Genomic DNA, 57,671 nt, shown 5'->3' on the forward strand with positions numbered 1-57,671 from the left:
TTCTGGAGATAAATACAGATTGCAACAGTTGTTTCAAAATTTAATAGGAAATGGTATTAAATATAATGACAAAGAAGAAGGTCGCATAGAAATAGGTGTAACCGAAAAGGATGAGAATTGGGAGTTTTATATAAAGGATAATGGTGTCGGTATAGAAGAGGTTTATTTTGAAAAAATATTTAAAACCTTTGAAAAACTCGAAAACACAGTAGATTCTACAGGAATTGGACTTTCAATTGTAAAAAAAATAGTTGATCTATATGGTGGAAAAATCTGGTTAACTTCAAAAGTTAATGAAGGAACCACCTTTTACTTTACCCTAAAAAAGCAATAAAATGGAACAACCTAATTTATCATATATACACAGCATGTCTGGTGGAGACGAAGCTTTTGAAAAGCAGTTAATAAGCATTATAAAAGCAGAATTCCCAGAGGAGAAAAGCGTATATTTTAAAAACATGGCAGAAAAGAACAATAAACTTTCTGCAGATAACGTTCATAAACTTAAGCATAAAATTAGTATTTTAGGCCTTGAGAAAAGTTATGATGTAGCCGTAGCATTTGAAAATAATTTAATAGAAGGCAGTACAGAACTGCAAGAAGAATTTGAAATGATATTGCAAACTATGACCAACTTTTTAGAACAGTTATAAAAAACATGTATGAATTGTATTATTATTGATGATGAAGCTACAGCAAGAGCTATTATTGGGCAGTTATGTGCTAATGTAGATAGTTTAAATGTTTTAGAAGCGTTTCCTAATGCAATGCAGGCCATAAAGTATCTCAACCAAAATGAGGTTGATTTAGTGTTTTTAGATATTCATATGCCAGACTTTACAGGTTTTGATTTTATAGAAACTATAAAAAATCCGCCTAAAACAATACTAACCACGTCAGATCCTAATTTTGCAATTCAAGCTTTTGAATACGATTGTATTGTAGATTACTTAGTAAAGCCAATTACACCAGAGCGTTTTCAGAAAGCGATTTTAAAAGCCGAGGCTGCAACTGTTACAACGTCTGAAGCAGAAGAACCATCCGTTGAGAAAGTAGAAGGAAGTTCTGGGAATGATTTATATGTAAATATAGATAGACGTTTAATAAAGATAGATATACCTAGTATTTATTTGGTTGAAGCCAAAGGAGATTACATTCTTGTAAAAACCGAAGAAAAAAATTACACAGTACATTCTACACTAAAAAAGATTGAAGAAAAGCTACCAGATGATTTATTTTTAAAAGTACATCGTTCTTATATTATAAATGTAGATAAAATTATTGATATTGAGGACAATAGCGTGCTTATTAAAAAAGATGTGATTCCTGTAAGTCGTTCTAACCGTCCGGAGTTAATGAAGCGACTTAATTTACTTTAAATACCATTCGTCGACAGAGAACGGTTGTTTAAAAGCCGAATCGGCATAGTGAACGAAAAACAAATAATCTCAAGACATGCCTTCTTAAATTTGCATCAGAAATACGAGTTAGGACGTGTTTTAAAGAAAATGGATTAGTAGTATAACTAGAGGCAAAAATTTTATTTTTGCCTTTTTTTATACCTCTATTTTTCTGTGCTGCAAGCGCTACTAATCTACTCGTCGACACTAAAATGCAATCCATCGTGGTTTGGGTTGTAACAAACGAAAAAGTAAAAATGCCGCCCTTTTATCAAGTAATTTTGACTCAGAATCAAATACGATTACAAGATGAAAACACTTTACACTTTTAGAAACCAACTATTTATTTTTGCTTTAGCCCTTTGTGGGTTTTCAACTCAAGCGCAAAACGATCCGTTTAATTGTGATTATAATGCCTATTTATTTCAGTATAACGATGTATATGCGATTGACTTAGCATCAGGGAATTCGTATCAGGTAGCCGCAGATGTTACGCCAGGTAGTATTAATGCGGCAGCATATAATCCTGCAGATGGTTTTATTTGGGGTTCATTAAGTACACCAGCAAAATCTATTGTTAGAATAGGTAATGACTTTACAACAACTACGTATTATATAGATGAGTTACCAAATAGCAATCGTTATGTAGGTGATGTGAGCGCAGATGGTATTTATTATTTAAAAGGTGGAGGAACAACATATTATAAAATTGATTTAAATCCTGAATCTGTAAATTATACACAGTTTCAATCTACTGGGACTTTATCGCAAAACCTTAGTATACATGATTGGGCTTTTAATGCAGTAGATGGTAACATATATGCCGTTGAAAAAAACACCAATATTTTATATCGTATTAACCCAGAAAATGGTGTCGTAACAGCCTTAGGAGAAGTGCCAATTTTATCGGGATTAAATTACACCTATGGTGCTGTTTATTTTGATAATGAAGGGCGTTTCTATGTGTCTTCAAATCAAACCGGAACGATATACGTTATTCAAGCAGTTCAAACAGTATCTACAGCAGCAGATATAGAATCTAACTTATTTGCTTTCGGACCATCTAGTGCAAGTAATGATGGTGCACGTTGCCCAACAGCTCCTGTGTTACAAGAAATTTGTGATAATGGTATTGATGATGATGGCGACGGACTAATAGATTGTGAAGATCCTTCTTGTTCTGGTTTTGGTTCTTGTGAAGTGATTGCAGCACCAACATCGAGTTCTAATAATGGAGGTTTAGAAAGTAACAACAGATTAGCTGAGCAAATAAATGCACGTAATTTTAAAAGAGCTAAAACAGGTTATAAGTTTGACCCAACAACAGCACCAAAAGCTGTAAAAAGATCTAACTATGCGACTAAAAGTGCGAATTCAAATTTTACATTAGAAGATTTTATCCCTTTAACAACAATTAATGAAGATGAGGCTGTAGAAGCGTCGCCATCAGACTTAATAGGTATTACAAACGCTACAGAAATTTACGCTGTAGATTATATTAAAAACAATAGTCCTATTGCTTCTGTATTAGCGTTAAAAACAGAAAATGGTGTTTACGAGCACACTAAATATATCTGTGATCGTCTATTAGGTGGAGAACTAGTTAATGTCTCTACAATGGATATTAACGAACAACAATTTATAAAATCTATTATTAAGAACGAAGACGGAACCTTTGAGTTTGTCTTAAGTCTATCTGCAAAAGTGGTTAATAACGATGCGAACTTTGCTATAGAAAGCCACTGGAATTTAGATCAGTATGAAGCTAACGTAACGTTCTATAATTTTCAAATATGGTCTAACTCTATAGATGATTTATATGCCTTAGGACAAGAGCTTTTAAATTTATTAGAAGTAGAGAAACCAATTACATCTTATAATATCTCTACACCACCAACAGTGTTTGTAAAAAGTGGAGGTTACTCAGATGGAGGGCTAGATTTACAGATTGTAAATACAAATGGCACACAAAGCATTACATTAGACGCAGGTTATAGAACTACAGAAACAGAGCCTTTTCAAAATTTAAATTATACAATTAACCTTAACGGAAACTATATTACAAACCTTAGAGTAGAAACAGGTAATTTGTTTGATATAGGATTTAGAATTGGCGATGGTATTGCCACACCAGACGATTTGTTTATGTCTGATGGTCCTTGGGGAATTGATGACTCTCAAACTGGTACTAACGTAAGTCTTTACGAGGTGTCTACAAACTCAAATACCTTTGCTGCGGAAGATTATCCAATAGAAAGAAACGTAACATTAAATGCAACTACAGATACTTACGTTGCCGCATATAGAGCTTTAACACCGAGATTTCAGGCTGTAGACGTATCAGAGTACACAAGTTTTCAATTTAGTGCACAAGGTACAGGTGATTTAGAAATTACTTTTGTAAAAGAAAGTGTAACAAACTGGGAAGAACAGTTTAAGGCAATCGTGTCTTTAACAGACCAATTACAAGCGTATACATTACAGATTGAAGACTTGGAAAACAATGCTTTTGATACTGCAGAATTAAATGATGTGGTCACTATAGTATTTACTATGGTTGCAGAAAACGGAACAATGACTTCAAAATCATTAAATATTAGCGACCTACGATTCTCAGCACCAGAGGCATTATCCATAGATGATTACTCAAAGGATTTAGAGACTTTAACTGTTTTTCCTAATCCTATGAGCTCAAAAGCTACAATTAACTTCGCTGTTGACCAAAGTGAAACAGTACGTTTTGAAATGTATAACCAACTAGGTAAGCGCGTATATAGCACAATATATACTACAATACCAGGAAACAATAGCATAGAAATAAATAGAGAACGCTTAAGTTCTGGACTTTACTTCTGCAAAATTATAAGCAATCATTACAATTTTACACCAGTAAAACTCATTATAAAATAACCCTAATTAATAGCAGTAAGAATCAGGCAAAAGCGAAAGCTTTTGCCTTTTCTTTTTTGTGGTGGTTTTAATTTTATTAGTATATTTATATTTTAGTAATCTTTTGTTTTTTAAGGAATTAGATAAAAATAATTTAGGAGCGCTTTTAAAATATTATAACCAAGTAGGCTTTGACCACAAACCGCTAATCCATGATAAAATTCTTTAGAAAAATTAGACAAAACTTACTTTCGGAAGGCAAAACAGTTAAGTATCTTAAATATGCCATTGGTGAAATAATCCTTGTTGTTCTAGGAATTTTAATTGCCTTACAACTAAACAATCTTAATGATGAACGGAAAACTGAAAATTTAAGGCAAGTTTATTATAAACAATTACTACAAGATTTTGAGAATGACAAAGCATATATAAAAGAGCATTCTTCAAGAATAGATTCAAATATGGTAAAATTTAGAGCTTTTAAAGACATCTATAATCAGCCAAATTTACCATTAAACAAAATAATTTCTGAAAATAGAAAATTAGCTTGGAAATTTTATAATGTTCAATTCAAATCTAACACGATACAAACATTACAGAATACGGGTGACATCAAATTAATACCACCTATTATTAGAGAACAATTAATCCGTTTAGAAAAATATAAAGAACAAACAGAAAACGTTTCTAAATATAATAATGATCGAGCTGGCGAAGCTACATCTACAGCAGCTAATAGGTTTGGAAATGAAGAATTTGCCTTTAAAAACATACAAAATCAGCCCAAACTATCAGAATATGTATTTGAAGAAAAAAACTTAATCGAGCTTGTTGTTATATTAGAAAGGAGTCAATTTATGAAGGTTGAATCGGAAAAAGGTAGTCTTATAAGATTCAAGAAAATTTTATCTGACATGGATGAAATTGAAATTCTTATTAATAAGGAATTAAAAAAATAATGAAACGTAACTATGTGCACGATGCTAGTGAAAACCAAAACATTTTGTTATTCCTGCGAAAGCAGACCAACCAATAGGTTCAGTTCTGCACATCCAAAAGTTAAATTAAACTTTAAAATGGTTTCCTAAGTACGGAATGACAAACTGAGAATATTATGATAAAGTTTTTTAGAAAAATAAGATACAACCTTATGGAAAAAGGTAAAATACGCAAGTATCTTAAATACGCCTTAGGCGAAATCATCCTTGTGGTTATTGGAATTGTAATTGCACTTCAAATAAACAATTGGAATGAAAAACGGAAAAGCGATGCTATTTTAGAAAATTATTACCATCAAATAATAACAGAATTAGCAAAAGATTACAACCGAATACATTATGATATCTATAATTTGGAAGCAAATTACTTATCATCATACAATGAATTTGTAAAAAAATTAGCCACTCATAGCAGTCCTAAAGCAATAATATTAAGTTCTGAAAAACTTAATTATACAACGACTTCTTATGCTAACTTTAATACCAATACTATAGAAACTTTACAAGCCACAGGTGATATAAAAATGATACCTACGGAAATTAGAAATAAACTTATAGAACTAAAAACGGACCAAGATAGGTCTCATACCGCAAGTAAAGATAATTACGATAATTTTTTGAATGAAATCAGTAGAGCTACAGCCCTAGGGTATAACCCAAATCTTATTCCAATAAATGGCACAAAGAATATATCAGAGGAACTTTATAAAAATTTAGAAATAGAAGCTAATTATCCAGAAATAGCACTAATTGTAGTGTCGTCCTATTTTGCAAAGAATTTAGGAGAACTTGATATGTTTAGGAATTTAAAATCAATACAAGAAGATGCCAATAGTTTATTTCTGTTAATCAATGAAGAGTTAGGTAATCCTTACAAGGACATTGAAAGGGTTACAAGTGACTATAAAACGTTGAATAAGCTGTTAAATACAGGTAAAACAGTAGACGAAATTATTGCGGTAATAAATGCCCAAGACAGAGACAATCCTGAATATAATATTTCAGAAGGCTACATAAATTCTTTAGGGTATTATTACTTAAATACACTAAATCAGCCAGAAGATGCTATAAAAATTTTCAAGCTTAACATAGAATTGTATCCAGAGTCTTGGAATCCTTACGATAGTTATGGTGAGTGCTTATTACGTATTGGAGATAAAGAAAACGGCATTAAATATTACAAAACATCGCTTCAACTCAATCCGGAGAACGAAAATGCCATAAACGTGTTAAAGGAGTTGGGAATAGACCTATCTCAGTAGGCTTATTAATTTCTAAAAATAGCCTTCTTCATAAATTGCCATTTAAAACGTATACCAATTTCAGTAAAGGTAAAACCAGCTGCTGTTGCAGCAGCTATGTTACTACGAGTGCCATAAATGTTAAGTAAACTTCGTTCAGAGAATTTGTAGCCTAAAGCGCCTTGTATTCTATACGCTGTTTGTTTAGGGTCGTCTTCTATAAATTGGTAACCAAAAGCCGCTGTTGCGTTATAAAACCAGGCTTTAGGTTTTGCTATGGCTTCGTCTTTAATGAGGTTAATAAAGAGTTCGTAATTATTAAATTTTTCTGGGCTAAAATAAATGGTTGGTACTTGATCTTTAAAGGTTATGTATTGATAATTAAAACCAACTTTTACCGATGGTTTGGGTAAAATATTGTAGTACAATGACGTAAATAATAGATTTCTTTTATTGCCATCATTTTGTGAGGTATACATTAATTGTGTAAACCAGCCTAGGTTAAAATTAGTTCCTAAATTGTAATTGGCGTAGTAATTGTTTTGCACCAATTCACGGTCTAATAAATCGGCATTAAAACTTTCAATTTGTCTTTTATATCCAATATCTAAAGTTTGAAGTTTAAAGGATTTTATATGAAAAGACAAGTCGGTTAAAAGTTGTGTGTAATCTTCTGTTTCTGCTTTTGCAGACGTTATGCCTGCTGTTCCTTTAAAGGTAATACTCGGTATAAATTTATAGGATAATCCTAAAGAAAGATTGTTAGACGTTGCACTATTGTTGGTAACTGTGTTATTTGTGGTTCTGTAATTATAGTTTCCTAATAAGGCAAATTTTGTAGACAACGGAAATACAACATTATTGTTAAAAGCAAAAGCCTTATTGTCGCCATTATCAAAAGTGTGAGAGGCTTTTGTTTCTAGAGTAGGTGCAAAGCTATTATTTAGCTGGTTAATAAAGTTGGTTGCATCTTTTTGTTTGTCGTAAAATTTTAAAGTGTTTTCTGCTGAGGTATACGCTTCATCTGTATAACCTAATGCTTTCAGCACATTTGCTTTTCCGAGGTTACCATCGAAAGACGTACTGTCGTTTACTAATATTTGGTTGTAATCGTTTAAACTCTTTTTAAAATTACTCTTATAAATGTTTAAAGTAGCTCGCAACGATAAAACCCAGTTTTCGTTTGGGTGTTCTGTAATAAGCTGATCGATTAAGGTTGTTGCCGATTTAAATTTTTTATTCCAAATTAAAGCTTGTGCATATCGCTCTGTGGTTTGTCTGGTGATCGCTTTGTCTGTAGTCTCATTAATGCTGTTATAAGCTTCTGTACTTAAGCTTAGTGCTTTCTTTTCCTTACCATTTAAGTGTTCTACTAAGGCCAAACCATTTAAAGCAATGACTTTATGTTCTGGTTGTTCAGCTAACCTAGCGTAAATAGCTTTGGCGTTGTCTAATTGGTTCCAAATTAAATATAAGTTGGCTAAATTTAATAAGGTGTCTTTATCGTCTCCAAATAATTCTAGGTTTTTAGTTAGTAGTGTTTCTGCCTTGTCATAATTTTGAGCTTGTTGATTTTGGTAGGCATAGCCTAAATAGATGTATTTTTTTGAAACCATGGCATTTGGGTTTCCAGGTGATACATCTAAAGCTTTGTTTACTGTTGTAAGTGCATCTTCATATTCTTTTAGATTAGACAGCGTATTTGCAAAACCTAATAATGCCGCAAAACTTTTAGGGTCTTCTGCGACTAAACTTTTGTAATAAACCTTAGCGTCTTTAAAGTTACTGTTCCATAATAAAGATTCGCCGTAGTTTAGCTTTACTTCAAAATCGTTAGGGTAATCGGCAAGTAAATTTGTAAATAAGGCATTGGCTTCTTTTGGTTGACCATTAAGTCCAATAGCACGTCCATAACACAAGCGTGCTGTTTTATTATCTGGATTGTCTTTTAATATGCCACTAAAAAAGGTCTCTGCCTTACTGTAATTTCCGGTTTCTAAATACGTAAATCCTTCTTGCATGTCTTGCGCAGAAGCACTTAAAATAATAAAGAAAAAGGCAATATTAATAAATGATTTTAAAGTCATAATTAGTCTTTGTTAAACTTATTGCAAGTTACGTCGCATTTATGTTCCATTCATCTACAGCAACTTGTCATCCATCGAAATAGAAAGCGCATACGCGGAAATGTTAAAGATATTTGTGTCAGATTTAACCGCATACAAATTAAGAAACTATATTTTTTTGATTCGCATTTTTAAAGAAAACCACATCAAAATTATAGTCAAAAATGGTTGCAAGGCGATCTACCAAGACAATATTAATCATATAGAAGCTGCTTAAAACCTTACTTTAAAACATATACCAACTCATCATGCAAATATTAACAGCAATTAAATCTAAAAAGTTATCGCCAGAACAATTATTTATGGTTAGTGTTTTAGCGGTCAATGGAGGTAACTATTTATACAATCTAATACTAGGTCGTATTTTAGGACCAACAGCCTTTGCAGATGCAGCCGTATTAATTACGTTTTTATTAGTATTATCTTTTGTTGCAATGACATTTCAGTTAGTGACGGCAAAATTTTCAGTGTTATTTGAAAATCAATTATTTAAAAATTTTATAGCCAAAGTATACCAGCAAGCTTTTGTATTTGGTTTAGGTTTTGGTGTTTTAATTATTGCCTTTTCAACGCAACTTAAAGCTTTATTTAATACCTCATCTTCCACGATGTTTGTCATTTTTGGCTGTGGTGTTCCGCTTTATTTCTTAATGAGTATAAATCGAGGAGCTTATCAAGGCAAAAAAGCATTTAAATCGTTATCTATAACCTATCAATCCGAAATGTTAAGCCGTTTGCTAATTACATTAGGTTTAATCCTTTTATTTCAATTTCAATCTGCACCAGTTATTGCTGTTGGTATTTTATTATCCTTTGTTTTTGGTTTGTTTCCTTTTAAAATGAAACAAATTAGTTTTAAAAAGACGGCTAAATTAGATGCGAAGTATAGTAAGCAAATCAGAAACTTTTTTCTACTTACAGCGTTTTATGAACTCACACAGATTATTATAAACAATAGTGACATTCTATTGGTTAAACATTATTTTGAATCTTACGAAGCAGGTTTGTATGCATCATTAGCATTAATCGGAAGAATAGTATATTTCATTGCTTGGATGTTTGTTATGTTGTTATTGCCAGCTGTTGTAGAATTGAAAAAAGAAGGTAAAGAAACCTCTTCAATATTATTTAAATATGTTGGTTATATCGCTGTAATTTCTGCTGTGATTGTGTTAGGATGTTTAATTCTTCCTGAATTAATAATTAATATCCTTTTTGGTGAAGACTATATTGCAATGGCACCTTTACTTTGGAAATATGCTATTGCTACATCAATGTTTGCAATCTCTAACATTTTCGCTTACTACTATTTGTCTTTAGATAGATATGTGCCTGTAATTATTTCTGGAGTCTTTGGAGTGTTGCAAATGTTTTTAGTCATTTTTTATCATGCTAGTTTAGAGCAAGTCGTGCATATGCAAATCGTAGCAATGTTTTTATTGTTAATTATTCAAGTGAGTTTCTTTGTATTCGATTCTAAATTAAAAAAGCAGTAATCTCTGACGCTCATCACTCTAAAAAACAAGTGTAAATTCTACACTGAGATCGTCTCATACCTTTTTGGTTCAAAAGCGTCAATTCATCTGTCTAAATCTTAACTATCTACACTAAAATCATGCATTTAGCTTTTTTTTACGCGTTATTAATGGAAGTTTAAAAAAGCCTTGTCTAAAGATTAATTCCATTCGTCTACAGTAAAAGTCGTCTTACCGAAGCTGGCTAAGAATTAGAAAAATAAAACATCAAATTTGTATTGTAATTAAAAAGAATATTAAAAATTATTAAATATGAAACTAGCAGTTGTAACAGCATATCCACCAAGTAAAGTAACATTAAATGAATATGCATATCATTTAGTAAAGCAGTTTAGACAAAACCAAGACGTAACAGAACTTATTTTGTTAACAGACAGAACGGAAGGTGCTAAGGATATTCAGTTTACAGAGGCTGGTTGTAAGATTACAGTGAAAGAATGTTGGTCTTTTAATAGCTATAGAAATATATTATCAGTGACTAAAGCAATTAACCAAACACAACCAGATTCAGTATTGTTTAACTTACAATTTATGAAATTTGGAGATAAGAAAATTGCAGCGGCTTTAGGTTTAATGTTACCACTGGTATGTAAGTTAAAGAAAATCCCTAATATCGTTTTATTGCATAATATTCTTGAAGAGGTCGATTTAGGAAGTGCAGGTTTTACATCAAATAAACTAATGCAAAGCATTTACGGATTTATTGGCACCACACTCACAAAGTTAATCCTAAAAGCAGATGTAGTGGCTGTAACAATGCAGAAATATGTGGATATTTTAGAGGGTAAATATGGAGTAAATAATGTGAAGTTAATTCCACATGGCACATTTGAAATTCCAGAAGAGCCAGATTATTCACTACCTAAAGGACCATTACAAATTATGACTTTCGGAAAATTTGGAACCTACAAAAAAGTAGAAGGCATGATTGAAGCTGTAGAAATGGTAAGAGCTTCTACAGGTTTAGATCTTGAAGTTGTAATTGCAGGAACAGACAACCCAAATGTACCTGGTTATTTAGCAAAAGTACAAGAAGATTATAAGCATGTGCCACAAGTTCGTTTTACGGGTTACGTAGAAGAAGTAGAAGTACCAGTATTATTTAATGAAAGTGCTGTAGTTGTATTTCCTTATACATCGACTACAGGAAGTTCTGGAGTTTTACACCAAGCAGGAAGTTACGGTAAAGCTGTGGTTATGCCAGATTTAGGTGATTTAGCTTTACTAGTACAAGATGAAGGTTATAAAGGCGAGTTTTTTGAGCCGACTAGTGTAGCGAGTTTAGCAAAAGCCATTGAAGCTATTGTTACTAATGATGCTTATAGATTAGAATTAGCAAAGACCAATTATAAAGCCGCTACTGCGCATCCTATGTCTCAAATTGCAGACATGTATTTAGAGCGTTTTAAGCAGATAATTGCTAAGAGATCTAAAGATGTAGCGACTGTATCTGCATAATAAAGGGAAAGTACTATTTTATTGAAATCGGTTAAAGTCTACTGATTAGAAATATATTTAAACGCCTCCTTTTTTACGCCTTTAGAATCAATAAACCCAAATCTTTTTTGGGTATTGCGACGCCAAGGCCTGCTACCCACAACATCTTTAGGGACATCAGTAAAATCGTATAAAGTCCAAGACATAAATTGTAAATTATTAGCTACAATTTGTTCTTGGATTTTTTTGTGATAGTTGGCTTGGTCTTCTTCTGAAGATCCAAAAGGTTTCCAAAAACCAGAATATGACGATAATCCAAACTCTTGAAGAACCAGAGGCTTATTAGGTATTTCTGTTTTTAAAGCTGCTACTGCTGCATCAAAATTTTCTAAATCTTCATAATAATGAAAGGATATAAAATCGACTTTGTCTTTTAAGATAGTAGCACTTTCGGTATTAGACCAGCCTATAGTTACAGGATGTATGGAATCTGTGGTTTTTACCAAATCAATCATATTGTCTAACCAGGCAATTACATTGTCTTTTCCTCGCGATTCAAAATCTAAATTTGGTTCGTTTTTAATATCCCAAGCCAATAAAGCATTGTGATCTTTTACAGCATTAACAACCGTTTCTGCGTGTCGCTGATTTAAGGTCCAGTTCATTATAGAATAATCTCCAAAAAAATCAAACAAGGTTAATACGACTTTTAATTCGTTGGCTTCTGCAGCATCTAGGGTTTGTTTTAGCTTTTCAATTTTTTTAGCGTCAACATGTTCTTTTCCAAAGTCTTCATATTGGACAAAAAGACGTACCGAGTTTAAACCAGCCTCTTTTATAATTTTAAAATCTTTAGAAATGGTGTCTTTTGAAAATGCATCCCCAAACATATTCCAAGGATTAGCTTGTGGATAGTAATTGATACCTTTAATATTTAGACTATCTACATTGATTTGTTGCGGTTCATTGTTATAAATACCAGCACTATCTTTTACTAAATGTCTAATGCGCCAAAAGCCGTCTTCTAATAAAAATACCATTTGGTAAGTAGCCGTTTCTTTGGTTTCTAGAATGAGATCTTTTGCTTTAAAAACACGCTTGTATTCTATAACGTTACGGTCTGTAATTACGGCTAATTGACCATCTTGACTAAAATATTCTAACGTAGGATTATGACTTAACGTTGTCGCCTCAATACTTATGTCTTGCGCTTTGTTTAAATCTATGAATGCAAATAAGTTTTCTCTTGCACTGTCTGTATAATAGTCTTTAATTCCGGCTGTTTTATTACTCTTGTAGGCAATTTGTTTAACGTACCAAGCATCTAAATAATCATGCTGAATAGCATTTAGCGTTTGGTCGTCCATGGGTCTACCTTCATTTTGCAAGGGTTCCCAATTCATTTTTGGTGCGTATTGGTCTACTTTTTTAATTTCGGTATGTAGCATGGTGCTGCGGTCGGCACCTGTATTTAGGTAACTAAATAGTGCACTTACACCAGAAATAATTAAGGCTACAATCATAATATATGAGGCAATTAAAATGGTACGTAATATGTTTTTGTTAAGACTTACCATAGCTGTATTGATTTAAATTCTTTTGATAAGCCAGCGGTTTCAATCTTAAAATTATAACTGCCGTTTTTATAAATAGCTGGTTTTAGTTTAAAACTAGTGTACCCGTTAAAAGATGTTTTGGTTAATGTAGTAATAAGCGAATGGTCTTGGTAAATATGAAGTTTTATATGCAAACCATCTGGTATCATTTGTCCCATAAAACTTTGCAATGGTCCAATGTTGATTTGTCGGTTATGTTCTAAAAATTCAACATCAAAATCTTTAACAACTTGTTTGTAGCTTACAGTAATGCTATTACTCTCAGACATACCATCTACGTAGGCTTTAACACTCCATTGATCTGCAAAATCTGGATGGATAATTTTTGAATTTGCAATACCATCAATCGTCGTTCCTGTGGTTTTTAAAATATTTCCTTTTCCGTTTTTAATAAAAAATGTTACAAAAGTCCCATCGCTTACCACATTGTTTTGTTCATCTTTGATAATGGTAGTCCAAAATGTCGTTACCTGATTGCCGTCTGCATAATCGTGTGGTCGCGTGGCAGAGATTTTAAAATCTGTAGGAATGGCTGGCATAACATTAATGGTGTATTCTTTAGAATTAATACCAAGACTTTCTGATGACACCAACATCCTTCCGCTTTCTTTTTTGGAATATATATTTCGGTAGGCAATTAAATTTTTAGTGAATATATCAAAACCTTCTTCTGAATCTAAAAACTGAAATTTAGCATCTACCAAAGTATGTGTTGGTACAGGATTGTCTAAAGAATCCGTTGGAATAACCACCAATGTGGTATAATCTTTTCCGCCTGCTTCAATACTTGGTGGACCAATATAAGTTTCCATTGTGGCTACTTCTGGTTTTGGTAAAATGTTTAGTTTTCCTGAAAGTGATTTGCTATCATCTAATAAAGTCCAGTTAACAGCACCAATTTTTTTAGTGATATTTTCAGGAATAATAAATTCTAAGGTGTTGTTTTTTAAGCTTGAAGATATAACGGTTGAACCATAACTATTAGAACAGTATAAATCAAATGGAACATCACCTGAGGTTGAAAATCTTAGCATAACAGGTTGACCAACTTCAAATTCGGTTTGCGTAGAAATTAATGTTATTTCAGTTGAAACAACTTTAGTGTGTTGCACAACAGCGAAGGATGATAATAACATCAACCCTAAAAGTAAAAGGTATGTGCGTTTTATTTGCATTAATTAGGACTTCCTATATATGTGTTAATTTCAATTTTAATTCCACTAAAATCGAGATGGTCAATGGGTTGTAATTCCGCATTGGTATGATTTTTAATTCTATTTGGTACTATTTTATCTGAAATATCTTCGTTTGGTAAACCGTTTACAAAGATGTTTTTCATATCATCGTTTATAATTTTCACATCACCATCAATTATAATCGGATATTCAAAATGTTGCTTACGTTGTTGTCGCACACCAGCTTTTACAAACATATGGTCTACCCAAACCATATTTTGGTTATTATCGTAATAGGTTATTAATAATTGCGGAATGGTTATTTCTTGAATGCCACTATTAAACAAATTACCATTAAGCATACAGTCTTTAATATTCACATCACTTAACACAACATTTTTATACAAATCAGAACCAGACACATTTCCGGCAACTTGTAAGTTGAATTTTGTGGGTTGTTCTTCAAACTCTACAGGTGTAAATTCATCAGGATTAAAGGTATCTGGAATAGAATCTTGGGTTTTAGACCAGGCAATGCCTTCAAAATTAATTCTAAAACTACTCGATTCCTTAGGCATTAATTTGTGCTTTACGTGATATTTGGCATTATACGTAGCTAATTCTTTGTTATCTTCGTTGTAAAGAGTCCCTTTTAAAATAACATCTGCAGGTACATTATCTATATTTTGAACTTCGCCAATAATAGCATAACTACCATCAAACTGAACCAGTTTTGCTTGTATAACTTCTAAAACAGGTTGTTTTAAAATATCTTCGTGGTGTGTAGCTTCGGTTGTAATTCTACGTCGACCTTGGTTAAAATATTTAGTCACATTATCAGAATACAACTGGTCTGGTGGTAAATCGTTGTTTAAATCATCGGGTTGTAAAAACCATTTGCCTTTTATTTTAGACAAGGATTTGTAATCTACTTTTTCAATTTTTTCTAATGGTGTAATCCATTGACTGGTCACTTTTGCCGAAACTGTACTATCGTTAAGTGCTGTGATTTCGGTTTCAATCGCGTCCATTTTTGCATAGCTACTTAATAAACCATCCGTTACCGAAATCTCTAACATGTATTGCGCAATTGGCACATTGCTATTTGGGTCTATTAAGCTATGGGCTTTTTCAAATTCTTTAAAATCTAAAGCATCATAATAGGCCACAATAGCGTTTTCCGGACTGCGTTGTGAGTCGTTTTTTAGATAGAATAGATAGATGCCGTAAAAGACTATTATTGCTAAAACTAGAGACCAAAGGTGTGTAAGGCGTAACACATTGCTATTAAACTTGGTGTATGCCGTTGGGAATTTTAGAAAATCTGGTAATGGTTTTATTCGTGTTTTTAATGCCAATACAAATAGCATTTGTATGTTTAGAACAAAGGCCACCAGAACCGTTAAAAACGGCATAATTCCCCAATGAATTTTTAACCATTTAGCAACATCTTCCTTTGGTAAAATAGCAGAAACTGGCGGAATGTTAAGGCGTTCCCAAACCATAATACCATTTTCTAATTGACGTAAACGTTGCCAACCACAGAAATAGAGAATGGGGTCGTAAAATTTATCGTTAGAGAAAATGTATTTAAGATTATATTTTTCTGGTGTGGTTAAAAATTGCTGTAACGAACCAATACCAGCAACACCTTTAAATTTTGAATTTTCTAAGCGTTCTATTGGTCTTGTCGTTAATTCTGGCAATCGCCTTGCAGAATGGTAATTACCATCTACCGTCATTGCATCGGTTTGCGCACTAAGCCAAGCCATTTGGTCACCAAAACCAAGGGTTAAAAATCGCCATTTATCGTGGTCATCTTGGTTTAAGAAATTTACAATAGGCAACATTTTTATTTTCTGCGGTTGCGATGGTCTAAAGTAATTTAAACTCATGGTAAACACCACCATAAAAACCGCCAAACCAGCAAGTATGCCACCAATTATTCTATGATATACAGCACCAAATTTAGTTTGGATGAGAGTTTTTAAATCGCCTTCCACAAAGCGATAGGCAAATTCACCCATTAATGGTATTGATAATATAGAAGCCCAAAGCGTAAACCGGTCTAAGGTTAAGATGTTAAATGCCGTTTCGCCTAACATTTTTAACGGAATTGGTGTAGTGCCACCAGTACCTAAAACAAAACATATGGTTACGGATAAGCCAAAAAACAAATAACGTTTACTGTAATATCTATAAAATATATAAGGCAATAATATGAGTAAAATTCCCCAAGGAATTAAAAAGAATACCAAACCTGAAGATGTGATTTCTAAAAAATTATCACGAGAACCATGCGGAATTGGAACTTGGGTTATTGGGTTGGCTTTAGAGTTGAGCCAATACGGAAAAATACAACCTATAATTAATACTAAAGACAGCATGCCAAAACTCACAATGCGCTTAAAGAGTTTGAAAAAGGTATTTAAGAATATTTTGAAAGTGACTTCTTTCATACTATTGACCTGTTCTCTTGAGACATCCATGAGCACCATTCCTATTAAAGGAAAGATAAAAAAGACCATTCCAAAAATTGGTGTCACATGATGTGAGGTTACAGTCACTGCAATAAGAGATAAGCTGGTGGCTAAATACCATTTTCGTCCTGTTTTTAGCCATAGATAGATTTCTGGCAAGGCATGCATTAATACCGAAACACCAACAATACTTGGTAATTGCCCAAAGATGTGAAGGGTTTCTATAAACGACGATGAAAATACGGCAAGCAGACAAGCATAACCTGCAACGGTTTTGTTACTCGTCATTAATAAAGAAAAACGATACGTCCCAGTTATAAAAAGAACAATGGCTATTAAGGCCACACTAAACATACCAAACTTTAAGCCTCCAATTAAGGACAGTAAGCCAATGGACTGATGCACCAAAGGCGGATAACTCTGTACAGTAAAGCCTGTGTACCACTCATAGTTCCATGGCTCAAACCAACTGTTCGCATAATGGTCTGCAAAAAACAAGTGGATTAAGGCATCATACGTAGTTTCTAAAGTAAAAAAGATAGCACTACCATGAAACGCTAAACCTAAGAGGAGCGCAGATATTAAGTATTTGTTAGAGGTTTCCTTCATTTATAAGCCTAAGCAGTAACATATTGGTAAAGATATATAATTTAATAGAGGTTCACATTTTAATTATCTACAGCAATCTACCATTCGTCTACACTAAATATTAAGTTCAGCTAAATTTAAAATTTAATAGCCTAATCCCTAGTACTTTTGAACTGTAATTAACAAAGAAAATAATTTATTATGAAAATTTTAGCCATTGACGATCAACAATTAGTTTTACTGCCTTTGCAAAAAAGATTAGCAGAATTAGGTTATGAAGTAAAAATTGAAACTGATGCTCAGAAAGGATTAGATTTATATGAATCGTTTAATCCAGATTTGGTTATTGTAGATATCAATATGCCAAAAATTTCAGGTCTGGAAGTGGTTTCATATATAAGACATAGTAAAAACCCAAAAACTTCAATTATGGTGTTGTCTGGCGATACACAAGATGATACAATTACACAAGGTTTTGAATTGGGTATTGATGATTACATGAAAAAGCCATTGAGTTTAAACGAGATTAGTGCTCGTGTAAAACGTTTAATTGGTGCGCCAGAAATACAAAATTCTGTAGCCAAAAGTGAAGTAATGATCCAAGAACGATGTGTAGGTGTGGTTATTCCTTGCTATAATGAAGAAGAACGTTTATTAAGTGATGAATTTTTAAGTTATATAGATAAAAACTCTGGTTATCATTTATGCTTTGTAAATGATGGAAGTAAGGATAGAACCTTAGAAGTTCTTCAAAATTTACAAAAAGGACGCGAAGATTTTATAACAGTTTACGATTGTGAGAAAAATGGAGGAAAGGCTGAAGCGGTTCGTTTAGGAATGTTGCACATGGCTAAAAAGACCGACTTAGATTACATTGGATTTTTAGATGCCGATTTATCAACAGATTTAGCTGATTTTGATGACCTAGTAAAAACGATTGAAACTTCAGATTTTAAAATTGTGAGTGGCTCAAGAATATCTAGAATGGGAGCAGACATTACAAAGGAATCCGCTAGAAAAATTATTAGTTTAACCATTAACTTTATTATTCGAAAGATTTTAAAAATGGATTTTAAAGACACGCAATGTGGAGCTAAAATTTTTCATAAAGATGTCATTGATATTGCTTTTGGAGAAAAGTTTGTAACACAATGGATCTTTGATGTTGAAATCTTTAAAAGAATGAGTATCCACTTCGGATTGAAAAAAGCTAAAGAAATGCTTTGTGAACAACCGTTAAAACGATGGATACATGCAGATGGTTCTAAATTATCTATGAAAGACTCCGTAAAAATTGTTGCGCAGCTAGGTCAAATAGCTTGGGTATACAGATCAAAAAAATCTTATACAAAGGTATCTACTAACAGCGATTTAGAAATTGCTTAAAAATTTCTGAAAACATAAAAAATGAAGCTAGGAATCATTATTATATTTTATAACAATGGTGCGCAAATAGATAAGAAATTCTTTAGAGAATATATAAAATCAAACCATAATGTAGAACTATGTTTGGTAGATAATAATAGTTCAGATAATACCTTAAGTCAATTAGAAGAGATTAAAGAATGGAGTTTATCGCGAGTGTCAGTTATAGAAATTAAAAAGAAAACTACTGAAAATGCCGCTAAAAAAGCAGGCGCAAGATATATGTTTAATCAATTTAATCTTAAGCATATAGGGTTTATAAGTGTCAATACTATTTATAAAAACGGAGATTCTTTAAATTCAGTAGTGCAAAGTGTGTGTGAAAATTACGAGTCAATTATAGATGAAAATCTAAAGACTATTGCTAAACAAGATATAAAACAGACCTTATTTAAAAGTATTTTTTCAGTTGTGGAATACTTAAAAATAATAAAATCCAAAACAAATATAAATTCTCTAAGTCCAAGTATTTAGAACCCAAATCAGTTATTATGCAAGCATATCCTATTAAATTTAGACCTATATTAAAAGAGAAAATCTGGGGAGGAAATAAACTTTCAGAACTGTTAAATAAAAAAACAGATTTGAAAAATGTTGGTGAAAGCTGGGAAATATCTGGAGTTCAAGATAACATTTCAGTCGTTTCTAATGGGTTATATAAAGGTAAATCTTTAAACGACTTGATAAAAACGCATACAACAGAATTCTTAGGGAAAGCGAATATTGAAGTTTTTGGAGAAAATTTTCCTTTGCTGATTAAGTTTTTAGATGCTAAAACTAATTTGTCTGTGCAAGTACATCCAGATGATCAAATGGCTAAGGCACAACATAATTCTTTCGGTAAAACGGAGATGTGGTATATAATGAATAGTGATGATAATGCAGAAATTGTGTTAGGACTAAAAGATAATAATGTAGATAAAAATGTGTTAGGCGCTATTAATGCTTCAAATGTAGATGACATTTTCAATACAGAAAAAGTAAAACAAGGCGATAGTTATTTTATTCCTGCTGGAAAAATACATGCTATTGGAGCTGGAGTTTTGGCAGCAGAAATCCAACAAACCAGTGATGTAACTTACCGAGTTTATGATTGGGATAGAACAGATGATTATGGAAATCACAGAGAATTGCATACAGATTCTGCAATAAAAGCCACAAAAACGTTTCCTACCAACGGAAAAAGTGAGTACCATTTAGAACAAGAAAAAACTAGTAACCTTGTAGATTGTGATTTTTTTACAACCAATATATTTGAAGTAAAAGGGCCTCAAAAAAGAACTTATAACCATCTAGACTCCTTTGTAATATTTATGTGTGTAGAAGGAATAACAGAAATCATAATAGATAACCAAACCGAGTTTGCTGCAATGGGTGAAACCATATTAATTCCTGCAAACGCTAAAGATGTTGTGTTTAATTCTCAAGGCGCAAAATTACTAGAGGTTTATATCGATTCAAAAACATCTAACTTCAAAAAGATAGCTTCCTAAAAGTAATTTGTATAAATTAGAACAAAGCAATTCTTATATTTGCTCAGATAACGAGTTTTATGAGTTTAGAAAGAGAATTAAAACAAAGAAGTGGCTCTAAATGTGAGCTTAGTGGGAGTGACGAAAATTTAGCAGTTTACATAGTTCCAGATATAAAAGAAAACGGATTAAAAACAGCATTGTATGCCTCTAAATCTTGTATAGAGCAGATGGATAATGCAGATCTTATTGATCCTAATCATTGGCGATGTCTAAATGATAGTATGTGGAGTGAACACGATGCGGTAAAAATTATGGCGTGGCGAATGCTTAATAGAATAAAAGCAGATTGGACACAAGATTTGTTGGCAATGATGTACATGGAAGACGATGTATTAGTGTTAGCAAAAGCGTCTGGTGACGGTGAAGATGAAGCGGATAAATTAGTTCACAGAGATGTGAATGGTGTTGTTTTAGCGCATGGTGATGCTGTAGTATTAATAAAAGATCTTAAAGTTAAAGGATCTAGTATGGTAGCAAAACAAGGTACAGCTGTTAGAAATATTAGACTAGATCATGAAAATGAAACGTATATTGAAGGTCGAGTAGACGGACAGCATATTGTAATTATTACGGAATACGTTAAAAAGATTTAGTCCGTATCTTTTTTATTAAAAAAGTCGAAACTTAGCGGAATTAAGAATACCATAAACAAGTATTTTCCCGATGCTAATCCGTAAAGGGTAATTGCTGCGAGTATTACCATTATGACTACTTTATACTTGTATTTCATTTAAATGTATTGTTACTTACTCTCGTAATACGATTATAAAATGTAAAAATATGGATTTTCAATAATGTTACAAATAAGACCAACTTGCGAAAATTGTAATAAAAACTTACCCTTTGATTCTCAAGAAGCATTAATATGTACTTTTGAATGTACCTTCTGCTTAGATTGTGTTCATTTACTTCAACATGTCTGTCCCAATTGTGGAGGTGGGTTTGAAAAACGACCAATAAGACCATCTCATTTATTAAAAAAATATCCACCATCTCAAGTAATTGTATATAAACCTGTAGACCTACAAGAGCATCTTAAAGCCATTAAAAAAAACGAATAGTCCCTTTGTTTTTCTTACAAGGCTTCTAATTGAATAGATGTTGTTTGTCGAATTAATATACAATCGATTTCTAATAAACTAGTCATTTTACAGTTTATCGATAATATAATATAGAGCCAAATAAATAGACCGATATTGTGGTCATCCCTCTAATTAATAGTACAATTTTGCTGATTAATAGCCCTGAATTAGTATGAACACTTTTAACATTATTTATTATGGATTTAGAAATTACCAATTACAATAATCGCTATCAAATTGAAGGCGCTTTAAATAAATTTAATTTAAAAACCTTCAATGCTTATTTTGCTAATATCTTTGATAAACGAGATGACGTTTTATTAGATATAGAACGTGTACAAAGTATTGATAGAGCAGGTGTGATGGCCTTGGCAAAATTACATAATGAGTCTATTACAAAATCTAAAAAATTATCTATTATAGGATTAGGTTGTAAGGAGTTGTACCAGCATTTTAAGACAGAAGAGCCTAAAGAAGTATCAACAGACAAATCTATTGTTACAGGAAATATTGTAGCCGCTTAAAATAAGTCTATTTACATAATATAAATTAGGAAAGTGTTTCCCAGGCATTTGTGGTGATAGATAGATGTTTCGGATGCACTTTTTTATTTGTTGTCAATAAGTCTGTATATGTTAACACGACATATCTGCGATTATCTTCCACTTTCCATTTATTTTTTTAAAGATTATCATAAAAATTCCGTTGGCATCTCCTGCTTTTCGTTTTAGATGATATTCTCCCATTACCCAATAATTGTTTTCTTCAATTTGAGATACATCATTAACCACAAATTTTAGTGTGCCAGTCTCTGCTGCAGTAGGATACCCTTTTTTATAATTAGCTAATGTTTGTGCCCAACCTTTTGTTAATCCTTTGCTTCCGTAAAACTTAAGCTCATCGTTTTTCCAATAGCCTTGCATAAAACCTTCCAAATCATGGTTGTTCCAAGCAATTTCTTGCGCGTTCATCACGTTTAAGATTGAAGACTTGGCGTTCTCAAAAGTATCTGTTTGTGGTTTTTCTGAATTACAATTAAATAAAAGAAGGATAAAAATTAGAGCTATATATTTCATTAAAATATGGTTTTACTGTACTAAAAGTAAGCACTTAATTTTAATTCTAGAAACCTTCCACGAATTACAGTAATTTCTTTTGGTTTTTAAAAAAAGCATCTGCCTGAAGCTGCATTAATTCCCTTGCTTTTTTTCGTTTGTAATTAATGACTTCATCTTCATCTGCAATTTCGTTATATACTGTATTATTAATGTCATTATCCGTTTTTAAAAGGAGTTTGCGTTCAGCAACCTTTTGCATGGTCCAGGTTTGTATTTGGGTTTCTTGGTCTTGTAATTTATAATCAAATTCGCCTTTAGAAGCTAACAGTTTTGCAATTATAGGCGATGTTTCAATAGCCAAAAACAATAAGAATATAAAGAAAGAGGGTAGCCAAGGTAATGTACCTAATGCGGTTACTCTTGCCATTAAACCATCAAAATTATCAATGATAGGTTGTGTTGTAGCTACATGAGTTGTATAATCATTTTGAAGACTTAAAATTTGTCCTTCAATAGCCTCTATTTTACTTGTATTGTCAGCCTTTAATTGTTGTAACTCTGCCAATGCCGCATCATGCTTATCGCGTTTTTCCTTATACACAGGTCCTTTTCCTAATAAATTAGTGCCAGCTGTACCTTCTGCTTCAGAAATGTAAGTGTCATACAAGGCATTTACGTCTTGTTCTTTTAGATCGATTTGAGATTTTAAACCTGCAATCTGACTTTCTAACTCAGTAATCTTAGGATTAAACTGTTCTGCAATTTGATGTTGATTGGCTAAGGTTAAATCATTTTTTTGCTCTAATAAAACTTGATTAATTTCTTTTTCAAATATCTTTAGTTCTAAAGGTTTAGAGATGACAACAGCAATAATTACGGCTAAGAAAAGTCTTGGTGTAGCTTGAAGAATTTCGTCTATAATATGATCTCTTTTTTTAATTGTAGACACAATGTAACGGTCTAAATTAAAAATGAGTAAACCCCAAATTAATCCAAAGAAGATGGAAGTGTAGAGGTTATCAAAAACAGTATAAAGTGCATAACTTGCAGCAATAGTTGCCATGACAGCTGTAAAGAAAACTGTGGCACCTATACCAGCATATTTGTTTTGTTCGCCAACGGAACAGTCGTTTAAAATATCCGTATCTGCGCCAGAGCAGAGGATAAAGAATTGTTTTAACATAAAGCGTTCGATTTTTTGATTGACCTGAATAATTAGGATGATTGATTATTTATAAGAACGCTAAATCTTTGGTTTTGTTACACTTTTAGGTTAAAAAGGTAAAGCCTCAATGCTTATTTTAAACACTGAGGCTTTAAATAACTATTTTTTAGAGTGATCTATTCTACGATTTCAATAGCAACGGGTAAAAATTTAGAGCCCTTGTTATCTTTGATATCAAATAGAGTAATATAATCACCAAGTTCCGCTGAATCTAAATTTTTTAAAGTGATTTCGGTAATTTTATTACCAGCTATTATTTCCGTTTTAACACCAGGTATTTTAAGCTTAAAAGCTGTTATTTCTCCATCTGGTATGGTTAAAACTAGTTTTTTAAGTGCCGTAAATGTCATTGTCGTTACACCAGATGTTATCGGTTTTCCATTGAGAATAGGAAGAATACTTTGCTTAGTCTGAGGTATTGATGTTCGAAGTTTCACAATATATTTTCCGTTTTCATCCTTCTGAGTGAGCATATCAGTACTTTTTCCTTTATTCGTTTTGGCTATAGATTTAGCTTTTTCTGCTGAGATTTTTATATCATTTAACAAGAAGGTTGCTCCTTGTTTTTCCATGTCTTCTATATATTCTAAGAATGATGGGTTTTTTGGAGGAGATTGAGGTGCAGGAGGTGGAGGAGGAGGAGGTAATGTAGCTTTTTCCTCTGCTGTTAATTCATCATATTTTTTATAATAGGTTTTTCCGTTTAGACTCACTTTTGCATAGGGACTCATATATGATTTAGGTCTTTTTACTTTGGCCTTGTTTTCCTTAGACATATCAAAATAGAGTGTTCCTAATTCTGAAAACAATTCTTCCATTTTAATTTGTTCCTCTTTAGATTTATGAATATAATGAGGGTCTTCTGCTCTTAAAGCTTCATAAGTGTTATACTGTTTTTTGTAATATTTTACAGAGTTTGTATTTTCGTAAATTTGTAGACGTTTGTTAGTTTGCTCATCAGTAGTAATAGAACTTGTAAAGACATTATATTTGGTTAATAATTCTAAGACATTTTTTGTGAACTCCATAGAAGTTTCTCGATCTGTTTTTAAACTAACTGTATAATCAGATTCTGGGAGTGTTTTTAGGAGTTGTTCAGGGGATTCTAAACTCCCTATTTTGTCATTAATTAAGAACTCTTCGTTTTTGTTAATTATAATATTAATGGTGTTTGAATTTTGATCTAAGAGTACTGCTGAAGTTTCGGTGAACTCTTTTTCAACATATTCCTTTTCTGCAAAACTGTAAAATAGAACTGCAATTAATGGCAATATTAAAATTGTACTTAGCCAAATTCTGGTTTTTGATGTTTGTGTTTTCATAACTGTAAATCGTTTTTTGATGGATGAATAATTGATGGCACTCGATAATTGATGATTGTGAGTGTTTGATGAAAATTGTAGTAATATATTTTGATAAGTCTTAGCGTCTGAACCTTGTTTTAAAACAGCTTGGTCTGCTAAAAACTCGTGATTAAGTTTTACATGATGTTTTAGAATGTAAATGAGTGGATGAAACCAAAACACAATTTGAAATACTTCTATTAGTATAATATCTATACTGTGTAATTGCCTTGCATGCGTTTCTTCGTGCAGTAAAACTTCATCAGGTATAGATTGCGTTTCATAACGTTCTTTATTGAAAAATATATACCTAAAGAATGAATGTGGAATGAAGTCTTCGTTCAATAAAACATATATGAAAGTGTGTTTGGAGATAGTTTTGTTTCTAGAAATACGACGCTTCATGTTTAATAGGTTTATGGCAAAGCGTAAGGCAAATAAGACTGCTCCAATACTATAGATAAACCACAAAATATTTTCAACAGTAAAAATAGAAGCGTCTTCTAAAGGTGGTAAAACGTCTATTTCTGATGGTATATAGAACGGTTCGGTTTCAAAATTTGTAATAACCGGTTCAACATATTCTGTTATGGTTAAATTAGGGATTATCAATGCTAAAAGAAAGGTGGCTAATAAGTAAAAGCGCTTAACTTTATGCATGTTTTGGCGCTCTAAAAAAAGCACATAAGCAAACCAAAGCACTACTAAACACGCAGAGAATTTTAATAGATACGTTTCCATAATCACTTGTTTTTAATTTCCGTATCAATAATTTTTTTTAAAGCTTCTAGTTCTTCTTTCGTTAAGTCTGTTTTACGCGTAAAAAATGAAGCAAACTGTGAGGCGCTATCGTTAAAAAATGTTTTAATTAGGCCGTTAACATGTTTAGAGAAATAGTCTTCTTTTTTCACTAAGGGAAAATATTCTCTAGATTTTCCGTAGGTTTTATAATCTATAAATCCTTTGCCAATCATGCGCTTTAATAAGGTCGCAATTGTTGTGGTTGCTGGTTTTGGTTCTGGGTAACGCTCCAATAAATCTTTCATAAAGGCTTTTTCAAGCTTCCAGAGATGCTGCATTAATTGTTCTTCGGTTTTTGAAAGTTCCATGCTCTACGTTTTTAGAATTAACTCTACAAATGTAGAATATAAACTTGAATTCTACAAATGTAGAGTATAAAAAGAAGGTAAAAAAAATCCGCTCACTCGGAACGGATTTATTTTTAATGTATTGATTTCTTTCGGTTTATAGCGTGTTTGTTTCGCTTAAATCTATTTGAATGACTCCGTAAAATACTTGTAAAACCAAGGAATAGTTTCAATACCTTTGAGGAAATTCCATACGCCAAAATGTTCGTTAGGAGAATGAATGGCATCACTATCTAAACCAAAGCCCATTAAAATAGTTTTACTTTTTAGCTCTTTTTCAAATAATGACACAATAGGAATACTTCCGCCACTGCGCTGTGGAATAGGCGTTTTTGCAAAGGTCTCTTCGTAAGCTTTAGAAGCCGCTCTGTATCCAACACTATCTATTGGTGTGACATAGCCTTGTCCACCATGATGAGGTGTTACTTTTACAGTGACACCATCTGGTGCTATACGTTCAAAATGAGTTTTAAATAAATCAGTTATCTCTTCCCAATCTTGGTTTGGCACTAATCGCATAGAAATTTTTGCAAACGCTTGGCTCGCTATCACTGTTTTGGCACCTTCACCAGTGTAACCTCCCCAAATTCCATTAACATCTAAAGTTGGTCTAATAGAGTTACGTTCGTTAGTGGAATATCCTGCTTCACCATAAACTGCATTAATATCCAATGATTTTTTATAAGCTTCTAATGAAAACGGCGCTTTAGCCATTTCTGCGCGTTCGGCATCAGATAAGTTTTCTACATTGTCATAAAATCCAGGTATAGTAATATGATTATTCTCGTCATGAAGCGAGGCAATCATTTTAGTTAATACATTTATAGGGTTGGCTACAGCACCTCCATATAAACCAGAGTGTAAATCTCTGTTTGGTCCAGTAACTTCAACTTCTACATAGCTAAGACCTCTTAAACCCGTTGTGATTGAAGGTACATCTTTGGCAATCATGCCAGTATCTGAGATTAAAATAACATCGTTCGTTAATTTTTCTCTATTGGCAGCCACAAATTTAGCGAGGTTGACGCTACCAACTTCTTCTTCGCCTTCAATCATAAACTTAACGTTGCATGGCAACTCATTGTTAGCTGTCATGTATTCTAAAGCTTTAACATGCATGTACATTTGGCCTTTATCATCGCAAGCACCTCTCGCAAAAATGGCACCTTCTGGATGTAAGTCCGTTTTTTGAATAACAGGCTCAAAAGGAGGTGAGTTCCATAAATCTAGTGGATCTGGTGGTTGCACGTCATAATGACCATAAACAAGGACAGTTGGCAAGTTTTTATCAAATATTTTTTCGCCATACACAATAGGATAACCTTCAGTTTCACAAACTTCAACATGGTCACATCCTGCTTTTTCTAAGCTTATTTTTATGGCATCTGCGGTTTTTAAGACATCGTTTTTGTAGGCAGAATCTGCGCTAATAGAAGGAATTTTTAAAAGTTCAATGAGTTCATTTAAAAATCGATCTTTATGGTTATCTATGTAAGATTGTATGGATTGCATATTGCTTTTTGATTTATAACAAAAGTATGAAAACTAGTGCGAAGATATTCTTAAAAAAATCTTATTTGTATATTCAAACTATTGTTTATATTTGCATCCCAATAATTATTGGAAAGTTGCAGGCGTGGTGGAATTGGTAGACACGCTAGACTTAGGATCTAGTGCCGCGAGGTGTGAGAGTTCGAGTCTCTCCGCCTGTACAAAATAAAAAAGCTAACTTTAACGAGTTAGCTTTTTTTATTATAAACAGAATTATTATATAACTCTAAATTTAGTTGTTATCTAAAATTTGTTCCATAACCCAAGATGCTTTTGCTGCGGTTTCTCCTGTTGAAGGATGTATTGATTCATTGTTCAGATGTTTCTTAATATTTTCAACATGAAATAATTGAATATTTTCAGGGTGTTCAATAACTAAGCTTTCAACTTCTCCATTGCGTTCTAATTCAATAGGGTTTTCATTAAATACAGAGAAAGATATATGGCCGTTACTACCATAAATTGTAACGGAATCTACTCGTTTTTCAGTACCAAAATTCCAGCTTCCAGATCCTGTGACTCCAGATTTATGAATCCAATTTCCTTCAATCGCATCCATTGCAGAATATAAGCCTTGTTGATTTGTAGCAATACCATTTGCTTTACTTATGTCGCCTAGGAAATAAGCAAATAAGTCTAATCCATGAGATGCTAAATCATCAAAATAACCTGCTGGTGCTATTTTTGCATCAGTACGCCAGTTATATTGTTTAGATAAATCAATATCATTCGCAGGCTTGTTAAGCACCCAATTTATATGTCTGATGTCTCCGATTTTATTCGTATCAATCCATTTTTTTATTTGATTAAATCGCGGTAAGGAACGTCTGTAATAGGCTACAAATAGAGGTAGGTTTTTAGAGTTGAAGGCTTTATTTATATTTAAACAAGCGTCGTATGAAGGTGCCATGGGTTTTTCGATACAACAGATTTTTCCAGCTTTAGCTACTTTTAATGCATAAAATTCATGAGAATCAGGAGGCGTTGCAATATAAATAGCATCAATGTCAGGATCATTAATGAGTTGATCTGCATCACTGTAATATTTCGGAACATTGTGCCTCTTAGCATAATCCTCTGCTTTTTCAGCATCTCTTCTCATTACAGCAGTTAACTCGAAGCCTTCCGTTTTTTGATAAGCTGGTCCGCTTTTTCGTTCGGTAACATTACCACAACCAATTATTCCCCAATTATATGTTTTCATGTTTGTTATTTTGATCCAACTTTCATTTTATGTCCCCAAATTGCAAAAAACAATATGATGGCATAACATGGAATTAAAATCCAGTAACTTTCTGTTGAAGCTGTAGCTAATGCTTCAGTTTCATTCATTCCGTTAGCGATTAGTTCGCTTTTAGATCGGTCAACAATTCTACCATATAAAGGTGGAATAAAAGCACCACCAGAAATAGCCATAATTAGTAATGCCGAAGCCGTTTTAGTATGTTTACCTAGGCCGTCAATGGACAATGGCCAAATCGCAGGCCAAACTAAAGCGTTTGCAATACCTAAAGCAGCAACAAATAAAACAGATATAAATCCTGAAGTCGATAAAATTAAAATACTAAATACGATTCCTAAAATAGCACTTGCAACCAAGGCTGTTCTTTGATTAATATATTTTGGAATTAAAAAGACGCCTAGAGCATAAGTTGCGACCATAGCAAGCAATGTGTACGTTGTAAAGTATTTAGCCTCTTCTCCCGTAAAACCTAATGAAATGCCGTATGCTATTATAGTATCACCAGCAATCACTTCTGCACCAACATATACAAATAAGGCAATGACACCTAACCATAAATGTGGAAATTGAAATATGGTTTTATTCGAAGCACTATGCTCCGTTGTACTGTTGTCTTCTGTAGGCTCCACATGTGGTAACGGTGCTTTTCTTATTAAAATGGCTAAAATAATTAAGACAGATGCCATAATTATATATGGCAAATAAACACTGTCTGCCATGGTATCTAAAAGTGTTGCTTTTTCTGCTTCTGATGCCGTTGCGAGTTGTTTTTTTACAGCATCAATACCAGACAGAAGTAGGGCTCCAAAAATAATGGAACCTAATGCACCTGCTACTTTATTGGCGATTCCCATTATAGCAATACGTTTTGCACCACTTTCAATAGGACCTAAAATGGTGATATACGGATTAGAAGCCGTTTGTAAAATAGTCATTCCCAAGCCTTGAATAAATATACCTGTTAAAAACACCCAATAGGTTCTTGCTTCTGCTGCCGGAATAAAAACCAAAGCACCAATGGCCATAATAAACAAACCTAGAGACATGCCTTTTCTATAGCCAATTTTATTTAGAATATAGGAAGCTGGTAAGGCCATCACTACAAAAGAAATATAAGATGCTGACGCTACGAGATACGACTGTGCATCAGTGAGTTCATTGATTGTTTTCATAAATGGAATTAACGCACCATTTATCCAGGTTACAAAACCGAAAATAAAGAAGAGTCCGGCAATGATAAGTATTGGGATAAGATTGTTTTGCGATTTTGCACTTGTGCTCATAGAATCAAAATTTAGTTATATAGTTAAGCAGATTGATTTTTTGCATATGGGTTTATGCTACTTACCTATAAGTAATAACAAATATATTAACTTTAAGGTTTACAAAACTTTTAGAAGGCACTAATTGCTTTCGAAATGCAAATACGATTTTCTATTATTCAATTAGGATAAAAAAAAAGAGCTTCTATTTAAAGAAGCTCTTTCGTTTTAAATCAAAAAACACTTAACCTTTATGACTTAATTAATTTTGATGTTAATGTTTGGTTATTTTCAGTTTGAACCTTAACCATATAAATTCCTGAGTTTAAAGTTGAAATATTAAACGCATCTGTCTGCGTAAAATTACCTTTATATGACTTAACTAATTTGCCTGTAAGATCGTAAATTTCAACATTTGAAACATTAGCATTTATGCTAAACGCGTTTTTAGATGGATTTGGGAATATACTAAATCCGTAGAATGCTTCTTCGTCTATACTTAAAACAGAAGAGGCTACATTACCCAAAATTCTAAACTGACCTGCAGGTATAGAAATAGAAGTTGTAGAATTGCTAATGGTGGTATTGCCTGTGGCATCCATTAAATCATACCAAGTTGAAGTTACACCGCTAGGAAAACTTGTATTTATGGTTTGGGTTGATACATCAAAATTAGCGAGGATAATCACGTTTTTCAATTCTGTAGCTGGTATTGAATTATCAAAAATATCAATACGAGGTGTTAAACTGCCAGAGGTAATGGAGTAGTCTCCTTCAAAAACAGGTTCTTCAATTTTTAGTTTATGAAGTTTAGACCAATCGTCATAAATTTGTGCTCTTAGCGCTTCCGTTAGCCAATTGTTGGTCCATTGCGGTTGCGGTTTTGTGTCTAATTTACAATCACCATTTCCGTCGCCATCACCAGGGAAATTTGTAGTGCCATTATTACAGGTGTAAATAGAGTTTTCCAACCCGAGTTCTCCAAAGTGCCAAATCATTTTTGGTCCAGGAACCATTGCAGAAACAGCACCTAAAGCAGACATCCTAGATAATGAAATATTTAAGTTTTGCACGTTGTGCGAAGAATTACTAGTGTTTCCATATGCCAAGTTTTTAAACATTAAACGCTCTTCGTCATGACTCTCTGGATACCCAACAACTCTTGGGCCATTAAATCCTGAATGAGCGTTGTGACCAATTCTATCAATGTTTTTGTCACCATTTTGTCCCATGGTTAATTCATTGTATGGCTCTGTCATTTTTCCCCACATCATTACACCTTTACCTTCACCTAATCGATAATTTGCCCATTCTTTTTCTTCGTTATCTGAACCCAAATGTTCAAATATGGCATAATGATCAGCGTCTATGGACCAAGAATGGTCAGCGTAAGTTTTTAAAATGTCTACGCGGTCTTGTTGATAGCCATTGGTACAACCATCGTTTCCAGATGTGCAATTTTGGGTAAATCCTTTGGTTAAATCCCAACGGAAACCATCAATATTAAATTCATTAATCCAATGTTCAATGGTACGTTTTACAAAATCTTGAGTTCTAGGGTTAGAGTGGTCAAAATCTTCACCAACGCTATAGCTATGTAGAGCAACTTCATTAAAGTATGGATTTTCAGAGCTAGGCGCTCCCCAACCATCACCATCAGGATCGTTCATCCACATTCTTACCATTGGGTTTCTTCCGAAAGCGTGGTTAAAAGCAATGTCTAAAATAACTGCAATACCATTTTGATGACAGACATCTACGAGCTCTTTGAATTTATCTTCTGTTCCATAAAATTTGTCTAAGGCCATATGGAAAGATGTATTGTAACCCCAACTTTCATTGCCTTCAAACTCCATTACAGGCATTAATTGTATGGCATTAACATTAAGGTTTTTAAAGTAATTTATTCGGTCAATAATATCTTGATAATTTCTATTGGCATCAAAATCTCTAACCAGTACTTCATATATTATTAAGTCTTCTTTTTTAGGTTTGTTAAAGTTAGTGACTTGCCAATTGTAATCTGTTTGTCCTGTTTCTAAAACGGTCACTTCACGCTCTTGACCTGCTGGATATGTGGGTAAGTTGGGATAGGTGGTTGCTGAAATATAAGGATCGTCATAAGGAGATAAAACTAATGTAGAATAAGGATCTGCAGTTTTTACCAAAGATGGTGAATTTGCAATAGGTGTTTTATCTACAACCCAGTATTGATAAGTTTCAACTTGTCCAGGTGTTAAACCTGTTAGTTCTAACCAAAATTTATTATTTCTGGTTGGATCTTTTTTCATAGCATAAGCCGAGTCTGGTTGCCAGTTGTTAAAACTACCTGCCACGTATACAAAATCTTTACCAGTTGCATATAATACTAAAACAGCTGTATTATCATCAATATATGTAATACCATCTTGATATGTAGTAGGCATTATTCCTATATTAGATCCTGGATCTACGAGAACACTGAATGTTTTTGTAATAGTGGTACCTGCTAAAACTGCGGTTAATTCATAATTTTTATTAGCCGTAATATTAGAATCCACAAAACTATAACTATTAGTAGCCGTATTAGTGTTTATTATTGTGCCATTTGCTTTAAGCGTATAACTAGCATTACCTCCAATATTGGTAGCAGATATGGTTAAGTCTTCTCCAGAGTTTAAGATTGTAGTGTCACTACTTGGAGACGTTAAACTAACTTGAAATGTTCCAACCTCAAAAATAAAATCACTACAGCCACTGGCTTTTAATTCTTGAGTACCGTCTGCATTTCTAAAAACCATACCCATTTGAATTACATTTGATGCTTGGGCAGCAGATAAACCATAATAGGTTTCAGGCGTTAATGTGATGCTAAATATGCCACCACCTTGGTTAGTCATTTCGCCAACACCATCATCTTGTCCCCAGTTTCCAACGACACTAATGCCAAAGGCATTTGATCCGTCACCAACACCAGAGTGCATATATACTTTTGTAGGGTTAGTGAGTCCATTACAATCTGTATCCGTACTGTTAACGTTTAGAGTAATGGTAATACTTTCATCAACTTCAAAAGGATTTGGAGAAATCGTTACCTGAGAAAAGGCTAAAAGTGATAATGAAATACATATAAATGATAAGTAAATCTTTTTCATAGTTTATTATTTAAAAAAAGGACTGATGTTAATCAGCCCTTTTTGGATTTAAGGGTTTTAAATCTTTTTTATTGAATTTTATTCAACATATAAGTGCCATTTGCAGTGTCCATTTGAACGCGGTATAAACCAGCAGTAACAGCGATGTTATCTCCACCACCATCTAAAGTACCATCTGCTCCTGTATCTCCAAAGTCCATTGCCCAATCATTATTGGCTCTAAATTTAATTTCACCATCTAAAAGCGTTGCAATATCACCGTAAAAGATACCAGGTTGAACTTCAGTTAGCGCGAAATCTGGTCCTGCTCCGCCCCAATCATTAAATCCAGATCCAACGATTCCCCATACATCTGTAGATTCTATTGTATACGTACCAGCATTAAAATCTAATGTAATAGCATAATGACCTGCAGTTACTGGAATATTATCACCACCACCATCTAAAGTGCCGTCTGCACCTGTGTCTCCGAAGTCAGTAGTCCATTCGTTGTTTTGTCTAAATTTAATTTCACCATCAATTAATTGAACACCTACTTTAAATGTATCAGTTGTATAGTCGTAATAGAACTTTGCATCTGGAGAAGCTCCCCAATCATTATATCCAGAACCTACAACTCCCCAAGAAAACGCTTCCATTGTATAGGTACCAGAAGCAATATCTAGAACAATTTTATAAGTACCAGCAGTTACAACGATGTTTGATCCTCCTGCATCTAAAGTTCCGTCTGCATCATTGTCACCAAAATCATTGGTCCACTCGTTGTTTTCTCTAAACTTAATTTCACCATCTAATAAGGTTACATACGCCACGAAAACATCGGCTTCAGCAGTAGTGTAGAACTGACCATCAGGTCCTGCTCCACCCCAATCATTGTAACCAGAACCAACAACACCCCAAGTTGCTGGCATAAATCCGCCACCTCCAACGCTTGTTTGTTCTTGCAATTCTACGTTTAATGCTTTTATTTCTGAATAAGATGGTAATCCATCATTTCCAATAACTGCCATTAATCTAAAATAAAGTATTCCTGTATTAGGTTCTGCAGTATCAGGATCGTTATCTAATCCAGCAACTTCAGCTAAAGCAAGCATTTGGCCAACAGTGACAGGAATTTCATTGGCTTCAGGGTTTGCTGTATTACTTCCTAAGTCATATAAATTATCTCCAGCCACGTAATCTGAAAAATCTGCCGCTGTCGCGCCTTGTAGGTAATACGTAATATTAGTTGGCACACCAAAGTCAGCATTATTCCACGTAAAACGTTCAGCTAGATTTGCTGATACGGCTGCATTTAAAACATAATTTTCTAAGAATGAAGTGTTAAAGGCTACACCTTCAGCTTCATTTGCTACAAATTCTAAGTCGTCATCTGTTTCACATGCTGTAAAACTTACAACTGTAATAAATGCGAGTAGTATAAATTTTAATTTTTTCATTGTTATTTATTTTATTAGTGTATTAGTAACCTGGATTTTGTGTTAAGTTAGGATTGGCTTGTAATGCCGTTGCTGGAATTGGAAATAATTTGTAGTCATCAGAAATTGCTGTTCCTCCAGCAGTTCCACCTTTCCAAGGCCAAAGGTAATTTCCGCCTGTAAATTTGTTGAAACGGATTAAATCACTTCGTCTCATACCTTCTAAGTTTAATTCTCTTGCGCGCTCGTCAATTATGAAATCTAAAGTTAAATCTGACATTCCAACTGCATCAGCATTAGATCTAGTTCTTACATTATTCACATAAGTTAACGCATCATTCATAGCTGTGCCAGCTGCACCTCTAATTGCAAGTTCAGCATACATTAGGTATACGTCAGATAAGCGATAGAAAGGAAAGTCAGTTGAAGAGAATTCTACAGGATTACCACTACCATCTGAAGCTGTATTTCTAAATTTCGTAGAAGGGAAACCATCTGTCCATTCTCTGTAATCATTCATTTCATAATTATGACCTGTAGTCCAGAACAAGCTTGCTCTAACATCACTAGATGATCCTAAATCAGCTGCGCTGTTACCAAACAAACCATACCAAGCTTTTGTTGTTCTATGACCTGTCCAACCTCCAGAGGCACCAAACTGCGCTAAAGGCATAGTATCAGCACTTAAGCTTCCATTTACGATGTAAGTTGTATTACCATAACTTTGACTCGTTAAAGACTCAGCTAGTAATGGGAATATAATTTCTGGAGAGCTATTGTTATCCGAAGAAAAGATTCTTACAAAATTAGAATCTAATGAATAACCTCCTTCATTTATTATTTTATTTACATAAGTTGCAGCATCATCCCATCGTGGAGTACCAGTATAAACTTCAGCATTGATATATAATTTAGCTAAAAGCATATCTACGACATATCTATTTGCTCTACCATAACTAGAGGTTGTTCTAATGACAGGTTCAATAGCTAAAAGTTCTGATTCTACGTAGTTAAATAATTCTAGTCGTGTTGCTTCTTGAAGTGGTTCTGATTGCCCAAAGTTCATTTCTGTAGCAAGCACTCCTTTTCCAAACACATCGATAACATTATAATATGCTAAGGCTCTTAAGAAACGTGTTTCAGCCACAATGTTTTCTTCATCAGGAAAATCAGCAATGTCTAACGCTTGTAAAAAATTATTACACTGAGGAATAGTATAGTAAGCTCTGTCGTAAAATAATCTAAAGAACTTGTTGTTTCTATCCCAGTTAGACGTGGTTGTTAATTGGTCTAAGCCATCATCTCCCCATCTGTTCTTCATGGCATCTGCCGTGAAGTCTTGCAAATTGATGATTGCTCTTAAAAAAGCACCTTCACCTGCATCAGGACTAACGATGTCAGAACTACCAGGCCCACTTGGTCCAGTAAGTGCATATGAAGCGTATAATCTAGCTACTAATCCTTCAACGGCATTTGGGTCGGAGGCTAATAACTCTTCAAGAGTAAGTTGCGTAATCGGTTCTGTATTTAAATCATCTGTACACGATGTGTAAATACCTAACATGGCAATACTCAATAAAATTAAAAATCTTTTTTTCATAATTTTTTTTTTAAAAATCTATATTAACACCTAAAGTATAAACGGTAGGTCTTGGATATGCGTTTCTATCAATACCTCCAAAATTTTCTGGATCCTCACCAGAGTAATCTGTAATTAAGAATGGATTTGTTACAGATGCGTATAATCTAAATGAACCATCTTTAATTAACTCATTGAAACGGTACCCTAATGCAATATTATCGCATCTTAAAAACGTAGCATCCTCTAAATAATAATCTGAGAATTGTACATTACCGTTAACATTATCAATTACAGGATTTGCAGAACCGTCATAAAAATTTAATACGTTAGTTAAATTATTTTGACTAGAAAACACGGCACTCTCGGTAAAACCAAAATTCAATTGCGCAAAATTATAAACGTTACCACCAATTTGTCCTCTAAAGCTAGCGCTTAAATCCCAATTTTTATAATTGGTATTAAGATTAAATCCATATGTCCAATTTGGTGTTATTTGTTTGTAATAACGGTCATCATCTGTAATTTGATTGTCACCATTTAAATCAACAAATGCGTTTGGTATAGGATTTCCTTGGGCATCATAAACTTGCTTAAATACATAAGCACTTCCTGCTTGTTCATCAATAGCATGTCTCAATAAGTCTGCACCAGTACCTCTTAAAGTTCCACCTGCATTTAGTGTTTCTAAACTATTTAGGTCTGTAACGATTGTAGAGTTGTACGATAAGTTACCACCTAAACTAAGTGTGAAATCATGTGTGTTTATAGGAGTTAAATTAAGATTTAATTCAAAACCTTCACTTTCAGTTTCACCTATGTTGTCAATAAATGAATTAGTTAATGCTTGTCCTGGAGGTACAGGAGCTTGCGCTAATAAGTCTCTAGTGTTTCTTTTATAGATATCAAAGGAACCTGATAATAGTCCATTATTAAATAAATCAAAATCTAAACCTAAATTTAAGGTTGTCGTTTTTTCCCAAGTTAAGTTAGGGTTAAAAGCAACTGCAGAATACAATGAAGAATTTGGAAAATACTGACTATTAGCATCGCCTGCTAAGAATAAAGGTATTGATGGATAATAGCCAACCGTTCCTGTAATATCTTGTTGTCCGGTTTTACCCCAACCAACTCTTAGTTTTAATGAATTAATTACTTTAGAATCTTCTAAAAAAGCTTCTTCATTTATTTGCCATGCTAACGCTGCAGAAGGGAAATATCCCCAACGATTTTCCTCCGTAAATAAAGAAGAACCATCAGCTCTTATTGAGGCAGTAAAAAGGTAGCGATCTAAAATGCTAACATTTCCTCTAGCAAAAAATGATTGTAAATTTAAGACATTATAATATCTAAAATTAGCATTTGATGGGTTTGAAACGCGTTCTCTTTGTCCAGAATCTAAATTATATTGAAAACGTTCCTGGTTACCATCATTTTTAAAATTCTGATACGAATATCCAGCTTGTAGATCCCATTTGTTTATAACCTTACTAGATAGCAGTTTTGTGTACTGTAAAAATCCATCTAAAGTTGTATTTGTAATACGTTGATTTTCTCTGTAATTAAGACCTGAATTGAACAAGAAATTACTGTCTATATCAGAATTGTTGGCGTTAAATTGATATGTTTCAAAAGCGTTTTCGCTAAAACGTTCTTCAATTTTAGAACCAGAAGCATCTAAACCAAAGTTTACTACGGCTTTTAATTCTGGTAAAAATGGCATAGTGTAATCGAACTCTACATTTCCTAAGAAACGATATACGTTTTCAGGTCTTTCACGTTGTTCTAATCTAGCTAAAGGGTTAGATTGTATGATTCTTCTAAACGTATTGTTATCATCAAAAGTTGTTAAATAGTAGCCTCCAAATCTATTATTTTCAGAATGGTCATAAACAGGTTTTGTAGGATCAAATGTAAGTGCTTCACCTATAGCTCCACCAGAATCAATAGCATTTTTAAATGCAAAAATACTTTTAGCGTTTACATCTATTTTAAGATTGTCATTTAATAATTTAGGTGTTAACTTAACAGACATTGTTAATCGCTCATAATCGTCATTTTTTACAATACCTTCAGCATAAGTATATCCTAAAGAGCCTCTAAACGGAATTTTGTCAAATAAATTTGCTCTAGCGCTAAAGTTTGTATTAGATGTTGTAGCTGTTCTCGTTATTGCATCTCTCCAATCTGTATTATAAATGTTTCTTCCATTAAGTGTGCTAGATACAGTTTCACTTGTGCTAATAGAACTCGCTGGGACACCTAATTGATCAACTCTTGTTGGGTGGTATTCTTGAATAAATCTTGTGTATTCTTCTCCATTCATCATATCCAATCCGTCACCAATTTGGCTGATAGAATAATCTGTTGAGAAATTATACTGTGGTCCTCCAGAGGTTCCTTTTTTAGTTGTAATAATTATTACACCATTTGATGCTCTAGAACCGTAAATAGCGGTAGCCGAAGCATCTTTTAAGATTGAGAAACTCTCAATGTCATTAGGATTCACTAAGGTTAATGGGTTAGATACACCTGCAGGATTATCATTACCAATAGCGACACCATCAATCACAATTAATGGATTGTTTTGTGCGTTAAGCGAAGAACCACCTCTAATTCTAATATTTGGAGCTGCATCAGGAGAACCACCAGATGAGGTAATCCTCACACCTGCAGCCTTTCCATTTAGTAATTGATCTGTAGAGACAATAGAGCCCTTATTAAAATCTTTAGAAGATACAACATCTACTGAGCCAGTAGCATCTTCTTTCTTTACGGAGCCATACCCAATTAATACCACTTCATCTAGTTGTGAAGCGTCTTCAACAATTGCAACATCTATTGAAGACTGTCCATTAAAAATGATTTCTTGCGTAGTGTATCCTACATATGAGAATACAAGTACTTCGCCATTACTCACTGCTATGGAATAGTTGCCGTCAAAATCTGTAGAAGTACCTCTCGAGGTGCCTTTTATAATGACATTTACACCTGGTAAAGGCATAGCATTTGCTTTATCTGTAACTGTACCTGTCGCAGTAGATTGCGCCATTAAGGAAGCAGGTAAAATTATGAGACAGAATAGTAAAGCATTTAAAAATGTTTTCATATAATGTTTTTAAGTTAATTACTTAGTTAATTGATATATATTTTCACTTCTCGGGTTAAATCTAGGTAAATTTAATGTGAATAGCATGTTAATTACTATGACGAAAGTCACGAAAACGTTTGCGTGTTAAAAACTTTTAAAAAAAAGAGGTATTATCAGTGAAATAATGAAAAAAATAAATGATTTTCATTAAATGAGCTATAAATTGCGATATTGAAAATATTTTATCTCAATAATTGATCTATATTCGTTCAATATTTATAACAAAAAATGAAAAGAAAAATAACATTAAAACAAATTGCAAGAGAGTTAGATGTGTCCATATCTACAGTGTCAAAAGCCTTAAAAAATAGTAAAGAAATTAGTGCAGATACCATTCAAAAGGTTCAGGCTTTTGCTAAACTTTATAATTACAGACCTAATAATATTGCGTTAAGTCTAAAAAATAGAAAGACCAATACCATAGGGATAATTATTCCAGAAATAGTGCATCATTTTTTTTCAAAGGTAATTAGAGGTGTAGAGCTAGTAGCCAATAAAAGAGGTTATAATGTAATTATTGGGTTGTCTAATGAGTCATTTTCCAAAGAAGTTATCAATATGGAGATGCTCGCTAATGGCAGTATAGATGGCTTTATACTGTCAATGTCTAAGGAAACGTTACTTCAACAAGACTACCATCACTACAATGAAACAATGAATCAAGGTATGCCAATTGTAATGTTTGATCGTGTGGTGTCTGAGATTAACTGTGACAAAGTAATTGTTGATGATTTTAACGGCGCGAAGAATGCTGTATTAAAACTAATATCAAATAAATGTAAGCAGATTGCCTTGATTACTACAAGAGATTATGTAAGTGTAGGTAAATTAAGAACACAAGGGTATTTGGAGGCATTGCAAGAAAAAAATATTACACCGCAAGCTGAATTAATCTTAAAAATGGATGATACTTTAGATTACGAAGTGCATTTAGAGAAATTGGAAGCGGAAATTGAGAAGCTATTTAAAGCACACAAAAATATAGATGGTGTATTTGCAGTAAATGAATTGTACGCTTTGTCTGCTATGAAAGTCGCAAAGAAAATGGGTTTAAATGTGCCGAATGATATACAAGTAATTGGTTTTACTGATGGTGTACTTTCTAAGCACTCAACACCTAGTTTAACTACTGTGAGTCAGCATGCTCAATTAATGGGAGAACGATCAGCAGACTTATTAATTGATAAGATAGAAGCAGAATTTGAAGTAGAAGAAGAGCAGTTTCAAACCGTTGTAATTAATACCGAATTGGTAGAACGAGAATCTACCAAATAGAATTTTATCCTTGTTATTTTAAAATCTTTTATATATTTGCCCCATATTCAAAACTTATATTTTCACTTCTCTCATAAGTTTTGATAAGCATAGCTTGTCAGAATAGTATTAACTCTAATATACTATTTCATGAAAAAGCGCATTCTCGGATTTTGGGAAATTTGGAACATGAGTTTCGGGTTTTTAGGAATTCAATTTGGTTTTGCTTTACAAGGTGGCTTTATGTCACGTATTTTTCAAACGCTTGGTGCAGATAAGCATGATATTCCACTGTTGTGGATTGCGGCGCCTTTAACAGGTTTACTTGTGCAACCAATTATTGGTTATATGAGTGATAGAACATGGCACTCTCGTTTTGGAAGACGTCGTCCGTACTTTCTTATTGGAGCTGTTTTAAGCTCTATAGCTTTGTTTTTTGTACCCTATTCACCGGCTTTATGGGTTGCTGCAGGTTTTCTGTGGATTTTAGATGCATCTATCAATGTATCTATGGAACCCTTTAGAGCATTGGTGGCAGATAAGTTAGATGAGTCTCAGAGAACTTACGGTTTTGTGATGCAAACTCTAATTATTGGTATAGGTACATGGATAGCCAGTAATCTCCCTTGGTTAGTTTCAAAAATGGGCGTTAGCGATTCTGCTGGTCCTGGTATTGTCACAGATTCAGTAAAAGTGGCATTCGCAATTGGCGCCTTTGTATTTTTAATCAGTATACTCTATACGGTTTTTACAACTACAGAATATCCACCAGAGGATATGGAGGCTTTTGAAAGAGAAAAAGCACAAAAAAGCAGGTTTGTTTCTGATATTGTTAACAATATAGGAAACATGCCAACGACCATGAAGAAGTTAGGAGTAATTCAATTTTTTAGTTGGTTTGCCTTTTTTACAATGTGGAGCATGGCAAATCCTGCTTTAACAGAGCATGTGTACAAAATGCCTGCGCCAATAGAATCAAATTTTGATATGACTAAGGTAGCAGATCAAGACGCCTTTAAAATTCAAAATACGGCATTTCAAAAAGCATCTAATTCGGTCGGATCTGCTATGGGTGTATACGGTTTGTCATCTATGGCTTTTGCTTTATTATTAGTATTTTACACGTCTAAAAGAAACATTAATAGAAAATATGTTCATATGTTATCGCTAATCATTGGAGGAGCAGGTTTTTTATTAATGATAGTTGTGTCTCCAGAGCAACTTAAATATTGTTTCATATTAATAGGTATTGCTTGGGGAAGTATTTTGTCCATGCCTTACGCTATGCTTTCGAGTTCAGTTGACCCAAAGAAAATGGGCATGTTTATGGGGATTTTTAATATGTTTATTGTGATTCCGCAAATTATTGCAGCCTTAGGAGGTATTAATGTGATTTCAGGACTTTTAGGAGAAGAAGCAATTCATGCTATGACTATAGCAGGACTAAGTTTAATTATCGCTGGCTTATGTAATTTTTTAATTACAGAGAAAGCCGCAATTTCATATCAACCTACAGAATAAAATAAAAAATGAATAAAAAAGGATTCATATTTGATTTAGATGGTGTTATCGTAGATACCGCAAAATATCATTTTTTGGCTTGGCAAAGATTAGCTAAAGGCTTAGATATTGATTTTACAGAAGAGGAAAATGAACAGCTAAAAGGAGTCAGCCGTGTTCGCTCGTTAGAAAAAATATTAGCTTGGGGAAATAAAACCATTTCTCAAGATTTATTTAATGATCTCATGGGCAAAAAGAACGAAGAATATCTAGGGTTTATCGCAGACATGGATACTGATGAAATTTTACCAGATGTGCCGAGAGTATTAAATGTGCTAAAAGAAAAACATCAACCAATAGCATTAGGCTCTGCAAGTAAAAATGCCAGAACAATATTAGAGCGCGTACATCTAATTTCAGATTTCAATGCTATTGTAGATGGAAATGATGTTTCTAAAGCAAAACCAGATCCTGAAGTGTTCTTAATAGCAGCAAAAGAAATTAATGTTCAACCAGAAGATTGTATTGTATTTGAAGATTCTGTAGCAGGAGTTACAGCGGCTAATACAGCGAATATGATTTCAATTGGTATAGGTAGTAAAGATGTTTTAGGGCATGCAAACTATGTATTCAAAGATTTTACAGAAATAACAGACGACTTTATTAAATCCTTAATAGAAAATTAAATTAAAAAGTAATTGACTTACTAATTTGAATTAATAACAAAAGACAAATGAACCTAGATTATATTATACCTAACAATTGGTCAATCATAGAAGAAGGCTTCAATCCAGAACAAGTAAAAGCATCCGAGAGTTTATTTAGCATTGGTAATGGTGCTATGGGACAACGTGCTAATTTTGAAGAAAAATACTCAGGCCCTACCTTTCAAGGTAGTTATATAGCAGGTGTATATTACCCAGATAAAACTCGAGTTGGTTGGTGGAAAAATGGATATCCAGAGTATTTTGCAAAAGTGTTGAACGCTCCAAATTGGATCGGCATCAACGTCGTTGTAAATGAAGAACAATTGGATTTGTTTGCTTGTAAAACGGTTAAAAACTTTAGACGCGAATTAAACATGAAAGAAGGTTGGTTGTCTAGAAGTTTTGTAGCAACCCTTCAAAATGACATTGAAGTAGAAGTTAAATCGACAAGGTTTTTAAGCTTAGATTTAGATGAAGTAGGTGCTATTAACTATGAAATTACGCCACTAAATTCTAAGGCCGAAATTACTTTTGAACCCTATTTAGATTCTGGTATTACTAATGAAGATACCAATTGGGATGATAAGTTTTGGGATACCTTAAAGGTAAGTCATGAAAATAACCAAGCCTTTATACAAGCAAAAACCATGAAAACAGATTTTTACACCTGTACGTTTATGGAATCTCAAGTGTTTATTGATGGTAAATCTGTGCTAGTTGAACCTAATTTTACTGCAGATGCTAATGTAGCGTCATTTAGCTATGCCTATCAGGTTAAACAAGGTGAGACCTATGCTATACATAAGTTTGGTGGTTATACAGTAGATCGCGATCATCATAAAAATGAACTCGTAACTGCAGCCAAATTATCATTGAGCAAAGCTAAAACCGCTGGTTTTTCTAATCTATTAAAGGACCAAAAGGATGCTTGGGCAAAAATTTGGGAAATGGCAGATATCACAATAGAAGGTGATGTCAAGGCACAACAAGGTATACGTTTTAATATTTTTCACCTTAATCAAACTTATTTAGGAACAGATGAAACTCTAAATATAGGTCCAAAAGGATTTACAGGCGAAAAATATGGCGGTAGTACATACTGGGATACTGAAGCTTATTGTATTCCATTTTATATGGCAACCAAAGATCAAAGTGTTGCAAGAAAATTATTAGCCTATAGGTATAATCATTTACAAAAAGCAATAGAAAATGCGGAAAAATTAGGCTTTTCAAACGGAGCTGCATTATACCCAATGGTTACCATGAATGGTGAAGAATGCCATAATGAATGGGAAATAACTTTTGAAGAAATCCATAGAAATGGTGCTATTGCATTTGCAATATTTAATTACTACAGATATACAGGTGATTTTAGTTATATCCCAGAAATGGGTCTTGAGGTTTTAATTGGTATAGCACGTTTTTGGCACCAAAGAGCTAACTTTTCTACGCAAAAAAACAAGTATGTTATCTTAGGCGTTACAGGGCCAAATGAATACGAAAATAACGTTAATAATAATTGGTATACGAACTATATAGCAAAATGGTGTATAGATTATACAATAGAAACGTTAGAAAAAGTAAAAGAAGGTTACCCTGACGATTATCAAAGAATCACAGGAAAAACAAAAATTTCGCACGAGGAGTTGTCACATTGGAAAAAGGTGGCAGACCAGATGTATTTTCCTTATTGTGAAGACAAAAATATATACCTACAACAAGATAACTTTCTAGATAAAGAGTTAACTACAGTTGCAGATTTAGATAGATCACAGCGACCAATAAATCAAAAATGGTCATGGGATAGAATATTACGTTCCCCATATATAAAACAGGCCGATTTACTTCAAGGTATGTACTTTTTTGAAGATCAATTTACAACCGAAGAACTAGAACGTCACTTTGATTTTTACGAACCATTTACGGTACATGAAAGTTCATTGTCGCCTTGTGTTCATAGTATACAAGCGGCAAAGTTAGACAGAATGGAGCAGGCGTACACGTTTTATTTAAGAACATCTCGATTAGATTTAGATGATTACAATCACGAAGTACATGAAGGCTTACATATTACCTCTATGGCAGGTACATGGATGAGTATTGTAGAAGGATTTGGTGGTATGCGTGTAAAAAATGACACATTATCTTTTGAGCCAAAAATTCCAGAACAATGGGAAGGCTATTCGTTTAAAGTTAATTTTAGACATCAAATTATTACTGTGAGTGTTAATCAGAACGAAACGCAATTTAAATTGGAAGGCGATAAAGATTTAACCATTTACGTCGATGGCAAATCGATTACGATTACGCCTAATCATATGGTTACAGTTTAATTTATTAAAAGTAATGGATGGTTACTGTTACTGAAATTTGTTGTTTGGATATAAATAATGACCTAGTGGCTCATAACGCCACAAGGTCTTAACCCTATAAATCATGAGAACGTTAAAACTATTTTTTACAGCACTATTAGTTGTTACTGTGTTTTCGTGTAAGAAAACCACCTCAGAGGAAAACGTGGTTTCAGAACCAGTAACAGAAATTCATAATGCTATTGAAAGAGTGGAGCCGCCACATTGGTGGGTGGGTTTTAAAAATCAAAATTTACAACTGTTAGTAAAGCATCCCAACATCGGGAAAGCAATAGCAAAAATTAATTATGTTGGTGTTAACTTAGTGGAAACACATAAAGCAGATAGTCCTAATTATCTGTTTTTAGATTTAGAGATATCTGAAGCAGCAAAAGCAGGAAAATTCAATATTAAATTTCAGTTAGAAGATCAATCTGAATTGATTCAAACTTATGAGTTAAAATCTAGAGAGAAATCCGCAGAAGATTATATAGGTTTTAATAGTTCAGATGCCATATATTTAATTACTCCAGACCGTTTTGTTAATGGTAATCCAGAAAATGATCAAGTAAAAGGTTTATTGCAACAAGGCGTAGACAGAGCTGATGGATATGCAAGACATGGTGGTGATATACAAGGGATAATAGATCATTTAGATTATATAGAGGATTTAGGTTTTACAACGGTTTGGCCTTGTCCTATGCTTATTAATGATATGCCAAATGGGTCTTATCATGGTTATGCCATGACAGACTTTTATAAAGTAGATCCGAGATTTGGTACCTTAACAAGGTATAGAGACTTAGCCGATAGTTTAAGACAACGCAATATGAAACTCATCATGGATCAGGTTGCAAATCACTGTGGTTTGCAGCATTGGTGGATGAAGGATTTACCGTTTAAAGATTGGGTGAATTATCAGAAACATTACGAGGATAATATAGATCATTGGGATTGGAAAGTGACCAAAACTTCAAGCCACAGACGCACTACAAACCAAGATCCTTACGCTTCAAAATTAGATGCCAAAGCAATGACCGATGGTTGGTTTGTGGCAAGTATGCCAGATTTAAACCAAAGAAATCCGTTTATGGCAAACTATATTATTCAGAATAGTATTTGGTGGATAGAAACTCTAGGGCTAGCTGGTATTCGTCAAGATACCTACCCTTATCCAGATAAATTATTTATGAGCAATTGGGCTGGTGCTATTATGAAAGAATATCCTAATTTTTCTATAGTTGGTGAAGAGTGGAGTTACAACCCATTATTAATAGGATATTGGCAAGATGGACAACGCAATAACGATGCTTACGATTCAAATTTAAAGTCTACCATGGACTTCGCAATGCAAAAGTATATTGTTGAAGCTTTAAATGAAGATGAAACTTGGGATAAAGGTCTTGTTAAAATGTATGAAGGGTTAGCTAATGATTTTGCTTATGCTGCACCTAAAGATATTATGGTGTTTGGAGATAATCATGATATGAGTCGCATATTTACGCAATTAAAAGGTAACGTGGTTCATACAAAAATGGCTTTGAGTTATTTATTAATGTTGCCAAGAATTCCTCAGATTTATTATGGTACTGAAATCCTAATGGACGATTTTGATAAACCTGGAGACCATGGCTTAATCCGAACCGATTTTCCAGGAGGTTGGGAAGGTGATTTGGTAAATGCATTTACAGGTGAAGGTTTAACAGAGACGCAAAAAGAGATGCAGTCTTATTTATCTAAAGTATTAAATTATAGAAAAACAAGTGAGGCTATTCATCATGGTAAAACATTGCATTTTGCACCTAACAATAGTATTTATATATTAGCGAGAATAATTGATAATGAGGTGGTTGTGCATGTTATTAATAAAAATGAAGATGCTGTGGAGTTAGATTTGTCTAGATTTAAAGAGTTAGATTTAGTTGGCAAAACCCTAACCAATATTATTACGAATGAAACATTAATTTGGAATTCTACTTTAATGTTACAATCAAAGGGAAGTTTAATTTTAACTACAAAAGCGTTATAATATGAGACGTATGTTATTAGTGTTATGTATGAGTTTAATTTTGACGTCTTGTAAAGATGAATCGAAGTCAGAAGCTGTAATTACCACCCAAACCGAAACCGATGCTAATACGCCTCAATTATACTTTCAGCATTTAAAAAATGTTTCACTTTATAAAGGTGAAATTCATAGAATAGAAAATTTCCCGTCAAGTTATATAACACCAAGATCCGTGGATGTATGGTTGCCAGAAAGTTACGTGGAGAGCAAAAAATACAATGTGTTATATATGCATGATGGTCAAATGTTATTTGATGCTTTAACAACGTGGAACAAGCAAGAATGGAATGTAGATGAATGGGCGAGCCAATTAATGGCAGAAGGAAAGACTCAAGATTTTATCGTTGTAGCTGTTCATAATATAGCGAAACTACGCTGGCAAGATTTATTTCCTCAAAAGGCATTTAATTATATACATGAAACAACAAAAGATAGCTTAAGAGATCTATCTGGCTCAAAGGATTTTAAACTTAATGGTGATAATTATTTAAACTTTATTGTTAAAGAGCTGAAGCCAAAAATAGAAGCCACCTATGCTGTGAGTTCCGCTAAGGAAAACACATTTGTAATGGGCTCTAGCATGGGAGGATTAATGTCTATGTATGCCATTTCTGAATACCCTGAAGTTTTTGGTGGAGCAGCTTGTTTGTCTACGCATTGGCCAGGTGCTATGCCAATAGAACATAACCCATATCCATCGGCAATCTTTCAATATATGGAAGCCAATTTACCCAATGCAGGCGAACATCGATTGTATTTTGATTATGGCAATGAAACTTTAGATCAACATTATCCGCAATATGCGCCAAGAGTGAATGAGATTTTAAAAGCTAAAGGCTATAGTGAAACCGATTCTAAAAATTTATTTTTTGAAGGCACTAATCATTCTGAAAATGCTTGGAATCAACGGTTAGACCAACCCTTAATTTTTTTGTTGGGAAAATAGAGACATAATCATAATGCATAGACCTAAAAGCGTTTTAGAATATAGAAGGTCTGTTACCTAGTTTATTTATTAGGTTTTAATAACCTAATAAATATAAACCTTAAACTATGAAAAATATAAATTTAGTTCTTGTATTGCTCTTTTCATTCACGGCTTTAACGGCTCAAAATACCAATCGTATTTTTAAAAGTGCCGTAAAGCAAGGGTTAGATTTAAAAGTAGAAGTTAGTGATGGTTATTATATTATTAAACCGTATTCTTCAAATGTAATAGAAACCACCTTTGTACCAGAAAATGAGTATTTCAAATCGCAATCTCATGCCGTTGTAGCAAAACCTTACAGTTCGTATTTCGAAATGATAGATAGAGGTAATGATGTTTTATTAAAAACGAATGGTTTGTATGTTACCATAACAAAGCAACCGTTTCAAATTTCGTATTACTATAAAGATAAATTTATAATTTCAGAGAAAGACGGTTATGTAAAACAAGATAGTTTAGAGATTCTTAAGTTTAATCTAGAAAAAGATGAGGTATTGTATGGAGGAGGTGCCAGAGCATTAGGAATGAACCGTCGAGGCAATCGATTACAACTCTACAATCGAGCGCATTATGGATACGAAACTCATAGTGAACTAATGAATTATACCATGCCTATTGTGCTCTCTTCAAAACAATATATGTTGCATTTTGATAATGCGCCCATTGGCTTTTTAGATTTAGACAGTAAAGGGGATAATACGTTAACCTATGAAACGATTTCTGGCCGTAAAACCTATCAGATTGTCGTAGGTGATTCTTGGTTAGATATGGTAGATGTTTATACAGATTTAACAGGAAAACAGCCAATGTTACCTCGTTGGGCATTAGGTAATTTTTCGAGTCGTTTTGGATACCATTCTCAAGAAGAAGTAGAAAAAACAATTGAAAAATTTAAAGCACAAAAAATTCCGGTAGATGCTATTATACTCGATTTGTATTGGTTTGGTAAAGCGTTAAAAGGAACGATGGGTAATTTAGAAGTATTTAGAGATTCCTTTCCAGATTTTGAAGGCATGGTTAAGCGGCTCAACAGTAAAGGGGTAAAAACCATAACCATAACAGAACCGTTTATTTTAACCAGTTCTAAAAAGTGGGATGAAGCTGTAGAAAAAGGAATTTTAGCAAAAAAATATGATGGTAGTCCTGCCACATACGATTTTTATTTTGGCAATACAGGCCTCATTGATATTTATAATCCAGATGGTGAAAAGTGGTTCTGGACGATCTATAAAGAATTAGCAGATAAAGGTGTTTCAGGCGTTTGGGGAGATTTGGGAGAACCAGAGGTGCATCCAGATTGGGTACTGCATAAATCAGGTACTGCTAATGAAGTTCATAATATTTATGGACACGATTGGGCGCGATTAATTTTTGAAGGGTACCAACGCGATTTTCCTAACAAAAGACCATTTATTTTAATGCGAGCCGGATATTCGGGTTCACAACGTTTTGGAATGGTACCTTGGTCTGGTGACGTGAATAGAACTTGGGGAGGTCTACAATCTCAGCCAGAAATTGCATTGCAAATGGGTATGCAAGGCTTATCATATATGCATAGTGATTTAGGTGGTTTTGCAGGTGCTAATTTAGATGATGAACTCTATGTACGTTGGTTACAATATGGTGTTTTTAATCCTATTTATAGGCCTCATGCTCAAGAGGACGTACCAAGTGAACCGGTCTTTAGAGGCGCAAAAGCAAGGGAACTCGCAAAAGAAGCGATTGAGTTGCGTTACAAATTATTACCCTACAATTACAATTTGATGTATGAAAATAATCAATATGGTAAACCCTTAATGCGTCCATTATTTTTTGAAGAATCTAATAATAAAGATTTATATACGTATTCAAAAACCTATTTATGGGGAAACGATATTTTGGTATCGCCTGTTCTACAAGCTGAAATTAAAACACAAGATGTGTATTTTCCTTCAGATAATGTTTGGTTCAATTATTATACGGACAGCAAAGTAAAAGGTGGACAAACTAAAACCGTAGCATTAGATGAGCAATCAATTCCTACTTATATAAGAGCAGGTGCATTTATTCCGAGTATTAATGTGATTCAAACCACAGAAAAATATGATGATGCAATGTATAAAATCGATTATTATCACGATACATCTGTACTAACATCACGTAGAGAAATTTATAATGACGATGGTCAATCTGCAAACGCATTATTAAACGAAAATTATGAGATTTTAAGGTTTGAGATGACTACCAAAGGCGCTACATTAGAATTTAAAATATCCGATAAAACAGGGAAAAATTTTAGTCCTAAATCAAGACTATTTTATTTAACCATTCATGGTTTAGAAAAAAAGCCAAAACGAGTTTATGTAGGTAAACACACGGATTTTGATTGGTCTGAAACCTCTAAAACAGCGCGAATTCCTGTAGAAAGAATCACAGGGGAAACCACACAGGTTTTGGTAAAAATTAAAAAATAAACTAAATGAAAGGGATTAAAAAAATCACAATACTAATAGTTATCTTTAGCTTTTTAGGATGTAAAAATGATACAAAAGATAATGCTACAGTACCAAGTTATAGCACTACGGAAATAAAACAAAACATGAAGAAAAAAGAAGTTGTTTACCAAGTATTTACACGTTTATTTGGCAATACAAATACTACCAATAAGCCTTGGGGGACTAAAGCGGAAAATGGCGTTGGCAAATTCAATGATTTTACAGCTAAAGCCTTACAGGAGATAAAGGACTTAGGTGTAACGCATATATGGTATACAGGTGTGCCACATCATGATGTTATTACAGATTATACCGAGTATGGAATTTCTAATGATGATCCAGATATTGTAAAAGGTAGAGCTGGTTCACCATATGCAGTAAAAGATTACTATAACGTTAATCCTGATTTAGCGGTTAATGTAGAACAAAGATTAGAAGAGTTTGAAGCTTTAATTGAGCGCTCGCACAAGGCAGGTTTAAAGGTCATAATTGATATTGTGCCCAATCATGTTGCACGAAATTATCAAAGTTTAACCAATCCTGAAGGTGTTACCGATTTTGGAGCAGAAGATGATCAAACTAAAACGTACGCTGTAAATAATAATTTCTATTACAATCCAGGTGAAGCGTTTAAAGTACCAGAGTGGAAACATGGTTATCAGCCATTAGGTGGTGAACAAACAAATATGGCAGATCATAAGTTTGAAGAAATTCCGGCAAAATGGACAGGTAATGGTTCTAGAGCATCACAACCAGATATTAATGATTGGTACGAAACGGTAAAGATAAATTATGGCATTAGTCCAGAAGGTAGAAAAGATTTTGCCGAATTACCAGAAGGGTTTGACCATGCAGATTATAAAAAGCACTTTGAGTTTTGGAACGATAAAACGGTACCAAGTTCTTGGACAAAATTTAAAGATATTGCCTTGTATTGGACCGCAAAAGGTGTAGATGGATTCCGCTATGATATGGCAGAAATGGTTCCGGTAGAATTTTGGAGTTTTATGAATTCTCATATAAAAATGAAAAATCCTGATGCTTTTTTATTAGCTGAGGTCTATAATCCTAGTTTATATAGAGATTACATTAAGAAAGGTAAAATGGACTATTTGTATGATAAAGTTCAGTTGTATGATACCCTTAAACATGTGATGCAAGGTCATGGAAGTACAGATAATATTCCGCCAATTTTAAGTGATTTAAGTGATATTGAACATCATATGCTTCATTTTTTAGAAAATCATGATGAGCAACGTATAGCAAGTCCAGATTTTGCAGGTAACGCAGCCAAAGGTAAACCAGCAATGGTTGTATCTGCGACCTCGTCTACTGCGCCAACTATGATTTATTTTGGACAAGAATTTGGTGAACCAGGCGCGGAAGATTTAGGTTTTGGAGACCCAACGAGAACATCAATTTTTGATTATGGGTCAGTACCAACGCAAGTCCGTTGGGTAAATCATAAAAAGTTTGATGGAGGACAATCCACAGAAGAAGAAAAGGCATTACGTGATTTTTACAAACGCCTTTTAAATTTTACGATTAATAGCTCGGCTTTAATGGGGAATTATCAAGATATTCAGCATTACAATCATCAAAATACAGAGTGGTATAATGATAAAGTGTTGTCGTTTGTGCGTTGGAGTGCTGATGAAAAACTCATTATTATTTCCAATTTTAATGCCGAGCACACTTATGGATTTGAGTTACAATTGCCAGAAGATTTAGTTCAAAAACTTCAACTTATAGATGGTGAGTATGTCGTAAAGGATCAGTTGTATAATGCATACACTTCACAATTAAAAGTTGAAAACGGTAAAGCGGAAGTACGGATAGATATTAAACCCTTAGAGTCTTTTATTTTAAAAATTGAAATATAAAAACTAAAATCCCTAAACCATTTAGGTTTAAAACCAAAAACAACAATGAAAAAACTAATTTTATTCACCTTAATTCTTGTCATTTTGAGTTGTAAAAATAAAGCAGCAGAAAATAGAATCATTTTAGAGGCTTCTACTGAAACGACCGAAATTCCATTTGTTTGGGAAGGTGCTAATCTTTATTTTTTATTAACTGACCGATTTAATAATGGAGACGTTTCTAATGATGTCAATTTCAATAGAACAAAAAAAACAGCAAAACTTAGAGGTTTTAAAGGAGGCGATATTAAAGGTGTTACACAAAAGATTAAAGAAGGATATTTCACGGATTTAGGTGTTAATGCTATTTGGATGACACCAATTGTTGAGCAGATCCATGGTGGTACAGATGAAGGTACAGGAGTAACCTACGGTTTTCATGGGTATTGGGCAAAAGATTGGACTAAGATAGATCCTAATTTTGGGACTAAAGAAGATTTGCACGAGTTGGTAACAGAAGCACATGCTAGAGGAATTAGAATTGTTTTAGATGCTGTAATAAATCATACAGGTCCTGTTACAGAAAAAGATCCTGTTTGGCCAAGTGAATGGGTAAGAACAAATCCACAATGTACATATGATACCTATGAAAATACCATAAGTTGTACATTGGTGGCTAATTTACCTGATATAAGAACAGATAGTAATGACCATGTAGAATTACCACCACAGTTGGTAGAAAAGTGGAAGTCAGAAGGTCGGTATGAAAAAGAAATTAATGAGCTTAATGCTTTTTTTGAGCGAACAGGACATCCTAGAGCACCACGTTTTTATATCATGAAATGGCTAACGGATTACATTACAGAATTTGGAATAGATGGTTATAGAGTAGATACTGTAAAACATGTTGAAGAGTATGTGTGGACAGAATTTAAAGTAGAATGTGACTATGCCTTTGGAGAATACAAAAAGAATAACGCAGATAAAGTAATAGATGACAATGATTTTTATCTTGTAGGAGAAGTCTATAATTATGGCGTAAGCACAGGTCAAGAATTCGATTTTGGAGACAAAAAAGTAAATTATTTTGATCCACCAAGTTTTCAGAGCCTAATAAACTTTGAATTCAAATATAATTCTAAAGACAAGGATTATGAAGATCTGTTTAAGCATTATCACACAGTCTTACATAATGATTTAAAAGGTTTTGGTACATTAAATTATTTAAGCTCACATGATGATGGTAGACCATTTGATGCGCAACGAAAAAAGCCATTTGAAACCGCGAATAAATTATTATTAGCTCCTGGTGCTTCTCAGATCTATTATGGAGATGAGTCTTCAAGATCACTCATAATTCCGGGAACAGAAGGTGATGCTACGTTACGTTCAATGATGAATTGGGATTCTATTGCTAAAAGAAAACGTACAAAAGATGTTTTATCTCATTGGCAAAAATTAGGACAATTTAGAGCAAAACATCCAGCAATAGGAGCAGGTATGCATCAAATGATTACCGCTTCGCCATACTATTTCTATAGAAGTTATCAAAAAGACAACTTTAAGGATTTAGTAGTTGTAGGTTTAGACTTAAATAAAGGCAAGAAAGTTATTGATGTTTCAAAGGTTTATGAAGAACGCGTAAGGCTTAGAGACGCTTATTCTGGTCAGAAAGCAACGGTATTAAATGGGAAGATTACAATAGATTCAGAGTATAATGTTGTGCTTATAGAAAGGGAATAATTAATAGATATTTAAATTCAATATTATGAAAATAAGAATTATTGTTATTACACTTTTATCCATCATCTTCTCTTGTCAAGGGAGTGAAAACATAGTAACAAATATAGCTTCGCCAAACAAAGCGGTAGAGGTAAATATTAATGTTAATTCTGAAGGCCGTCCTTTCTATGTTGTAACATATAATAATAAAGCAGTAGTAGATACATCTTATTTAGGTTTTGAGTTTAAAGATGTGCCTGACTTTAAGACAAATTTTAAAGTTAAGAAAACGGTCAGTTCTTCATTTAATGAAACCTGGCAAATGCCATGGGGAGAGCAGTTAGATGTTGTAAATAATTATAATGAATTAAACGTAACTCTACAAGAAACCAATGGTGCAGAACGGTTATTACAAATCATTTTTAAGGTCTATGATGATGGTATTGGTTTTAGATATGAATTCCCAGAACAACCTAAACTAAAAGGCGATATTTATATCACTGAAGAGCATACAGAATTTAACTTAACAGAAGACTATAAAACGTTTTGGATTCCTGGTGATTGGGATATTTACGAGCATTTGTACAATACAACAAACTTATCAGAAATTGATGCTGTACAATTTGCAAACCATAAGAATCTGGCGCAAACCTACATACCAGAAAATGCCGTAAATACGCCAGTTACAATGGTTGGTAAGGATGGTACGCATCTAAGTTTTCATGAAGCTGCTTTGATTGATTATTCGGGAATGACTTTAGCCGTAGATACTGTAAACTTAAACCTAAGAAGTAATTTAGTTGGGTCGGAAAATAGACCCTATAAAGTAAAGAAAACAATGCCTTTTAGTACGCCATGGCGTACTATTCAAATTACAGATAATGCTCCAGATTTAATCGCATCTAAGCTTATTGTTAATTTAAACGAACCAAATAAACTAGGTGATGTTTCATGGTTTAAGCCTATGAAGTACACAGGTGTTTGGTGGGAAATGCATTTAGGAAAGTCGTCTTGGGACTACGGAATGACACAAGACATGAATACATGGACCGATGGCGGAAAATCTCATGGAAAACATGGAGCAACAACAGAGAATGTGAAAAGATTTATTGATTTTTCTGCAAAAAATAATATTGGTGGTGTTTTAGTAGAAGGTTGGAATACTGGTTGGGAACATTGGATAGGCTTTGAAGATAGAGAAGGTGTTTTTGATTTCGTAACACCATATCCAGACTATGATTTAGACGATGTAACACAATATGCTAAGGCAAAAGGAGTAGAGATAATAATGCATCATGAAACCTCGGCAGCAACAGAGACTTATGAAAAACAACAAGATACAGCCTATGCTTTAATGCAAAAATATGGGATGCATAGTGTAAAATCTGGATACGTTGGTAAAATACTACCAAAGGGTGAGTATCATCATGGACAATATATGGTAAATCAATATAATAATGCGGCAATAAAAGCTGCAAAATACCAGGTCGCTGTCAATGCACATGAGCCAATAAAAGCTACAGGATTGCGTAGAACATATCCTAATATTATCTCTAGAGAAGGATTGCGTGGGCAAGAATTCAATGCATGGGCAAGCGATGGTGGCAATCCGCCAGAACATTTACCAATTGTAGCGTTTACAAGGATGTTGTCTGGTCCTATTGATTATACGCCAGGTATTTTTAATATAAAATTTAATGAATATAAAAAAGACAATCAGGTCAATACAACCATTGCTCAGCAATTGGCATTGTATGTAGTAATTTATAGTCCTATACAAATGGCAGCAGATTTAGTGGAACATTATGAAGCTAATCCTAAACCTTTGCAGTTCATCAGAGATGTAGGTGTCAATTGGAAAAAAACACTTATTTTAAATGGCGAAGTTGGTGATTATGTGACTATTGCAAGACAAGAACGAGAAACAAATAATTGGTTTGTTGGTGGTATTACAGATGAAATGTCTAGGACAATAGATCTCGAGTTTAGTTTTTTAGACAGTGACAAAACCTATGAAGCTATAATTTATAAAGATGGTAAAAATGCACATTGGAATGACAACCCATTAGATCTTACCATTGAAAAAATAGAACTAAATACAAACTCAAAGCTCTCTATAGAACTTGCCGAAGGTGGTGGTTTTGCTTTGAGTATACTAACTAAATAATAACTAATATTAATTATGAAAAATGTGATACTAGTACTAGTATTGGCACTGTGCTTTCATTGTGTTAATGCTCAAGTGGGTGTTGGTACTACCGACCCAAAAAGCACATTAGATATTAATGGCAATTTATCCATAAAAGTAGTAAGTTTAAACGGAGGGCCAATGGGTTCTGCCACACCTGTTGATGACGGTGTTTATCTAAATTTAACACCAACAACTGGAAATGAAGAATTTATTCTTCCTAATGCAACTTTAGTGCCTGGAAGAATTTATATATTAAGAAATGTATCCGATTCAGAATCGGCCGTAATTTATTCCTATGGTTATGTGGCAGGTTTGGGAAATGGTGTAGAGTTTTATTCTGGTGATAGTAGAGCAAGTACAAAATCGGTTACTATGACTGCAGATACTGCTGCTGATGGCAATGATGAAACTAAAACTTTAATCTTTATAAGTGATGGGTCTAATTGGACTTACGGACAGTTAGGATTTTAATCGCAATTAGCGTATTTTTACTTTAGATATAGATTCATGTAAGCTGTGTTTGCCAAAAGCGACTTAATACAGAACATAGGCTTTAGCATTAATCATAAACCACTTGTTTTGGATATTAACGATAACATAGAATCCCCTTTTCATATAAAGGTAAGCTTCAATAAGCTACTAAATCAGTATGAAAAGTTAATAGCAGCAGATAATGATTTTATTGCAGCTAATGCGCGTCGTGTGCTAAAAATAGCAGAAGACAATCCTATACTAAGAGATGGCTTTAGTGACTTTGAACTATTCAAAACCTATGAAAAAGAGATTGAAGGCTTGTTACAAGATGCGTTTAGTCCTTTGCTAACTAAAAATGAAATTAAAACAGCATCGATTCCGTTTCATAATTTCACATTTAACTCATCTGAGCGATTTAAAAGTATTCTAAAAACGGCAGGT

General features: G+C 33.5%; 42 protein-coding genes and 1 tRNA gene (2 of these 43 only partly in view). 27 read left to right on the plus strand and 16 right to left on the minus strand.

The genetic code is table 11. From position 1 onward, the window contains the following. The 6 genes from HNV08_RS04010 to HNV08_RS04035 form a co-directional block, all read left to right on the plus strand. Positions 1–334, plus strand: partial view of a sensor histidine kinase gene (locus HNV08_RS04010; RefSeq protein WP_173279884.1) — the 3' end only. The gene continues 719 nt to the left of window position 1, outside the view; the window shows 334 of its 1,053 coding nt (coding positions 720–1,053); its start codon lies off the left edge, out of view; it ends in the stop codon at positions 332–334. Position 335: 1 nt separating this feature from the next. Continuing rightward, positions 336–653: an Hpt domain-containing protein gene (locus tag HNV08_RS04015; RefSeq protein ID WP_173279885.1), complete on the plus strand. Its 318-nt coding sequence runs from the start codon at positions 336–338 to the stop codon at positions 651–653. Positions 654–662: 9 nt separating this feature from the next. Continuing rightward, the gene (locus tag HNV08_RS04020) at positions 663–1,379 is read left to right on the plus strand and encodes a LytR/AlgR family response regulator transcription factor (protein ID WP_173279886.1); all 717 of its coding nucleotides are present in this window, start codon (positions 663–665) and stop codon (positions 1,377–1,379) included. A 330-nt stretch (positions 1,380–1,709) separates the two neighbouring features. Continuing rightward, the gene (locus tag HNV08_RS04025) at positions 1,710–4,310 is read left to right on the plus strand and encodes a T9SS type A sorting domain-containing protein (protein WP_173279887.1); all 2,601 of its coding nucleotides are present in this window, start codon (positions 1,710–1,712) and stop codon (positions 4,308–4,310) included. 191 nt (positions 4,311–4,501) lie between these two features. Beyond that, the gene (locus tag HNV08_RS04030) at positions 4,502–5,248 is read left to right on the plus strand and encodes a DUF6090 family protein (RefSeq protein ID WP_173279648.1); all 747 of its coding nucleotides are present in this window, start codon (positions 4,502–4,504) and stop codon (positions 5,246–5,248) included. Between the two features lie 191 nt (positions 5,249–5,439). Next, on the plus strand, positions 5,440–6,549 hold the full coding sequence (locus tag HNV08_RS04035) for a DUF6090 family protein (RefSeq protein ID WP_173279649.1): 1,110 nt from the start codon (positions 5,440–5,442) through the stop codon (positions 6,547–6,549). 5 nt (positions 6,550–6,554) lie between these two features. Here the strand turns inward: HNV08_RS04035 and HNV08_RS04040 are convergent, their stop codons facing one another. After that, positions 6,555–8,615: a tetratricopeptide repeat protein gene (locus tag HNV08_RS04040; protein ID WP_173279888.1), complete on the minus strand. Its 2,061-nt coding sequence runs from the start codon at positions 8,613–8,615 to the stop codon at positions 6,555–6,557. A 287-nt stretch (positions 8,616–8,902) separates the two neighbouring features. On the opposite strand from HNV08_RS04040, the gene HNV08_RS04045 reads away from it, so the two are divergent. Further along, a complete protein-coding gene (locus HNV08_RS04045; RefSeq protein WP_173279889.1) occupies positions 8,903–10,150 on the plus strand; it encodes an oligosaccharide flippase family protein in 1,248 nt (415 codons plus the stop codon). 291 nt (positions 10,151–10,441) lie between these two features. Then, positions 10,442–11,647 carry a glycosyltransferase gene (locus HNV08_RS04050; RefSeq protein WP_173279890.1) on the plus strand — a complete coding sequence of 402 codons (1,206 nt, stop codon included), beginning with the start codon at positions 10,442–10,444 and terminating at the stop codon, positions 11,645–11,647. A gap of 38 nt (positions 11,648–11,685) precedes the next feature. On the opposite strand, the gene HNV08_RS04055 is transcribed toward HNV08_RS04050, so the two are convergent. From HNV08_RS04055 to HNV08_RS04065, 3 genes are read right to left on the minus strand one after another with little or no spacing between them, the layout of a single operon-like run. Then, positions 11,686–13,203: a glycoside hydrolase family 2 TIM barrel-domain containing protein gene (locus HNV08_RS04055; protein WP_173279891.1), complete on the minus strand. Its 1,518-nt coding sequence runs from the start codon at positions 13,201–13,203 to the stop codon at positions 11,686–11,688. After that, positions 13,197–14,417, minus strand: a complete 1,221-nt coding sequence (locus HNV08_RS04060; RefSeq protein WP_173279892.1) for a hypothetical protein — start codon at positions 14,415–14,417, stop codon at positions 13,197–13,199. Before HNV08_RS04060 ends, HNV08_RS04055 begins: the two co-directional genes overlap by 7 nt. Beyond that, positions 14,417–17,506 (minus strand): hypothetical protein, encoded by a 3,090-nt coding sequence (locus HNV08_RS04065; RefSeq protein WP_173279893.1) that lies wholly within the window; start codon positions 17,504–17,506, stop codon positions 14,417–14,419. Before HNV08_RS04065 ends, HNV08_RS04060 begins: the two co-directional genes overlap by 1 nt. A 180-nt stretch (positions 17,507–17,686) precedes the next feature. Between HNV08_RS04065 and HNV08_RS04070 the strand changes: the two genes are divergently transcribed. From HNV08_RS04070 to HNV08_RS04085, 4 genes are read left to right on the plus strand one after another with little or no spacing between them, the layout of a single operon-like run. Then, entirely contained in the window at positions 17,687–18,871 is a 1,185-nt protein-coding gene (locus HNV08_RS04070; protein ID WP_173279894.1) for a response regulator, read from the plus strand. Between the two features lie 21 nt (positions 18,872–18,892). Next, positions 18,893–19,384 carry a glycosyltransferase gene (locus HNV08_RS04075; protein ID WP_173279895.1) on the plus strand — a complete coding sequence of 164 codons (492 nt, stop codon included), beginning with the start codon at positions 18,893–18,895 and terminating at the stop codon, positions 19,382–19,384. A gap of 17 nt (positions 19,385–19,401) precedes the next feature. After that, on the plus strand, positions 19,402–20,403 hold the full coding sequence (locus HNV08_RS04080) for a type I phosphomannose isomerase catalytic subunit (protein ID WP_173279896.1): 1,002 nt from the start codon (positions 19,402–19,404) through the stop codon (positions 20,401–20,403). A gap of 59 nt (positions 20,404–20,462) precedes the next feature. After that, positions 20,463–21,038, plus strand: a complete 576-nt coding sequence (locus HNV08_RS04085) for a PhnA domain-containing protein (RefSeq protein WP_173279897.1) — start codon at positions 20,463–20,465, stop codon at positions 21,036–21,038. Here HNV08_RS04085 and HNV08_RS04090 read toward each other — a convergent pair. Beyond that, complete coding sequence (locus HNV08_RS04090) at positions 21,035–21,175, minus strand: hypothetical protein (RefSeq protein ID WP_173279898.1); 141 nt, start codon at positions 21,173–21,175, stop codon at positions 21,035–21,037. The genes HNV08_RS04085 and HNV08_RS04090 overlap by 4 nt on opposite strands. Before the next feature lie 64 nt (positions 21,176–21,239). Here HNV08_RS04090 and HNV08_RS04095 point away from each other — a divergent pair, with 64 nt between their 5' ends. Then, positions 21,240–21,506, plus strand: coding sequence for a DUF1272 domain-containing protein (locus HNV08_RS04095; RefSeq protein WP_173279899.1), 267 nt, complete (start codon positions 21,240–21,242; stop codon positions 21,504–21,506). A gap of 218 nt (positions 21,507–21,724) precedes the next feature. Then, a complete protein-coding gene (locus tag HNV08_RS04100; protein ID WP_173279900.1) occupies positions 21,725–22,051 on the plus strand; it encodes an STAS domain-containing protein in 327 nt (108 codons plus the stop codon). A 111-nt stretch (positions 22,052–22,162) separates the two neighbouring features. Here the strand turns inward: HNV08_RS04100 and HNV08_RS04105 are convergent, their stop codons facing one another. From HNV08_RS04105 to HNV08_RS04125, 5 genes are all read right to left on the minus strand, one after another. Next, a complete protein-coding gene (locus HNV08_RS04105) occupies positions 22,163–22,603 on the minus strand; it encodes a YybH family protein (RefSeq protein WP_173279901.1) in 441 nt (146 codons plus the stop codon). A gap of 64 nt (positions 22,604–22,667) precedes the next feature. Beyond that, positions 22,668–23,768, minus strand: a complete 1,101-nt coding sequence (locus HNV08_RS04110) for a DUF4407 domain-containing protein (RefSeq protein ID WP_173279902.1) — start codon at positions 23,766–23,768, stop codon at positions 22,668–22,670. 158 nt (positions 23,769–23,926) lie between these two features. After that, positions 23,927–25,894 carry a M56 family metallopeptidase gene (locus HNV08_RS04115; RefSeq protein WP_173279903.1) on the minus strand — a complete coding sequence of 656 codons (1,968 nt, stop codon included), beginning with the start codon at positions 25,892–25,894 and terminating at the stop codon, positions 23,927–23,929. 2 nt (positions 25,895–25,896) lie between these two features. Then, a complete protein-coding gene (locus HNV08_RS04120; RefSeq protein WP_173279904.1) occupies positions 25,897–26,262 on the minus strand; it encodes a BlaI/MecI/CopY family transcriptional regulator in 366 nt (121 codons plus the stop codon). Positions 26,263–26,424: 162 nt separating this feature from the next. Further along, a complete protein-coding gene (locus HNV08_RS04125; protein WP_173279905.1) occupies positions 26,425–27,813 on the minus strand; it encodes a dipeptidase in 1,389 nt (462 codons plus the stop codon). Between the two features lie 118 nt (positions 27,814–27,931). Here HNV08_RS04125 and HNV08_RS04130 point away from each other — a divergent pair. Then, positions 27,932–28,013, plus strand: a tRNA-Leu gene (locus HNV08_RS04130). 71 nt (positions 28,014–28,084) lie between these two features. On the opposite strand, the gene HNV08_RS04135 is transcribed toward HNV08_RS04130, so the two are convergent. From HNV08_RS04135 to HNV08_RS04160, 6 genes are all read right to left on the minus strand, one after another. Next, positions 28,085–29,056 (minus strand): Gfo/Idh/MocA family protein, encoded by a 972-nt coding sequence (locus HNV08_RS04135; protein ID WP_173279906.1) that lies wholly within the window; start codon positions 29,054–29,056, stop codon positions 28,085–28,087. A 5-nt stretch (positions 29,057–29,061) separates the two neighbouring features. After that, the gene (locus HNV08_RS04140) at positions 29,062–30,378 is read right to left on the minus strand and encodes a sugar MFS transporter (protein WP_173279907.1); all 1,317 of its coding nucleotides are present in this window, start codon (positions 30,376–30,378) and stop codon (positions 29,062–29,064) included. Positions 30,379–30,608: 230 nt separating this feature from the next. After that, positions 30,609–33,491, minus strand: a complete 2,883-nt coding sequence (locus tag HNV08_RS04145; protein ID WP_173279908.1) for an alpha-amylase family glycosyl hydrolase — start codon at positions 33,489–33,491, stop codon at positions 30,609–30,611. Positions 33,492–33,559: 68 nt separating this feature from the next. Further along, on the minus strand, positions 33,560–34,930 hold the full coding sequence (locus HNV08_RS04150) for a SusE domain-containing protein (protein WP_173279909.1): 1,371 nt from the start codon (positions 34,928–34,930) through the stop codon (positions 33,560–33,562). Positions 34,931–34,952: 22 nt separating this feature from the next. Continuing rightward, complete coding sequence (locus HNV08_RS04155; RefSeq protein WP_173279910.1) at positions 34,953–36,509, minus strand: RagB/SusD family nutrient uptake outer membrane protein; 1,557 nt, start codon at positions 36,507–36,509, stop codon at positions 34,953–34,955. A gap of 10 nt (positions 36,510–36,519) precedes the next feature. Next, the gene (locus HNV08_RS04160) at positions 36,520–39,597 is read right to left on the minus strand and encodes a SusC/RagA family TonB-linked outer membrane protein (RefSeq protein ID WP_173279911.1); all 3,078 of its coding nucleotides are present in this window, start codon (positions 39,595–39,597) and stop codon (positions 36,520–36,522) included. Positions 39,598–39,867: 270 nt separating this feature from the next. Between HNV08_RS04160 and HNV08_RS04165 the strand changes: the two genes are divergently transcribed. From HNV08_RS04165 to HNV08_RS04220, 12 genes are all read left to right on the plus strand, one after another. Further along, entirely contained in the window at positions 39,868–40,914 is a 1,047-nt protein-coding gene (locus HNV08_RS04165; RefSeq protein ID WP_173279912.1) for a LacI family DNA-binding transcriptional regulator, read from the plus strand. 129 nt (positions 40,915–41,043) lie between these two features. Further along, a complete protein-coding gene (locus HNV08_RS04170; RefSeq protein ID WP_173279913.1) occupies positions 41,044–42,414 on the plus strand; it encodes an MFS transporter in 1,371 nt (456 codons plus the stop codon). A gap of 8 nt (positions 42,415–42,422) precedes the next feature. Further along, positions 42,423–43,079, plus strand: a complete 657-nt coding sequence (gene pgmB, locus HNV08_RS04175; protein ID WP_173279914.1) for a beta-phosphoglucomutase — start codon at positions 42,423–42,425, stop codon at positions 43,077–43,079. A gap of 47 nt (positions 43,080–43,126) precedes the next feature. Continuing rightward, positions 43,127–45,433: a glycoside hydrolase family 65 protein gene (locus tag HNV08_RS04180; RefSeq protein WP_173279915.1), complete on the plus strand. Its 2,307-nt coding sequence runs from the start codon at positions 43,127–43,129 to the stop codon at positions 45,431–45,433. Positions 45,434–45,536: 103 nt separating this feature from the next. Then, positions 45,537–47,480, plus strand: coding sequence for a glycoside hydrolase family 13 protein (locus HNV08_RS04185; RefSeq protein ID WP_173279916.1), 1,944 nt, complete (start codon positions 45,537–45,539; stop codon positions 47,478–47,480). Position 47,481: 1 nt separating this feature from the next. Then, the gene (locus tag HNV08_RS04190; RefSeq protein ID WP_173279917.1) at positions 47,482–48,465 is read left to right on the plus strand and encodes an alpha/beta hydrolase; all 984 of its coding nucleotides are present in this window, start codon (positions 47,482–47,484) and stop codon (positions 48,463–48,465) included. Positions 48,466–48,572: 107 nt separating this feature from the next. Continuing rightward, positions 48,573–50,960: a TIM-barrel domain-containing protein gene (locus HNV08_RS04195; protein ID WP_173279918.1), complete on the plus strand. Its 2,388-nt coding sequence runs from the start codon at positions 48,573–48,575 to the stop codon at positions 50,958–50,960. A 5-nt stretch (positions 50,961–50,965) separates the two neighbouring features. Further along, complete coding sequence (locus HNV08_RS04200; RefSeq protein WP_173279919.1) at positions 50,966–52,864, plus strand: alpha-amylase family glycosyl hydrolase; 1,899 nt, start codon at positions 50,966–50,968, stop codon at positions 52,862–52,864. A 45-nt stretch (positions 52,865–52,909) separates the two neighbouring features. Beyond that, positions 52,910–54,586 carry an alpha-amylase family glycosyl hydrolase gene (locus HNV08_RS04205; protein WP_173279920.1) on the plus strand — a complete coding sequence of 559 codons (1,677 nt, stop codon included), beginning with the start codon at positions 52,910–52,912 and terminating at the stop codon, positions 54,584–54,586. Between the two features lie 25 nt (positions 54,587–54,611). Next, positions 54,612–56,732 carry a glycoside hydrolase family 97 protein gene (locus HNV08_RS04210; protein ID WP_173279921.1) on the plus strand — a complete coding sequence of 707 codons (2,121 nt, stop codon included), beginning with the start codon at positions 54,612–54,614 and terminating at the stop codon, positions 56,730–56,732. 24 nt (positions 56,733–56,756) lie between these two features. Beyond that, the gene (locus HNV08_RS04215; RefSeq protein ID WP_173279922.1) at positions 56,757–57,227 is read left to right on the plus strand and encodes a hypothetical protein; all 471 of its coding nucleotides are present in this window, start codon (positions 56,757–56,759) and stop codon (positions 57,225–57,227) included. A 108-nt stretch (positions 57,228–57,335) separates the two neighbouring features. Further along, positions 57,336–57,671, plus strand: partial view of a GAF domain-containing protein gene (locus HNV08_RS04220; protein ID WP_173279923.1) — the beginning only. Its footprint extends 2,037 nt past the window's final position; 336 of the gene's 2,373 nt are visible here — the first part of the coding sequence; it begins with the start codon at positions 57,336–57,338; its stop codon lies beyond the right edge, outside the window.

It is taken from the genome of Winogradskyella eckloniae (assembly GCF_013249045.1).
Lineage (GTDB): Bacteria > Bacteroidota > Bacteroidia > Flavobacteriales > Flavobacteriaceae > Winogradskyella > Winogradskyella eckloniae.

Excerpts from the sequence above, each read along its gene's own strand:
- HNV08_RS04160 (WP_173279911.1), bottom strand. The coding sequence starts at position 39,597 with ATGAAAACATTTTTAAATGCTTTACTATTCTGTCTCATAATTTTACCT.
- HNV08_RS04195 (WP_173279918.1), top strand. The coding sequence starts at position 48,573 with ATGAAAAATATAAATTTAGTTCTTGTATTGCTCTTTTCATTCACGGCT.
- HNV08_RS04120 (WP_173279904.1), bottom strand. The coding sequence starts at position 26,262 with ATGGAACTTTCAAAAACCGAAGAACAATTAATGCAGCATCTCTGGAAG.
- HNV08_RS04180 (WP_173279915.1), top strand. The coding sequence starts at position 43,127 with ATGAACCTAGATTATATTATACCTAACAATTGGTCAATCATAGAAGAA.
- HNV08_RS04190 (WP_173279917.1), top strand. The coding sequence starts at position 47,482 with ATGAGACGTATGTTATTAGTGTTATGTATGAGTTTAATTTTGACGTCT.
- HNV08_RS04095 (WP_173279899.1), top strand. The coding sequence starts at position 21,240 with ATGTTACAAATAAGACCAACTTGCGAAAATTGTAATAAAAACTTACCC.
- HNV08_RS04110 (WP_173279902.1), bottom strand. The coding sequence starts at position 23,768 with ATGTTAAAACAATTCTTTATCCTCTGCTCTGGCGCAGATACGGATATT.
- HNV08_RS04115 (WP_173279903.1), bottom strand. The coding sequence starts at position 25,894 with ATGGAAACGTATCTATTAAAATTCTCTGCGTGTTTAGTAGTGCTTTGG.
- HNV08_RS04070 (WP_173279894.1), top strand. The coding sequence starts at position 17,687 with ATGAAAATTTTAGCCATTGACGATCAACAATTAGTTTTACTGCCTTTG.
- HNV08_RS04020 (WP_173279886.1), top strand. The coding sequence starts at position 663 with ATGAATTGTATTATTATTGATGATGAAGCTACAGCAAGAGCTATTATT.
- HNV08_RS04090 (WP_173279898.1), bottom strand. The coding sequence starts at position 21,175 with ATGAAATACAAGTATAAAGTAGTCATAATGGTAATACTCGCAGCAATT.
- pgmB (WP_173279914.1), top strand. The coding sequence starts at position 42,423 with ATGAATAAAAAAGGATTCATATTTGATTTAGATGGTGTTATCGTAGAT.
- HNV08_RS04200 (WP_173279919.1), top strand. The coding sequence starts at position 50,966 with ATGAAAGGGATTAAAAAAATCACAATACTAATAGTTATCTTTAGCTTT.
- HNV08_RS04140 (WP_173279907.1), bottom strand. The coding sequence starts at position 30,378 with ATGAGCACAAGTGCAAAATCGCAAAACAATCTTATCCCAATACTTATC.
- HNV08_RS04065 (WP_173279893.1), bottom strand. The coding sequence starts at position 17,506 with ATGAAGGAAACCTCTAACAAATACTTAATATCTGCGCTCCTCTTAGGT.
- HNV08_RS04135 (WP_173279906.1), bottom strand. The coding sequence starts at position 29,056 with ATGAAAACATATAATTGGGGAATAATTGGTTGTGGTAATGTTACCGAA.
- HNV08_RS04210 (WP_173279921.1), top strand. The coding sequence starts at position 54,612 with ATGAAAATAAGAATTATTGTTATTACACTTTTATCCATCATCTTCTCT.
- HNV08_RS04080 (WP_173279896.1), top strand. The coding sequence starts at position 19,402 with ATGCAAGCATATCCTATTAAATTTAGACCTATATTAAAAGAGAAAATC.
- HNV08_RS04055 (WP_173279891.1), bottom strand. The coding sequence starts at position 13,203 with ATGGTAAGTCTTAACAAAAACATATTACGTACCATTTTAATTGCCTCA.
- HNV08_RS04205 (WP_173279920.1), top strand. The coding sequence starts at position 52,910 with ATGAAAAAACTAATTTTATTCACCTTAATTCTTGTCATTTTGAGTTGT.
- HNV08_RS04075 (WP_173279895.1), top strand. The coding sequence starts at position 18,893 with ATGAAGCTAGGAATCATTATTATATTTTATAACAATGGTGCGCAAATA.
- HNV08_RS04185 (WP_173279916.1), top strand. The coding sequence starts at position 45,537 with ATGAGAACGTTAAAACTATTTTTTACAGCACTATTAGTTGTTACTGTG.
- HNV08_RS04015 (WP_173279885.1), top strand. The coding sequence starts at position 336 with ATGGAACAACCTAATTTATCATATATACACAGCATGTCTGGTGGAGAC.
- HNV08_RS04085 (WP_173279897.1), top strand. The coding sequence starts at position 20,463 with ATGAGTTTAGAAAGAGAATTAAAACAAAGAAGTGGCTCTAAATGTGAG.
- HNV08_RS04125 (WP_173279905.1), bottom strand. The coding sequence starts at position 27,813 with ATGCAATCCATACAATCTTACATAGATAACCATAAAGATCGATTTTTA.
- HNV08_RS04040 (WP_173279888.1), bottom strand. The coding sequence starts at position 8,615 with ATGACTTTAAAATCATTTATTAATATTGCCTTTTTCTTTATTATTTTA.
- HNV08_RS04150 (WP_173279909.1), bottom strand. The coding sequence starts at position 34,930 with ATGAAAAAATTAAAATTTATACTACTCGCATTTATTACAGTTGTAAGT.
- HNV08_RS04050 (WP_173279890.1), top strand. The coding sequence starts at position 10,442 with ATGAAACTAGCAGTTGTAACAGCATATCCACCAAGTAAAGTAACATTA.
- HNV08_RS04170 (WP_173279913.1), top strand. The coding sequence starts at position 41,044 with ATGAAAAAGCGCATTCTCGGATTTTGGGAAATTTGGAACATGAGTTTC.
- HNV08_RS04045 (WP_173279889.1), top strand. The coding sequence starts at position 8,903 with ATGCAAATATTAACAGCAATTAAATCTAAAAAGTTATCGCCAGAACAA.
- HNV08_RS04035 (WP_173279649.1), top strand. The coding sequence starts at position 5,440 with ATGGAAAAAGGTAAAATACGCAAGTATCTTAAATACGCCTTAGGCGAA.
- HNV08_RS04155 (WP_173279910.1), bottom strand. The coding sequence starts at position 36,509 with ATGAAAAAAAGATTTTTAATTTTATTGAGTATTGCCATGTTAGGTATT.
- HNV08_RS04105 (WP_173279901.1), bottom strand. The coding sequence starts at position 22,603 with ATGAAATATATAGCTCTAATTTTTATCCTTCTTTTATTTAATTGTAAT.
- HNV08_RS04025 (WP_173279887.1), top strand. The coding sequence starts at position 1,710 with ATGAAAACACTTTACACTTTTAGAAACCAACTATTTATTTTTGCTTTA.
- HNV08_RS04165 (WP_173279912.1), top strand. The coding sequence starts at position 39,868 with ATGAAAAGAAAAATAACATTAAAACAAATTGCAAGAGAGTTAGATGTG.
- HNV08_RS04145 (WP_173279908.1), bottom strand. The coding sequence starts at position 33,491 with ATGAAAAAGATTTACTTATCATTTATATGTATTTCATTATCACTTTTA.
- HNV08_RS04060 (WP_173279892.1), bottom strand. The coding sequence starts at position 14,417 with ATGCAAATAAAACGCACATACCTTTTACTTTTAGGGTTGATGTTATTA.
- HNV08_RS04030 (WP_173279648.1), top strand. The coding sequence starts at position 4,502 with ATGATAAAATTCTTTAGAAAAATTAGACAAAACTTACTTTCGGAAGGC.
- HNV08_RS04100 (WP_173279900.1), top strand. The coding sequence starts at position 21,725 with ATGGATTTAGAAATTACCAATTACAATAATCGCTATCAAATTGAAGGC.